This is a genomic window from Pontivivens ytuae, assembly GCF_015679265.1.
In the GTDB taxonomy this organism is placed as follows: domain Bacteria; phylum Pseudomonadota; class Alphaproteobacteria; order Rhodobacterales; family Rhodobacteraceae; genus Pontivivens; species Pontivivens ytuae.
This window is the reverse complement of record NZ_CP064942.1, coordinates 729,529-787,199: the sequence shown is the minus strand read 5'-3', so window position 1 is coordinate 787,199 and position 57,671 is coordinate 729,529. Positions and strand designations below refer to the sequence as shown.

Here is a 57,671-nt window from a genome sequence, read left to right as displayed (position 1 = left end):
ACCCTGCGGTGCCCGATGGCGCTGCGGACGACGTGCTGTCCGGTGGCCAGGGCAAGGACGTGTTCAACTTCCGCCTCCTGCTCAACGCCAAGGAGGAGATCCTCGAGAAGCACACCCGCGACGACGGCACCGTGAACTGGCGCAAGGTTGCGGGCGAGAACGACAACGTGCACGACCACTGGGTGGAGGGGATCGGCAACGACGTGATCCTCGACTACTCCAACCAGGATGGCGACAAGATCGACATTCGCGGGCACACCGTCGAGATTGCCGACATCACCTATGGTGAGGACGAGGGCGGGGACTACTCCCTCATCACCCTGCGCTCCCAGCAGGGCGACGGGGCCAATGGTGGCGAGAACACCGCGAACGGCGCCCATGACGAGGATCCACTCGGCACCATCAAGGTCTATGGCGACCGGGTCGAGGAAGACGACATCAATGTGAAGGCCAACGTCTTCTACGGTGTCGATGACCTCGAGGAGATCGCGGCGGCCGAAGCCGACGCGCCGGCGGACAACGAGGCGCCGGACAACTCCCCGATCCAGTGGGGGGCCGAGAACCCCGAGGCGATCGACCTCACCTTCACCGGGACCAGCAAGGGCGATCACATCAAGGCCGGCAGCGGCTCCCAGACGATCCTGGGCGGCAATGGCGGCGACCGGATCACGGTCTACGGCGATGCGGGCGAGCCCGACCCGGCGCAGACCGACGGGGCCGAGGGCCGGATCTACCCCGCCCTCTCCGCCGATGCGTCCGACGACGTGGTCAGCGGTGGCGACGGCAAGGACAAGTTCGAGTTCGTCGCCCTTCTGAACGCCACCGCCGAGGTGATCGCGCAGCACACCAATTCCAGCGGTTCGATCAACTGGCGCGGTGTGGCCGGCGAGAACGACAACGTCCACGACCACTGGGTCGAGGGCTTCGGCAGTGACACGATCCTCGACTACTCCAAGGACGATGGCGACAAGATCATCGTGCGCGGCCACACGGTCGAGATCGCCGATGTCACCTACGGCACCGACGATGGCGGGGACTACTCGCTGATCGAGGTGCGGTCCCAGCAGGGCAATGGCGGTGCGGGCGGTGCCAACACCGAGACCGGCGCCCACGACGAGGACTCGCTCGGCACGATCAAGGTCTATGGCGACCGGGTCGAGGAGGACGACATCACGGTGCAGGCCGCCAACGTCTTCGACGGGGTGGACAAGCTGCAGGAGGCCGACCGCCTCGCCGACTACAACGGCGGTGTGCAGGAGATCAGCTCCGAAACCGATGGTGAGGAGGTCATCTCCGCCCCCGAGGATATCGAGACCAACGACCGGATCGAGATCTCCTGGGGCGCGCAGACGGTCGATGCAGGCGCGGGCCGCGACAGCATCCGCATCTACTCCGATGCGGGCGAGCCCGACCCGGCGCAGACCGACGGGGCCGACGGCCGCGTCAACCCGGCCGTCGATCCGGCGACCACGGATGACGTGATCTCCGGCGGGCAGGGGAAGGACACCTTCACCTTCAACATGCTGCTGAACGCCAAGGAGGAGATCCTGGCCAAGCACACCCGCGACGACGGCACCATCAACTGGCGCAAGGTCGCGGGTGAGAACGACAATGTCCACGACCACTGGGTCGAGGGGATCGGCAACGACACGATCCTCGACTACTCCAACCAGGACGGGGACAAGATCGTTCTGCGCGGCCACACGGTCGAGATCGCGGGCATCACCTATGGCGAGGACGAGGGCGGGGACTACTCCCTGATCGAGATCCGCTCGCAGCAGGGTGACGGGGCCAACGGTGGCGAGAACACCGCCAACGGCGCCCACGACGAGGATCCGCTCGGCACGGTCAAGGTCTACGGTGACCGGGTCGAGGAGGACGACATCACGGTTCAGGCCGGTGGCGTCTTCGACGGGATCGATCTGATCTCGCCCTACAACGGCACGCCCGATCCTGATCCGGACCCCGATCCCGTCGATCCGGACCCCGTGGACCCGGATCCCGCACCCACGGCCACGCTGCGCTTCTTCCTCTACGACGCGCGCACGGACGAGGTGATCTCCGAGATCACGGACGGGGCCACCATCGCGCTGGGCGATGCGGATCCGACGCAGCTCTCCATCGTCGCGGTGCCGGAAGGTGCGGACGTGGAAAGCGTCAGGCTCGACCTCAACGGCGAAGGCCGCGTCGAGAACATGGTGCCCTACGCGCTCTTCGGCGATCCGAATGGCGGCGGGGATCTCAACGGCGGCGAGATCGCGGTTGGTGCGAACACCATCACCGCGACCGCCTACGAGGAGAACGGTGCGGCCGGCGATGCGCTTGGCACCGCCAGCATCTCCTTCACGCTGGAGGCCGAGGGCACCTCGCCCGACGAGGGCGATGGTGGCGACGGTGAGCCCACCGATCCCGCACCGGGCTCGGAGCTGCGCTTCTTCCTGCACGACGCGACGACCGACGAGGTCATCGCCGAGATCACGGAAGGGGCCACCATCTCCATCGGCGATGCGGATCCGTCGCAGCTCTCCATCGTGGCCATCACGGACGACGCGGATGTGGAAAGCATCCGCTTCGATCTGGACGGCGACGGTGGCCGGGTCGAGAACCTGCTGCCCTACGCGCTCTTCGGGGATGCGAATGGCGGCGGCGACCTGAACGGGGGCCAGATCTCGGTCGGCGCGCACACGATCAGTGCGACGGCCTACGATCAGAACCTCGGCGAGGGTGAGGTGCTCGACTCCGCCACGCTCTCCTTCACGCTCGAAGCGTCGGGCACCGCGGACGACACCGGAAGCGGCACGAAGGTCGAGGCCGAGGACATGACCCTCGACGGCTTCGTGGTCGAGCAGCAGGACGGCGTCGCCTCCGGCGACGCGGTCGCTTCGCTGCTCGGTGGCGGGAACACCGGTACGGCCAGCTTTGCCTTCGACGGAGAGAGCGGGACCTACGACATGGACCTGACCTACTTCGACGAGAACGACGGTCAGGGCACGGTGCGTATCCTCGTCAACGACACGGTGCTGGAGGAGATCATCCTCGACGCCGATCTCTGCGGCGGCACGCCGAACGAGCGCAACAAGGTGGTCCACCGCCTTGAGGACATCGCGCTCGCTGCCGGTGACGAGGTGACGATCGAGGCGAGCCGCGACGACGAGGAGTTCGTGCGGATCGACAGCGTCGAACTCTTCGCCTGATCGGGCTTCATATCGAGAGAGGGAGCGCCGCGGCTTGCGGCGCTCCTTTTCGTTTGGGGGTGGCTCCTGTCGCGGTGCGAACGCCGAATTGCCCTTCTGCCCGGCTGATAGGCCGGGCCGCGCCCGACCTCCCCCCGGAGGGCGCGTTGGCGATGTCCTCCACTGAATGAGGGACATGGATGCTTGAGGGCGCGGACTGATCAATTCCGTCCCGAAAGCGCCCTCCAGGTCGGGCGCGGCCCTCAGCGCTTCGAAACAAAAAAAAGACCGCCCCGAAGGGCGGCCCAGGTTGCGGATCGGGATCCGGTCAGGCGATCAGCGCATCCGTCTCGAAGGTCAGCGTCTGCTCCGCGATCAGCTCGCCGCGGCCACCGTCCTCGGAATAGGCGCGGATCGTGAGCTCCTGCGGGCCGTCGCCCAGCGTGCCGCCGCGATAGTCGCCCTCGATGTCGCCGAAGAGCGCGTAGGGGGAGAAGCTCTCCACCTGCGTGCGGCCACCGTTGAGGCTGAGCGCGATGCTCTCGACCTCGGCATTGTCGGTGAAGACCGCGAGCGACTGCGCGCCGGTATCGATGCCGCTGAGGTCGATCATGTCGCCCTCCTCGATCTCCTCTACCAGCGTGTCGCTGCCCGCATCGACGAGGTGGATGGTGAAGGGGCTCGGCCCCGTCCCGCTGTCCACGGCCTCCTCCACCGCGGTGAAGGCGACGGTGCGGGTGGCGAGCGTCTGCCCGTTCGCCCCCAGAACCGTGACGGCCACGGAGTGGTCGCCGGGCTCCAGCGTCCGCCCGGTGATGTCGTCGCCGATATCACCGAACAGCGCATAGGGCGCCATCCCCTCGGTGCGCGTCGCCCCGTCGTCGAGGGTGAGGCGCACGCGGGTGGCCTCGCCGCTCTCGGGCACGGCCTCGACGCTGAACTGGCCGTCGGTGAGGGCGGAGATGTCGACCTCCATCCCGTCGGCGAGCTCCCCGATGCGCTCGTCCGTGACCGGGTCGAGCAGGTAGAGCGTGATCGCCTCGTCGCCGCCGGGATCGGGCTGCGGATCGGGATCGGGATCGGGTTGGGGATCCGGGTCGGGCGCGGGTGCCGCCTCGACCGTCACGTCCACGATCGCGGTGTCCGTATTCCCCTGCCCGTCGCTGACCGTGTAGCGGAACGCGTCGTCGCCGGAGAAGCCCGCAGCGGGCTTGTAGACCACCGTGCCGCCCTCGATCACCGCCGTGCCGTTGGCGGGCGCGGTGACGTCGGTGATGGTGAGCGGGTCGCCGTCCGCATCCGTGTCGTTGTCGAGCACGTCGATGCGCACCGTTCCGCCCGCATCCACCGTCGCCGCGTCGCGATCGGCTTCGGGCGCTGCATTGGGCGGCGGAGCGTCGGCGGCGGTGAAGCTCACCGTCGTCTCGCCCAGCCGCGTGCCGCTGCCATTGGCGCCGGAGAAGAAGGCGACGGTGACGGTGTGATCGCCCGCCGTCAGCGTCTCCCCTTCGAAGTCGCCGTTCGTGTCGCCGAAGAGCGCGTAGGGCGCCACGTTCTCCGTCTGCGAGGACCCGTTATAGGTGAGGCGCGCGCTGCCCACCGCGCCGCTGTCCGCCACCGCCTCGATGCTGAATGCGCCGGTCGACAGCTCCGAGAGATCCACCGTACCGCCGGGCGTGATCGTGCCCACCCGCTCGTCCGTCGCGGCGTCCACGAGGTAGAGCGTGATGTCCGCGTCGCCCGTGGGCGGTGGCGTCGGGTTGTCCGGCGTGTCGGGCACGTCCGGCGGCGTCGCCCCGTCCACCAGCGGCGAGGTCGGGGCGTTGTGATCCCGGCTGAACCCGTCCTTCTGGATGTGGATCTCGTCGAGGCCCGCCTGGCGCGAGCGGCCCGAGATGCCCAGCGTGAACACGCCGTCATTGGCGTCGATCATCGCCTGCGTCACCTCGAAGGTCGACGGGCTCTTCTGGTGGTTCACGTCGTAGGTGGTGCCCCACTGGAAGGTCTCGCGCGCTCCGGAGAAGAAGACCTTCTTCCAGCCCGTGTCCTCGAACTGGACGAAGAAGTCGTTGTTGCGGTCGCCAGGCTCGCCGGTCTCGGGCCGGATGGAGCGGAGCGAGATATAGTAGGTGCCGGGCTCATCCACGGTGAACTGGTACTCCAGCGGGGCGGTCTGCGGCTGCCCGGCATTGGAGCCGTTGAAGAAGTCGTTGCCGGTCCACAACATCACGCCGTCGCCCTTGCCGCCGAGATCCGTCGTCAGGTCCCAGTTCGCGTTGGCGCCGTTGTTCTCGTAGACGAAGGTGCCAGCCTCGGCCTGCATCACGACGCGGCCGTCCTGCATCTCGAAAACCGGGTCGCCGGCGGGCTGCGGATCGGGGTCGGGATCAGGCTGCGGGTCGGGATCCGGGTCCGGCGCGCCGACGCCCGGATCGCCCGGCAGCTCGGAATTGCGCAGGAACAGCACCCAGTCCTTGCCGCCATCCTCCGGCGCGCCGCCGAGCTGGCGGACCGCTCCGCCCTCGACGGTGCCGTCGGCGATCAGGTCGCCGCCCTCGCGCGGGTTGTACCAGAAGACGTCGAAGGTCTCGCCGCCGTGGCCGTTGAGGTTGAGCTGCACGTTGCCCGCCTCGCCATAGGGCAGGTAGACGACGTAGTACTCACCGTCCTTCGCCATGACGAAGTCGTCGTTGTCGGAGGTGAGCTCGTCCTTCTCCTCCATCTCCCAGAACGGGATGTGGGTGTTGAAGAAGTCGGTGGCCGCCGCGGTCCACGTCCACAGCGAGGTGTGCTGGTCGAAGAAGTCGATGTTCTGGTCGAACGAATGCCCGTTCGACTGCTTAATGTACCAGTTCCCGCCGGAGCCGCCGACGGTCAGCGTGCCCCAGAACTCCTCGCGCAACGCACGCTCGTTGGTGCTGTCGGGGTTGTTGGAGCCGGGGTCGATGATGGCGTTGCCGCCCGACGCCTCGTCCCAGGTCATGACCCAGGGGTCGCCAGCGGCCGCCGACTTCTCGAGGAACTCCTGGAACTTCTCCCGCGTGCCGTCGGCTGGGCCGGTCTGCAGCGATGGCCCGTCGAAGTCCTCGAAGCCGGTGAGGTTGTTGTACTTGCCGGTGTCGCCTGGGAACGTGTGCATCGTGACGAGGTGATCGTACCCGTCCACGGCCTTCAGGTAGGACGCCATGTCCTTAACCTGCTGGTTCGTGTTGGTGTTCTCTTCCCCGATGTTCCACTGGATGCCGTTGTTGTGGCCGTAGCGGGCGACCATCTCGCGCATGTAGATCATCCGCTCGACGCTGAGGGAGGAGCCGTCCGCGCTGGTGCCGCCGTCGAGGAGCTGGTCGTTCTCCGTCTCCTGCAACAGCACGTTTTTGTAGATCCCCTTCTCGTCCATGTGATCGAAGAGGATGCCCCACTGGTCGAGCTTCGAGACGTCGTAGACGGAAGTGATGTCGGGGTCGAGGTTGCGGGTGTTCTTGCCGAGCTCGTTGAGGTCCGTCGCCGCCCACGGCCAGATGTCCTGCCCGTCGCCCGCCGCGGTCAGGGTCATGACATAGATCGTGTTCTGGCCCTGCTCCTCAAGGTAGTTGATGGTGCCGAGCAGCCCCTGGCCCTTGCCGCCGTCCCAGGTCGGATCGCCCGCGTTGAAGTCGTCGAGGTGGGAGGCGTAGTCGTGCCGCCCGGTCGGCGTGTTGTCGATGTCCTGGGAGGCGAGAAAGTTCTCCGGCACGCCCGGGCCGCCGCGCACGAAGTAGTCGCCGTCGCCCTGGTGCTGGAGGTAATGCGTGCCCTCATCCTGGAGCAGCATGCCCTTCGCGCGGAAGTCCTCGCCGGTCTTGTCGGTCTCGGTGACGGCGACCGTTCCGGTCTCGCCGTCGAGATAGGTTACGGGTTGACCCGCGTTCGGCGCGTCCTCGTAAGGCGTGGCCGCGATGTCGTTGCCCTCGCGGAAGGAGACCTCGTAGGTCCAGTCGCCGGCCTCGGGCGGGTTGAAGTTGACGCGCCAGATGTTGCCTTCGGTCGCGCCCGTGTTGGCTGCATCGCCGTCCGCGGCGAAGTAGCCCGGCACGGTGATCGTCGTGCCCGTCGCGGCGTTGGTGAAGGTCACGTCGAGGCGGTGGTCACGGAACGTGCTCGCCTCCTCACGGAAGGTCTCGGGCACCTCGAAATCGAGCGTTACCTTGTGCCACGTCTTCTGCTCACCGGAAATGGTTGCCATGTTTCATCCCCCATATGGCGTGCGGCGCGCGCGATCCCGCCCCAGGGATGCTGCGTACCGGCGGGTCCATCATGAGGGATGAGCTCTATAAGTCCATGAGAATTATTCTGCCGATTTAGGAACGTACTGGAAACGTATTGTTCAATACTATTCGCGAGTGCTGTAGCGTCGCTTTTTTATTAAAAGTGTGTGGCTTCAGTTCTGAGCGACAATACGGCTCTGTTGTCTCCAGTCGTCACGCTGTCAGACGATGATTACAACTTGAAGTTGTGTCGTCATGTTTCTTGAACAGCCCGACGCCCCTTGAACGGCAACAACGGAAACCGGCTTGATCTCAACGCGTTGTCGGGAGCAAGGTCGCTCGAAACCTGTCGTAACCGCCGCACAGCAACCCATCAGTGGCCGTCACGCCCACAAAGCGCCCTATGTCGGCGAGTTCATGCCGCCGGGGACAGCAGCCGAAGCAGCAGCGCGAGGTGGGAGGCCTTCACCTTGTCCACCGGATAGCGCTCCTCCAGATCCTCGAAGCTCGCGAACATCTGGCGTTGCAGCGACAGGTCCACCGCGGGGCTGAAGATGAGGTATTCCAGCCCGAGGCAGTCGAGCCGCGCGAACTCGCCGCTCTCCATCCCGGCGGCGAGGATGCCGGCCATCGCCTCGTGCATCTCCTCGATGAATGTGTCGTGGAAGGTCTTGCCCATGGACGGGATCAGCCGCGCCGTCTCCGCCAGCGTTGGCGACATGCGGCCCGCCTGGGATTCCGTCAGCGCGGCATAAACGACGTCGAGCGCGCGGCTGAGCTTTTCTGTCGCAGGCAGGGCGCTGTCGCGGATGTCCCGCAGCGCTGCGGTGTAGTCCTGATAACCGCGGCTCACGCAGGCGACGAAGAGTGCCTCCTTGCTGGGAAAGTGATGATAAATCGAGGCTTTCTGCACGCCGACCGCCTCCGCCACCTTGCTCATCGAGGTCGCCGCATAGCCCGACGCCACGAAGAGCTCGGTAGCCCGTTCGAGGATTTCGTCCCGCCGCGAGGACAGCGTGTTTCGATCATGCGCCATTGAAGAGTGACCAGCGTTCTCTAAATTGCCTACCGATCGGTCGGTTGACCGCAAACAGACATATGTCAGGAGAGGTCATGATACGAGCCCCCCGCGCAACAGGTGCCTTCGTCGCGGCCCTTCTGGCGATCACGTCGCCCGCGCTGGCGCAGGAGGAGGCCGCACCCGAGGCCGAAACGCTGCGCCCCGTGCGCCTGATCCAGCCGGAGCAGGCGGGCGCGACGCTCTCCCGCAGCTTCTTCGGCCGGATCGTGGCGCGGGAAACGGTGGACCTCTCCTTCGAGGTCAGCGGCAAGCTGCAGATCCTGGAGGCGACGGAAGGCGATCAGGTGGTCGAGGGCGATGTGCTCGCCCAGCTCGATCTCGCCCCGTTCGAGCGGGCGGTGGAGCGGGCGGAGCTGTCCCTCCTGCAGGCCGAGCGGGACGCGGAGCGGGCCAACGCGCTCGCCCGCAGCAACGCGACCTCCCGCGTGCAGGCCGACGATGCGGAGACGGCACGCGACCTCGCCGAGGTGGCCCTGCGCGAGGCGCGCGACAACCTGGAGGACGCGACGATCCGGGCGCCGTTCACCGGGCTCGTCGCCTCGCGCATCGCCGCGAATTTCTCCAACGTCACGGCCGGTCAGCCGATCCTGCGCCTGCACGACATGTCCCAGGTGCGTGTCGAGATCGACGTGCCCGAGCGGCTGGTCCAGCGGGTCGGCAACCCGCAGCGCATCGATTTCTCCGCCAGCCTGCCCGCCATCGGGGGCGACGTGCCGCTGGAACTTGTGGAGTTCCAGGCCGAGACCACCGCGATCGGGCAGAGCTACACGGTGACCCTCGTGCTGCCGCCGGTGCGCCTCGCCTCGATGCTGGTACCGGGCTCCTCGGTCACCGTGACGGCGACGCTGCCGGGCGCTGATGACGGCCTGAGCCTGCCGGCCTCCGCCGTTCTGTCGGGCCCCGACCGGGGCGCCGCCGTCCTCGCCTTCGAGCCCGCGGGGGCGGAGGAAGGCACGCTGCGCCGCGTCGCGGTGGACATCCGGTCCGAGACGGGCACCGAGTTCGTCGTCGATGGGCTGCCGCAAGGGGCCGAGATCGTGGGCGCCGGCGCGCATCTGTTGCGCGATGGCCAGGCGGTCCGCCGCTACAACGGCCTGACGGTCGAGGAGGAGTAACCCCATGCAGATCGCCCGTCTCTCCATCGAGAAGCCGCTCTACACGTGGCTGTTGATGCTCTTCTGCCTGTTCGGCGGAGCGGCAGGCTATCTGGCCGTCGGTAAGCTCGAGGATCCGGTCTTCACGCTGAAATCGGCGCTCGTCATCACGCCCTATCCGGGGGCGACAGCCTCGGAGGTCGCGATCGAGGTCTCCGAAGTGCTGGAGAGCGAGATCCAGAACATGGACGAGGTCGACACCGTGACCTCGCGCAACACGCCGGGCCTCTCCGTCATCGAGGTGGAGATCAAGGACCAGTACGACGGGACCGAGCTGCCGCAGGTCTGGGACGACCTGCGCGACCGGGTGGCCGACGCGCAGCCCGACCTGCCGCAGGGCGCGATGGCGCCGGTCATCAACGACAATTTCGGCGACGTCTACGGCATCTACTATTCGGTGACCGCCGAGGGCTTCACCGACTCCGAGGTCTGGGACATCGCCAACTACATCCGGCGGGAGATGCTCGCCGTGGACGGCGTGGCGGATGTGGAGCTGCGCGGCCTGCCGGAAGAGGCGATCTTCATCGAGCCGTCGACGCAGACGCTCGTCAATCTCGGCGTGCCGCCGAGCGTGATCCTGGATGCGGTCGGCAACGCCGATGTCATCGCGCCCACCGGTACCGCCGACAACGGTCCGCGCGACCTGCGCATCGATGCGCCGGAGGGCGACGATACGGTCAGCGAGGTCGGCGCGCTTTCGTTCGGCGTGGGCGGCGAGGTTCTGAACCTCGCCGATGTCGCACAGGTCTATCGCGACCGCGTGGACGATCCCGAGCATGTCATCCACCACAACGGCGTGCGGGCCTTCACCCTCGGCATCGCGGGTCTGACGTCCGAGAACATCGTGACGGTCGGTGAGCGGGTGGAGGAGCGCTTGACTGAGATCGAGCCGGTGCTGCCCGTTGGCGTGGAGCTTCTGCCGATCTACGAACAGCACGTGGTGGTGGACGAGGCCAACGGCTCCTTCGTCATGAGTCTCGCGCTCTCGGTGTCGGTGGTGATCGGCGTACTCGCCCTCTTCATGGGCTGGCGCGCGGCGGTCGTGGTGGGCGCGTCGCTGCTGCTGACGGTCAGCTTCACCTTCTTCTTCATGTTCCTCTTCGACATCAAGGTGGAGCGGATCAGCCTCGGTGCGCTCATTATCGCGATGGGCATGCTGGTCGACAACGCCATCGTGGTCGCCGAGAGCATGCAGATCCAGATGCGCAAGGGCCGCAAGGCGGTGGAAGCCGCGGCGGAGGCCGCGCGGCGCACGCAGGTCCCGCTGCTCGGCGCCACGATCATCGGGATCATGGCCTTCGCGGGGATCGGGCTCAGCCCCGACGCGTCGGGCGAGTTCCTGTTCTCGCTCTTCGCCGTGATCGGGATCTCGCTGCTCCTGTCCTGGCTGCTCGCGATCACGGTGACGCCGCTTCTGGGCAGCTACTTCTTCAAGACGAGCGGCGGGGCGGAGGACAATCCCTACGACACCCGCTTCTTCCGGGCCTACGGTCTGCTTCTGCGCGGGGCACTGCGCATGCGCTGGCTGGTCATCATGGCGCTGATCGGCGGCACGGTGGCGTGCTTCGCGGCCTTCGGAATGGTGCGCCAGCAGTTCTTCCCGCCCGCGGACACGCCGATCTTCTACCTCAACTACAAGGCGGCGCAGGGCACGCGCATCGATGAGACGGTGTCCGACCTTGCGGTCATCGAGGACTGGTTGCTGGAGCGGGACGACGTGGTGGCGGTGACGTCGAGCGCGGGGCAGGGCCTCACCCGGTTCCTGCTGACCTATACGCCGGAGCAGCCGGACCCGTCCTACGGGCAACTCGTGATCCGCGCGACGAGCTCCGAGGCGATCCCGGCGCTGCGCGACGACCTCGCGGCCTTCGCCATCAACGCCGTGCCGTGGGCGGAGACGCGGGTCGAGCAGATCATCTACGGCCCGGCGACGGGTGCGGATGTGGAGGCGCGCTTCTCTGGCCCCGATCCGGACGTGCTGCGGGCCATCGCGGACGAGGCGCAGTTGATCCTCGAGACCGAGACGGCCGTGCTGCAGACCGAGCGGTCCGACTGGCGACAGCGCGAGTTCGTCACCCGTCCGATCTTCGCCACCGAGCGGGCTCAGGCGCTGGGTGTGGAGCGGACCGATGTGGCCCAGGCTACGGCGCTCGCCACCGACGGGATCCGCGCGGGCACCTATCGCGAGCGCGACCGGCTGATCCCGATGATCGTGCGCACGCCGCGCGGCGACACGACCGCGGACGGCCAGATCCTCGACCAGGTGATCTATTCGGATGCGAGCGGCGACTACACCGCGCTCGACCAGGTGATCGACGGCTTCGACGTGGTCGCACGCGACACGCTGATCGAGCGGCGCGACCGCGTGCCCACGGTCAGCGTCCAGGCCTTCACCGTGCCAGGCGTGCTGGCCCCCGAAGCGTTCGGTCAGGTCCGCGGTGCGATCGAGGCGATCGAGCTGCCGCCGGGCTACCGTCTGGAATGGGGCGGCGAATACGAAAGCTCCACGGAGGCGCAGATGAGCCTCGGTCAGCAGATGCCGCTCTCCTTCGGGGTGATGCTGCTGATCACCGTGCTGCTCTTCGGCAAGCTGCGGCAGACGGCCGTGATCTGGACCATCGTGCCGATGGCGGTGAACGGGGTGGCGCTGGGGCTGCTCTTCACCGGGTTGCCGTTCAGCTTCACCGCGCTGCTAGGTCTGCTCAGCCTGTCGGGCATGCTGATCAAGAACGCCATCGTGCTGGTGGAGGAAATCGACGCGCAGAAGGACGAGGAGGGGCTGCCGCAGTCCGAGGCCATCGTCACCGCCTCGGTCAGCCGTCTACGGCCGGTGGTGCTGGCGGCGGCGACGACGATCCTCGGCATGGTGCCGCTGCTCGCCGACAGCTTCTTCGCCTCGATGGCGGTGACGATCATGGCGGGCCTCGGCTTTGCCTCGATCCTCACGCTGGTCGGGGTGCCGGTGCTCTACCACACCTACCTACGCAAGGAGCGCCGGGCCGAGAAAGAGGCCCGGAACGCCGAGGCCGCGGACGCGCCGACCTTCGAGGAGGAGACGCGCATCGCCGCCCAGTAGGCGGCGGTGCGATCAGTCGAGTTCCTGCACCGGGGCGGCGAAACGATAGCCGCGGGCCCAGACCGTCTGGATGTAGGTCGGCTCCTTCGGGTCCTGCTCCAGCTTGCGCCGCAGCTTGCTGACCAGCGCGTCGACCGAGCGGTCGGAGCTGCCGCGCACCCCCATGGTGGCTGCGAGGATGTCGCGCCGGATGATCTGATGCGGCTGGCGCAGGAAGGTGAGCAGCAGGCTGAGCTCGGAGGCCGACAGATGCTCCGTCCGCCCGCCGCCGCGGCTCATCTCCCGCCGGATTGTGTCGAGCTGCCACTCGCCGAAGCGGTAGCGCAGGGCCATGCCCTTGTCCCCGACCCGGCTGGGGCGGACGCGCAGGGCGTTCTTCACCCGGGCGACGAGCTCCAGCATGTGGAACGGCTTGCCGATATAGTCGCTGGCGCCGAGCTCCAGCGCCTGGACCTGCCGCGGCACGTCGGCCCGGCGCGACAGCACGATGACGCTGACACCGGCGCCCTCGACGAGCCACTGGGTCAGCACCAGCCCCTCGTCACCGGGCTGGTCGGCCTCCAGCAATGTCAGATCGAAATGCCGCGTCGAGACAAGGTCCCGGGCCTGGTTGGCGCATTTCGCGGTTTCCACCGCGAAGCCATGGCGCGACAGCTCATGCGAGATTTCCTGACGCGTTGCCGCGTCTTCATCGACGATCAGTACACTAGCGGACATGGATCCCCACCCATCCCTGCGGCGCGACCATCTTAGTGCGGTGACGGTCTTCGCCGGCAACTCAATCACTTCAACATTGATTAGAATTTGCTGCAGTTATGCGTAGGGCGCCACAGTCAAAACTTGACAAGTGGTTGATGGAAAAAGCTTGTGTCTTTGGGGTGACGCTGCGTTAACGTCTTAAGACTCTACTTAAGATTGTGTTGCGTCTTCTGGCGCCAAGCGGGACAGGGCGTTCAACAGTTTTGTCTGCTCGTCTCTCGACAGGTCCGACAGCATCTCCTGTTCGACGGCGACATGTGCGGCAACCAGCCGGTCGGCGAGTTCGAACCCCTCTTCGGTGAGGGAGATCCGCACGCCGCGGCGGTCGGCGGGGTCCGGGGCGCGCCGCAAGAGCCCGCGTGATTCCAGCCGGTCGAGGCGCGCGGTCATCGCGCCGCTCGACAGCATCATGTCGGCGGCCATGGCCCCGGGCGACATGCTCTGCCCCGCACCCTGCCGGCGGAGCGTCAGCAACACGTCGAGCCCGGCGAAGTCGAGCCCGAAGTGGTCGAGATTGTCCTGAAGCCCCGCCATCAGCCGCCGCCCGGCGCGCCAGACCGCCCCGCAGACGATCATGCAGAGCGGGTCGAGGTCGGGCCGCTCGCGCCGCCACTGCTGATCGATACTGTTCAGGTCGGGCTGTTGCATCGGGGGCCTCCATCTCTCTCGATGAAAAGTATCTTGATGTCGAGATAATATATCCCATCTGAAGGCCTGACGGAAGAGAGGGGAGATCGTGATGAGCACCAGCAATCCATCGGGTAGTCTGACGGCCCTCCTGTCCCTGCTCGCGGCCGGGGCCTGCCTTGGCGCCTCCACGACGCTGGCGCGCGTGGCCGGCGACCTCGGCCTCGCGCCGCTGCCCTTCCTCGCCTGGTCGATCGTGGGCGCCGCGGCGATGTTGATGGCGCTCGCCTGGCGGCGCGGGGCGTTGCCGCCGGTGACGCGGCGCACGGCGGTCTACTTCGCCATCGCGGCCTTCGTGACGGTGGCGGGCTCGAACCTGATCTTCTTCTCCGCCGTGCCGCAGGTCGGCGTGGGTTTCGTCTCGCTCACCATCACCCTCCCGCCGCTGCTGACCTATCTGGGCGCGCTCGCTTTCGGGCTGGAGCGGTTCCAGCCGATGCGCGCGGCGGGCGTGGCGGCGGCGCTGGCGGGTGCGGGCGTGCTGGCCTTCGAGAAGCTTGCCGCCCCCGATGCGGCGGTGGGCTGGGTCCTGCTGAGCCTGCTCGGCCCCGTACTACTGGCCATCGGCAACCTCTACCGCACCATGCGCTGGCCGCCGGGGTTGCGTCCGTCCGAGCTTGCGCCCGGCATGATGGTCGCGGCCGCCGTGATGCTGCTCCTCGCCGGTCTGCTGCCGGGCTTTACCCTGCGGCTGCCGGAGGCGTGGGTGGCGCCGCTGGGTTTGATCGTCGTGCAGGCCGCGATCTTCACCGCGCAGTTCCTGCTGCTTTTCGTGCTGCAGCGGACGGGCGGGCCGGTGCTGCTGAGCCTGCTCGGCGCGGTCGGGGCCATCGTCGCCGTGCCCGCGGCGATCCTGCTGCTGGGCGAGGCGCCGCCGGGTGGCCTCGCCCTCGGCGCGGGGCTCATCGCTGCGGGGATTGCGCTGGTCTCGCTCGGCGGACGCAGGGCGAGCGCCTAGCCCATGGCCGAGGGCAGCGCCGTCACGATCCCCGGAAAGATCGTGATGAGCGCCAGCCCCAACAGGAGCAGCAGGAAGAAGGGCAGGGCGGCCCGCGCCACCCGCAGGATGTTCACCCCGGTCAGCCCCTGGATGACGAAGAGGTTGAAGCCGACCGGCGGCGTGATCTGGCTCATCTCCACTACGATAACGAGGTAGATGCCGAACCAGAGCGGATCGATCCCGACCGCCTGCACCATCGGCAGGATGATCGAGGTCGTGAGCACCACCACCGAGATCCCGTCGAGAAAGCAGCCCAGCACCACGAAGAACACCGTCAGCACGGCGAGGAGCGCGTAGGGCGACAGGCCGAACTCGCCGATCCAGGCGGCGAGGTTGCGGGGCAGGCCGGTGAAGCCCATGGAGATCGAAAGGAACGCCGCCCCGATCAGGATGAAGGCGATCATGCAGGAGGTGCGCGTGGCACCCATTAGGGCCGCCATGAACTCCGCCCGCCCGAACCCGCCGGAGAGTGTCGCTAAGATCAGCGAGAGCACCACGCCGAGGGCCGCCGCATCCGTGGGTGACGCGACGCCGGTATAGATCGAGCCGATCACGCCGCCGATCAGCAGGATCACCGGGATCAGCCGGCGCGAGGCGCGCAGCCGCGCCATCAGCGGCTCCCGCGGCGGGGCGGGCGGGATCAGGTCGGGATCGAGCCACGCGCGCACCGCGACGTAGCCCGCAAAAAGCCCCACCAGCATCAGCCCCGGCAGGATGCCCGCCACGAAGAGCCGCGCGATGCTCTGCTCGGTCGCCACACCGTAGACGATGAGGATGATCGAGGGCGGGATCAGGAGGCCCAGCGTGGCCGAGCCCGCCAGCGTGCCGAGCACCAGCCGCTCCGGATACCCCCGCGACGACAGCTCCGGCACGCTCATCTTGCCCACCGTGGCCGCCGTCGCGGCCGAGGAACCCGAGACCGCGGCGAAGATCGCGCACCCGATGACGTTCACATGCAGAAGTCGCCCCGGTGCGCGGCCCAGCCAAGGTGCCAGGCCGGAGAACATGTCCTGGCTGAGCCGCGAGCGCAGCAGGACCTCTCCCATCAGGATGAAGAGCGGCAGGGCGGCCAGCGCCCAGCTATGCGAGTGCCCCCAGATCGTCGTCGCCATCACCAGCCCCGCATCCGGGTTCGCGAAGAAGGTGATTGCGACGAACGCCGTCATCATGAGCGCCAGCGCGACCCAGGTGCCAAGCGCAAGCAGCCCGAGCAGCAGGCCCAGCAGGATCAGCGCGGTGAGCGGGTCGGACATGGGTTAGGCCTTGGGCGCGGGCCGGAGGCGTGCGCCTCCGGCGGGGATATTGGAAGAAGAGAGAGCGGGGCCGTCACTCCTGCGGCGTCTCGTCGATCAGGACGGGGCGGCGGGCCGTGAGGGACTCGATCAGTGTGTGGACGAGGGCGAGGGTCAGGAGCGCGAGGCCGATCAGGACCGGCATCTGCGGGATCCAGAGCGGGATCGCGACGATCCCGGTCGACATGTCGCCGTAGCGCAGGCTCTCCTCGATCAGCAGCGCGAAGTAGAAGGTCGCGTAGGCCGCGAGCGCGCCCGCAAGCGCGAGGACCGCCAGCTCCGCCGCCCAGGTCGCCCGCCGGGGCAGGCGGCCGGTGATCAGCGTCACCCGGATATGCCCGCCGCGCCGCAGGGTATGGGCGAGGGCGAGGAACGATGCGGCGGCTAGCGCGAAGCCCGCGAAATCGGCGTAGGACGGGATGGTGAAGGACAGCCCCGGCCCGCCGAGCCGCGCGAGGATGTTGAGCCCGATCTGCGCCGAGACCACGGCGCAGATGCCGACGATCGCCAGGGCGGCGAGCGCCCCGGCCAGGTCGTAGAGGCGGTCGAGCGCGCGACCCATCGCGCCTCAGTTCGCGCCGAAGGTGGCGAGGATCCGGCGCGCCTCTTCGGACGCTCCGGCGGAGAGCTCGGTCAGCATCTCGGCCCCGATCGCCTCCAGCCCCGCGCTGAGCGCCGGCGTCGGCTCGCGGATCGCCATGCCGTTATCGGCGAGCTCCTGGGTCTTTTCCATCGCTTCGGCCTCCGACATCTGCCAGCCGCGCTCCTCGGCCGCGGCGGCGGCGGTCATCAGCGCCTCCTGCGTTTCGGCATCCAGCCGGTCGAAGGCGCGCTGGTTCACGACCACGATGTTCTTCGGGATCCAGGCGTTCACCGGCGTGTAGTGGCTCACGAAATCCCACGCGGTGGAACTGACCCCCGTCGAGGGCGACGTCATCATCGCCTCGACCTGTCCGGTGGAGAAGGCCTGCGCGATGTCCGGCGCCTCGACCTGCACGGGGGCGGCGCCTGCAAGCTGCGCGAACTCCTCGAGCTGGGCGTTGTAGGCGCGGAAGCGGAGGCCGGAGAGATCCTCGACCGTCGTGACCTCGCCATTGGTGTAGAGCCCCTGCGCGGGCCACGGGACCGAGAAGAGCGGCATCAGGCCCTGCTCGGCCAGCAGCTCGGCGATCACCGGTTTCTGCGCCGCCCACAGGTTGCGTGCATCCGCGTAGGAGGTCGCGAGGAACGGCTGGCTGTCGAGCGCATAGGCCGCATCCTCGTTCGACAGGCGCGACAACAGGAACTCCCCGATCGGCACCTGCTGCGAACGGATGGCGTTCTTGATCTCCGCATGGGGGAACAGGGAGCCGGCGGAGTGCACGGTGATGTCGAGATCGCCGTTCGTGGCATCGAGCACATCGTTGGCGAACTGCATGATGTTCGCGGTGTGAAAGATGCTGTCGCCATAGGGGGTCGGCATGTCCCAGCTTTGCGCCGCGGCCGGTCCGGCGCAGGCGAGGACGGCGAGGGCCATCAGGTGTTTCATCTGTCCGTGTCTCCCCAAGATCGGTCTGAACCGGAGCGATCTTGGCACGGCTGCGCGAAAACGCAAAAGGGTGAGATGCCGGCCTGCGCGCTACAGCAGGCTGTCGGGCATCTTCTGCTCTGCGGCAAGGTTCGCCCGTCGGAAGACGAGTGTCACGGCCGCCGACACGATCACGATGAAGAGCGAGTAGAGCACCGGCACCGCCATCACCGCCTGCGCCTCGTCCGCGGGCCACGTGAAGGCGACGATGGCCACGGCGAGCGGACCGTTCTGGATCCCCGTCTCCAGCGCCACGGTGCGCGCATTGCGCGGATGCAGTTGCAGCGCGCGGGCGAAGAAGTACCCCACGGTGATGCCGACCAGCCCCAGCCCGATGGAGGCCGCATAGGTCGGCCACCCGGTCGACAACAGGAAACCCCAGTTACGCGGGATCCACGACACGACGAGGAACAGGATGAAGAAGAGCGCGAGCGCGCTGCCCGCAAACTCCGTCACGGCACCGGTATTGGCGTTGATCCGGCGCAGCACCATCCCGACGCCCACCGGGACCAGCAAGAGGACAAGCGTCGCGATCACGTTCTCCCGCGGGATGTCGACGTCGAGCGCCGCGCCGTAGAGCACCAGAACCAGCGGGATCAGCAGCACGCCGAACACCGTGGAGGTCACCGTCATCAGGAGCGATAGCGCGAGATTCCCCTTGGAGAAGTAGGTGAACATGTTCGAGGTCGTCCCGCCCGGCATGCAGGACATGATGAGGATGCCGATCGCCACGACCTCCGGCACCGGCAGCATCAGTGCGAGCAGGAAGCCGATCAGCGGCATGAAGCCGTATTGCGAGACCACGCCCACCATCAGCCCGTAGGGCCGGCGGAAGGCGAGGAGGAAGTCGCGCGGCGTCAGCGACGCGCCCATGCCCAGCATGATGACGAAGATCATCGCGGCCAGAACGGCCTGCTCGAGAGGTCCGACCATCGCTCAGCCCTCCGCCGCCAGCGCCTCGGCGCGGATGTCCTTGCGGAGGATCTTGCCGACATTCGATTTGGGCAAGCTCTCGCGCATCACCACGCGCTTCGGCACCTTGTAGGGGGTGAGATGCGCCTTGCAGTGCGCCCGCAGGTCCGCCGCCGTCAGCGCGGGGTCGCGCAGGACGACATGGGCCTCCACCGCCTCGCCGGTCGCGTCATCGGGCACGCCGATCACCGCCGCCTCCAGCACGCCGGGATGGGAGGCAAGGCAGTTCTCCACCTCGTTGGGATAGACGTTGAAGCCGGAGACGATGACCATGTCCTTCTTCCGATCGACGATGCGGAAATAGCCGTCCTCGTCCCGCACGCCGATGTCGCCGGTCAGGAACCAGCCGTCGCGCATGGTCGCCGACGTCTCCTCCGGCCGGCGCCAGTAGCCTGCCATGACCTGCGGGCCGCGCGCGGCAAGCTCGCCCGCCTCGCCGAGCGGCACCTCGGTCCCGTCCTCGCCGACGCAGCGCACTTCCGTACCCGGCACCGGGATGCCGATGGAGCCGGAGCGCACACGCTCCAGCGGGTTGAAGGTCAGCACCGGCGAGGTCTCCGTCAGGCCGTAGCCCTCCAGCACGGGCCGGCCCGTCACCTCGTGCCATCGCTCGGCCACGGCGGTCTGCAGCGCCATGCCCCCGGCGGAGGCGAACTTGAGGTGCTTCGGCGGCGTGTCCCGAAACCAGGTCTCGTTGGTGAGCCCGTTGAAGAGCGTGTTGACCCCGCTCATCCAGGTGATCCGGTAGTTCTCGAACGCGCGCTTGAGGTTGGAGAGGGGGCGCGGGTTCGGGATCAGGATGTTGCGCGCGCCAAGCCACCAGAAGCCCATCAGGTTCACGGTGAAGGCGAAGACGTGGTAGAGCGGCAGGGCGGTGAGCGCGACCTCCTCCCCGGGCTCCACGCCTTCGATCATTTCCATCGTCTGCTCCATGTTCACCAGCAGGTTGCGGTGGGTGAGCATGGCGCCCTTCGCGGCTCCGGTCGTACCGCCGGTATACTGGAGGACGGCGACGTCGGTGGGCTCGACCGCGGCGCGGTACTCCTCGACCGCCACGTTCTCCTGCGCCTTGCGCCCCGCGGCGAGGGCGGCGGGCAAGCGGACATGGGCGAAGTCGATATCGGGCAGGCTGCGGTCCCAGTACTTCTGGACCAGCCGCACGATGCCGCGCGGGGCCGACGGCAGGAACTCGGCCACCTGCGTGACGATCACGTTAGGGATCGGGTGGCCCTTCATGGCCGCACGCACCTTGTCGGCGAACATGTCCACCACGATCAGCGCGCTCGGCTCGGCATCGGCGAACTGCTTCGCCATCTCCTCCGCCGTGTAGAGCGGGTTGACGTTCACCAGCACGCAGCCTGCCTTCATGACGCCGAAGGCCGCAACGGGGAAGGAGAGGCCGTTTGGCACCTGAAGTGCGACCCGGTCACCCTTGGAGAGGCCGCAGACCTCACGCAGGTAGACTGCCAGCGCATCGGACATCTCGTCCGCCTGCTCGAAGGTGAGCGTGCCGTTCATTCCGTTGGGCAGGCAGCAGGTGAAGGCGGGCTTGCGACCGTGCAGGTGCGCGACCGAGGCCACCATGTCGCCAAGCGTCCGGTAACGCGGAGCCTCGATGTCCCGACGCACCGACGGGCCGTAGAAGGCCGTCCACGGCCTCAGGTCGTCTCTCATCATCCCTCCCCACGGCCCCTTGTTCCAGCGGTCCGGACGTAACGTAGGGACGGCTGCGCCGGAGGCAACGGCAACGGGCGCGGCAGAGGGTCGATGCGGGGGAGTTGGGCTTTGGATGGCGAGGATTGCGTGACCTCGATAGCGACTGGTCACGCGAGTGCCCGATTGGCCGCCAAGCATCGACCCATGAGGAAGCTATCTGTGACCAAGAACACCACTCGGTCCACGAGCCGAGCCCCGCAGGATCAACGCTTTGTAGCCCCCCACGCGGCGTACTCGGTTGAGCAGCGTGACAGGAAAATGGCGGAGACGAAGGGATTCGAACCCTCGAGACGGTTTCCCGCCTACTCCCTTAGCAGGGGAGCGCCTTCGACCACTCGGCCACGTCTCCGTCGACGGGTGTAGCCTGCGGTCGTATCGGAGAACAAGGGGCAAATCGCGCAAGACCGACGACGCGCTCCACAATCCGGGATCGGACGAGAGCTGTTGTCTCCTCGCTACCTTTGTTTTAGTACGCCGTGGAAGCCGCAGCCAGAAATCTAGGCCATCATCCCCTCTCGCGTCGCCCAGTGCAGGGTTTCGTCGAGGCATCGTTCGATGGGGGCGAAGAGTTGGTCGAGTTCGTCCTCGCTGATCGTCATCGGGGGGCAGAAGGCGAGGGTGTCGCCGATGGCGCGGAGGATCACTCCGTGTTCGAGGAGGCGCATGGCGAGGTAGGGGCCGACCTTGCCCACGGGATCGAACATCGCGGTGCCGCCGGGTGTGAGCTCCAGCGCGCCGAGGAGGCCGATGCCGCGGGCCTCGCCAACCAGCGGGTGGTCGGCGTAGCTGCGCAGGCGGCGCTGGAATTCGGGCTCCAGCGCGCGGACGCGGGCGGGGATGTCGCGGCGGCGGTAGATGTCGATGGCCGCAGAGCCGACGGCACAGCCCAAGGGGTGCCCGCCATAGGTGAAGCCGTGGCCGAAGATGCCGACCTCGCCGGTATGGCGCTCGATCACCTCGGCCATCTGCGCGTCGATGGCGACGGCGGAGAGCGGCACGTAGCCGCCGGTGAGCTGCTTTGCCATCGAGATCGCGTTGGGCTTCATGCCGAGGCGCTGGTGCCCGAACCACTCGCCGGTCCGGCCGAAGCCGCAGATGACCTCGTCGGCGATGCAGAGGACGTCATGCTTTGCGAGCACCGGTGTGATCGCCTCGAAATAGCCCTCGGGCGGGGCGATGACGCCGCCCGCACCCATCACGGGTTCGGCGATGAAGGCGGCGACGGTGTCGGGGCCCTCGGCCTCGATCATCTCGTCGAACTCGCGGGCGAGGCGGGCGGAGAAGTCGGCCTCGCTCTCGCCCGGCTCAGCGCCCCGCCAGTGATGGGGCGTCGCGGTGTGGTGGATGCGGTCGACGGGCAGGTCGAAGCTCTTGTGATTGTAGGGCAGGCCCGTGAGGCTGGCGCTGACAATGGAGACGCCGTGATAGCCCTTCACCCGGCTGATGATCTTCTTCTTCTCCGGGCGGCCCATGGCGTTGTTGTAGTACCAGGCGAGCTTGATCTGGGTCTCGTTCGCCTCAGACCCCGAAGACTGGTAGAAGACGCGGGCCATTCCGGGGGCGAGGTCCTTGATCTTCTCGGCCAGCTCGATCGCGGGCTCGTGGGAGCGGCCGCCGAAGAGGTGGTAGTAGGGCAGCTTTTCGAGCTGGGCCTGTGCGGTCTCGATCAGTTCGCGGTCGCCGAAGCCGAGGCCGCAGCACCAGAGACCGGCCATGCCTTCGATGAAGCGGCGGCCCTGGTCGTCATAGACGTAGACGCCCTCACCGCGCTCGATGACATGGGCGCCGACTTCGCGGTGCATGACCGCGTTGGTGTAGGGGTGGAGCAGCGCCTCGACATCGCGGGTCTGCATGTTGGTGAGCGGCTTGGTCATGGCGCGTCCTCCTCTGCCACGAAGCGTGACGGAGGGCGCGGGGCGGGGCAACCCCGCGCCGCGTGATGCGGGCCATTCGGCTCAGAAATCGAAGCTGATCCGCTCCTCGAAGATCGGGCAGTTGTTGTCGCTGCCGTGGGAGACGAGGATGCCGTTGCGCCGCCGCTCGTCGCTCCCGTCGCGGCAGTTGTAGTCGAAGTCGGGCGTGGCCTCGGCGACTTCATCGGTCCAGGCGACGCGGGTGGTGTAGCAGGGCAGGACGGCGGGGGCCGGGCTGTCGGCGCGCACCACGGGGAAGTAGTCGGTGGCGCCGACGAGGCGGGTGCCGGGGATGCGCACGGCCACATCCTCGAACGCATTGTCGAAGACCCTCTCGGACACGCCGTTGCCGCGGACGCGGGCATAGCCACAGACCGCCGTCACGGTGCCCGCTGGGCGCAGCACGGCGTAGAGATCGGCGACGCCGCCGCCGGTGAACTCCCGAAACCGATCGGAGGCGAGCGCGACCTCGGAACTCGCCACGGTCAGGGGCTGGCCGTCGACGAAGGCGCGCTCCCCTCCGCGCGGGACGATCGGGCCGCAGGCGGCGAGCGCTGCAAGGGCGGCGAGGGTGAAACGGGCAAACGGCATGGCGTGATCCTCCTGACTTCTCCTTCATAGTACACCTGCGCGTGCGGAGGGTTCACGCCGGGGCAGTCTCACGATGCGTTGATTGCGCGCGCGCGTTTTCCCATTGTGGACAAACCCGGTCTAAAGGCCGGATCCAACAAGGAGACCCCCAATGACACGTGCGCGCATTCTGGCGACCACGGCGCTCTGCCTCGCAGCAACTACGGCCTCGGCCCAGTTCAGCCTCACTATCCTTCACACCAATGATGTCCACAGCCGGATCGAGCCGATCAACCGCTTCGATTCGACCTGCTCGGCCGAAGACGACGCCGCGGGCGAGTGCTTCGGCGGCGTCGCGCGGGTCAAGACCGCCATCGACGACCTGCGCGCGGCCAACGAGAACGTGCTGGTGATGGATGCCGGCGATCCGTTCCAGGGCTCGCTGTTCTACACCACCTACAAGGGTGCCGCCGCCGTCGAGTTCATGAACGCGACCGGCTACGACGTAATGGCCGTGGGCAACCACGAGTTCGACGACGGCCCGGTGGCTCTGGGCCGGTTCATCGACGCGGCGGAGTTCCCGGTGATCTCCGGCAATATCAGCGTGGGGCAGGAGCCCGAGCTGACCGGCAAGGTCGCGCCCTACGTGATCCTGGAGGTCGGCGGCGAGCAGATCGGCGTGATCTCCGCCCTCGCCACCGACACGGTCGAGACGTCATCGCCGGGGCCGAACGTGATCTTCTCCGACGAGATCGAGGTGCTGCAGCAGCATGTCGATGAGCTCACCGAGCAGGGCGTGACGAAGATCATCGCGCTGACCCATGTGGGCATCACCAAGGATATCGAGATCGCCGAGAGCGTCTCGGGCCTCGACGCGGTGGTGGGCGGGCACTCGCACACCTTCGCGTCCTCCTCGGACCCCGACGCGGAGATGACCTATCCCTATTGGGCGACGGGGCCGGACGGGGACTTCGTGCCGGTCGTCACGGCCTACGCCTACTCGAAGTATGTGGGCGAGCTGCACCTGACCTTCGATGACGATGGCAACGTGATCGACGCGGTGGGCGACACGGTGCTGCTCGATGCGTCCGTGACTGCGGATGAGGGTGTGGCGGCGCGGGTGGCCGAGCTCGCCGGGCCGCTCGACGAGATCCGGGCGGAGGTCGTGGCCGAGACCACGGCGCCCATCGATGGCGACCGCGGGTCCTGCCGGGCGGGCGAGTGCGAGATGGGCAACCTCGTCGCGGATGCCATGCTCGACCGGGTGCGCGACCAGGGCGTGCAGATCGCGATCCAGAACGGCGGCGGCCTGCGCGCCTCCATCGACGAGGGCGAGATCACGATGGGTGAGGTCATGACCGTCCTGCCCTTCCAGAACACGCTCGCCACCTTCGATCTGACGGGGGCCGGCATCGTTGCGGCCCTGGAAAACGGGGTCGGCCAGGTGGAGGACGGTGCGGGCCGTTTCCCACAGGTGTCGGGCCTGCGCTACACTTGGGATCCGGCCGCGGAACCCGGCAGCCGCATTGTGTCGGTTGAGGTTCAGGGGGACGACGGGAGCTTCTCGCCCATCGATCCGGATACAACCTATGGTGTAGTATCCAACAACTATATGCGCGGAGGTGGTGACGGCTACGCAGTATTCGCACAGGACGGGCAAAACGCCTACGACTACGGTCCAGGCCTCGAAGTAGTTGTCGCGGACTATTTGGGGAATCAGGAAGGCTACGTGCCCTATACCGACGGGCGTATCAGCGAGAACTGATACCTCCCCACGATTGTAAAACGCGGCCTGCCCCCACGTTGGGGCAGGCTTTTTATTGACTGATCGCCCCTCATGGCGCATTCCGAAAAGTGCAATGGCGACGGTACATTACGCCCTAATCCGGGCTCTACTTGAACACATTTCGGCCCAGATTGGCCGGTATCCGAGCCATAGCGCGTGGTGAATTTACCACAAATTTGACGCATCAGTGGGGAGTGGGGCCCCCGCGCCAAACGGGACCGTGGGGTCCGGAAGGGGATTTGGGATGGCCATCGGCGACACGACGACGATTCAGGCAGAGCACATGAATCTGAGCGGCGGGTATCAGACCGCCAGCGCACACGGATACACCTACATCGAGAACCGTTCGTCCAACGAGGGCGTCGCCGAGACCGTCTATGACGGCGAGGCGGGCGTCTATGATCTGGACCTGAACGTGTTCGACGAGAACGACGGTGAGGCGGTTGTCGGCGTCTACGTCAACGGCGAGCTGATCGACACGATCACCTTCGATGCCGATTCCAGCGGCGGTTACGTCCGCAACACCAGCACGACCTATACGCTCGAGGGCGTGGAGCTGGAGCCGGGCGACGTGATCGCGCTCGTCGGTCTGCGCGACGATGGCGAGATGGCCCGAATCGACTCGGTCGACCTGACGATGACCGCCGAGCTGCCCGGTGCGGACGGCCCGGTGACGACCGTCGAGATCACCAACGAGACCTTCACGAACGGCGCCGAAGGCTGGAGCGACAACTCCACCGACCAGGATGGCGGCTTCTCCGACATGCTCGGCCGCTTCTCCGGCTCGGATGGCGTGGTCGCGACCGAGAAGACGTTCGACGTGCCCTCGGGCGCCGAGAGCGTGACGATCTCCTTCGACTTCCTGCGCATCGACAGCTGGGATGGCGAGGAGTTCATCGTCACCATCAACGGCCAGCAGATCTCCCTCGGCGAGTTCTGGGCCGGCAATGCAGGCGACCGCTCCGGTGAGGCGGGCGATGTCTCCTGGACGCTGGTCGAGAACGGCGACGCAAGCCAGATCGGCTTCTGGGACGGCAAGAGCTGGACCACCGACCAGGTGCTGACCGTCACCATGACGATCGACAACCCGGGCGACAGCCTGAGCCTCGGCTTCGGCTCCACGCTGAACCAGAGCCTGCGGGACGAGAGCTTCGGCATCGACAACCTCAACATCACGGCAGAGGTCGTGGGCGATCCTGCCGAGCTGGCCGACGATGCCTACGCGACGGACGAGGATACGGGCGTCACGGGCAACCTGCTCGACAACGACACCGGCGTGAGCGAGATCAACAGCCTCTCCGTCGGCGAGATGGGTGAGGAGATCCAGGTCACGACCGCGAACGGCTACACCGGCACGCTGGTTGTGAACGCGGACGGCACCTTCTCCTACACGCCGGGTCCGGATGCGGATGCGATGGGCGAGGGCGAGGCGGACAGCTTCACCTTCGAGTACGGCATCACGTCCACCACCTCGACCTCCGAAACGCACACGATCGACTTCGAGCAGTTCTGCCGCGGTGAGGTCATCACCGACCAGATCGATGGCGTGACGATCTCGGTCTGGGCGCGCAACCCGAACCACAATGAGGGTGTCGACGAAGCGATGATCTTCGACACCGACAACCCGACGGGTGGCGACAGCGATCTTGCGACGGATGATCAGGGCAATGTTCTCATCATTTCCGAGGACAACCAGAGCTGGAACCCGGACGACAACGCGCGCGGTGGCTCCTTCACGCTGGACTTCGACGAGCCGTCGACGGTGGAGCAGCTCACCTGGGTCGACATCGACCACGGCGAGACGAACAAGATCAAGTTCTACGACGCGGCCGGCAACCTGATCACCGAGATGGACGGTCTGACCACCGGCAATGGCGGCCAGGGCACCCAGCAGTTCAACGTGGACGGCGTGTCCAAGATGGTCATCGAGATGTCGGGCTCCGGCGCGATCGACGACATCGTCTACGCCACCGGTGAAGAGGTCACGACGACCGACACCGCCACCGTGACCATCGATATCGCGGGCACCGCGGATGCGGCCCCGGTCGTCACCGTGGACGCGGTCGACGATGCCTACACCGTGACCGAGGACGAGGGCGCGGGCGATGTCGAGGGCAACGTGCTCGACAACGACAGCCGCTCCGACGGCGCCGAGCCGGGCCCGGTGGTCCAGGTTAACGGCCAGGCCGGCAATGTCGGCGAGTGGATCGACCTCACCGAGGGCGGCCGCGTGATGATCAACGCGGACGGTACGATCGACTTCGACGCCAACGGCGACTACGAGTACCTGAACGAGGGTGAGAGCACCCAGGTTCAGCTCGACTACTCCATCGAGGGCCCGATCGACCCGGACTCGCTCACGCAGCAGAACATCCTGTTCGTGGTCGACAAGTCCGGCTCCACCGGTGACCAGTTCGCGGGCACCGCGGTGGGTGACCTGAACGGCGACGGCGTGTCCAACACGATCCTCGACGCGCAGATCGCCTCCTACCAGGCGCTGAGCGCACAGATCGCGGCGCTGGGCTACCCGGCGGACAAGATCAACATCGGCCTCGTGGTCTTCGACGGCTCCCGCCCGGGCGGCGACACCGGCGGCAACGTCACGGGCGATGCACAGATCCTCGGCACCTTCCAGCCGGGCAGCTCGGACCTGAGCGACGCGCTCGCCAGCATCCAGGATGGCGGCTGGACCAACTTCGAATCGGCCCTGTTCGATGCGAACGACTGGTATGCGAGCGTCGATGCGCAGACCACCGACAACAACGTCATGTACTTCCTGTCGGACGGTGCCAACAACACCGGCAGCGGCTTTGGTGACGGCAACCCGGGCGCCGGCGTGCTGGAGCAGGTCCAGGCGCTCTCCTCCGACTACAACACCAAGAACGTTGCGGTCGGCGTCGGCAGCAACGCGGTGCTGGAGCAGCTCAACGACATCGACAACACCGATGGGGCCGAGATCGTCACGACGACCGATGGTCTGACGGCGGCGCTGCTGGAGGGCTTCGAGTTCTCCGATCCGGCGACCGACACGGCAACCGTCACGATCACGATCACGGGTCTCGACGACAACCTGCCGCCGATGGTGGAAATGCAGGAAGCGACCACCGACGAGAACACGCCGGTCTATGGCGACCTTCTCGACGGTGCGACCGATCCGGATGGCGACGTTGTCACGCTCCTGTCCATCGACATCGGTGAGATCGGCCAGCCGATCCAGATCGTCACGGATGGCGGCCGCAACGGTACGCTGACCGTGACGGCGGACGGCCTGTTCGAGTTCGTGCCGGACGGCATCGACCTCGACCTCGGCGAGACCGACACGTTCAGCTTCGGCTTCACCGGCACCGACGGTGAGCTGACCGACAGCAACATCGCCAAGATCACCATCACCGGCCTCAACGACGGTCCGTCGGCGAAGGCCCAGTTCGCGAGCACGGACGAGGCGGCGGCCGACGGCACGCCGAACTCGGTCTCCGGCGACCTGCTGGACGGCGCTTCGGACGCGGATGGCGACACCATCACGCTGAAGGAGATCTCCGTCGGCGAGATCGGCGAGGAAATCTCGATCGTCACCGATGGCGGCAAGACCGGCACGCTGGTCGTGAACCCGGACGGCACCTTCACGTTCACCTCCACCGACAGCTCGATGGATGTGAACGAGACGGACACCTACACGTTCGAGTTCACCGTGTCCTCTTCGGGCGGCACGACCGAGCAGACCGACACGCAGACGGCGACCATCACCATCAACGGCCTGAACGACGCCCCGGTGGCGATCGACCAGGCGGTCGAGACCAACGAGCAGAACGACCAGGGTCTGGAGAACTCCGTCTCCGGCGACCTGCTCAACGGTGCCTCGGACGTGGATGGCGACGTGGTGTCCCTGTCCTCCACCTCGATCGGTGCGGTGGGCGAGACGGTTTCGGTCACGACGGACGGCGGCAAGACCGGCGACCTGACGATCAACGCCGACGGTACGTTCACCTTCACCTCGACGGACGAGAGCCTCGACAAGGGTGAGACGGACACGCTGACCTTCACCTTCACGGTGGAATCCTCAGGCGGCACCACCGTCCAGACGGACGAGGCCACCGCGGTCGTGACGATCAACGGCGTGAACGTGGCTCCGGTCGCGGTCGACTATGCCGGCACCATCTCGGAGCAGAACACCGAGGGTCTCGTCAGCGAGATCACGGGCAACCTGCTTGACGGTGCGACCGACCAGGACGGCGACGCGGTTTCGCTCTTCTCCACCACGCTCGGTGCGATCGGCGAGACGGTCGAGGTCACGACCTCGAATGGCAAGACGGCGCTGCTCACGGTCAACGCGGATGGCACGTTCACGCTGGTATCCACCGATGACAGCATGGACCTGACGGAGACCGACACGGTCGAGTTCGACTTCACGGTCGTCTCCTCCGGCGGCGTCACCGATCAGTTCGACACCAAGTCGGCGACGATCACCATCGAAGGTGTGAATGTCGGCCCGGTGGCGGAGGACAAGGTCTACGACGTCTTCGAAGCCAACGCGGAAGGTCTGGAGAGCTCGGTTTCCGGCGATCTGCTGGAGGCGGCCACGGATGCGGATGGCGACGCGATCGCGCTGAAGTCCACGACGCTCGGCACCATCGGTGAGCGCGTCGCGGTCGTGACGGATGGCGGCCGCGACGGCTTCCTGACGATCAACGCCGACGGCACCTTCACCTTCGAATCGGCCAGCGACGACCTCGATCTGGGTCAGTCGGACACGATCACCTTCGACTTCGAGGTGGTGTCCAGCGGTGGCGCGGTCGAGCAGACCGACACCAAGACGGCGACGATCAACATCAACGGCGTCAACGTGCCGCCGGTGGCCGTCGACAAGGCCGCGACCATCAACGAGGACGAGAAGGCCCAGTTCAACCTGCTGGTCGATGCGTCCGACGCGGATGGCGACGAGGTCACGCTGATGGGCATCAGCGACGGTCTGGTGGTCTCCGACGGTGCGATCGTCCGAAACGACGTGATCACCGATGGTGGCCGGACCGGTACGCTGACGGTGCTCTCCGATGGCCGGGTCATCTTCGACCCGTCGGTCGAGATGGCGGAGGACATGAACACGGGCGACACCGACACGTTCACGTTCACCTTCACGGTCGCGTCCTCCGACGGCGGCGTGGTCCAGACGGACACGAAGACGGCGACGATCACGATCCTCGGCGAAGACGAGAACAACCCGCCGCAAGCGACGGGCGAGGTTCTCACCATCAACGAGGACGAGATCGCATCGAGCGAGATCTTCGGCGACACGCCGCTGGCCACCGATCCGGATGCCGGCGACAGCCTGGACCTCATCGAGATCAACGGGCAGGCCTTCACGGCGGGCTCCGAGATCACGCTGACCTCGCAGGAGAACAACTACGACGGTACGCTGGTGGTCAACGCCGACGGCACCTTCAGCTTCGATCCGGGCGACAGCTTCCTTGCGCTGAACCAGGGTGAGACGGAGACGGTGACCTTCGACTACACGGTCGCGGACCAGGCGGGTGAGACGGCTAGCGCCACGATCACCATCGAGGTCAACGGCCTGTCGGATGAGCCCGGTGCCGACGTCAACGTGATCTTCCTGATCGATGCGTCGACCTCGATGTTCGTCAACAACTCGAACGCGACAGTGGATCGCAACGTTGACGGCAGCTACAGCTCGATCGATCTTGCGATCGGGACGGCCAATGCAGTCGCAGAGGGCGCTTTCCTGGTCTATGACCTCTTCGAACCGGATCTGTCACTCGAGACATCTTTCTACGCTTACGGCGATCTGGTTGATCAGGTGAATATGCCGGAGGACATTCAAATCGCTCGGGGTGATGGTTCTGATCTTGGTGCGGCGCTGGAATACCTTCAGACACAGCTCGATCCGAATGCACGCAACCACATCTATATCCTGACGGACAGCTACACGACGGATACGGGTGCTCAGGAAGCGTACGATGCACTGACGGCCGATTGGAACGCGGACATCGAGGCAATCGCAATTGGATCCGACGGTGGCACGCTGACGGCGCTGGAGGGCTTGGACGCGGACGACGTCGTGTCTCAGGTGGCCAAAGAGCTCGATATCATCGCGGTTTCTCTGGACGAAGAGATTGCGCTCGAGGACGACCTGTTCGCCCTCACCTGATCTTCGCATTGGAGGGGACAAGAAAGAGGGGCGCGGCCGGTTGGCCGCGCCCCTTCGCTTTGGGTCAGGCGCTTCTCAGGACTGGAGCAGGGCGACGACGCCCGCGATGATCAGGATGATCAGCACGGCGAAGGCGATCTTCCACGGCGACCAGGGGCGCTCGCCCGCCACGGCGCCGGTGCGGGCGTTCACGACGAAGCGGTAGCTCTTGCCCCGGAAGCGGTAGGCGGCGATCCAGACCGGCATCAGGACGTGCTTGAAGCTCTCGTCGCTCAGCGTCATGCGCATGTCGTCGATCCGCTGGCGATCGCCGCCGATATCGCGGCGGATGAGCTGGCGGACGCCTTGCTCCATCTCCTGCTGGCCGAGCCGCTGTGCCTCGGCGAGGTCGATCGAGTAGCCCTCCGCCCGGAAGCCCGCGAGGAACTGCGGCTGGTAGGGCTCGAGTGCGGACAGATCGAACTGCGCGATGCGCCGCATGTGGGTGTCGGGAATGGTGCGGGAGCCCGGCACCAGCACGTCGTCGAAGAAGTGGGAGACGTGGCCGGAGACGTTGCGCCACTTCACCTCCGTCACCGTCCGCTTCTTGTCGCCGCTGCCGACGGTGCGGCGGTACTCGGTTCCGCGCTGGCCGCGATAGGGTGTCTCGGTCTGGGCGTCGAAGGTCCAGAAGGGCAGGTAGATCCCCTGCAGCCGGTGATCTGAGCGGGCGTATTCTTTGAGCGCATTCGGCGCGAACCACAGCCCCTTCAACCACTTGCGCAGCGCATCGCGCCCCGCGTCGTTGTCGAGGGTGAAGGGCAGGACGCCGCGCGGCTTGATGTGGCGATGCTGGCCGGTGTCGGCGACCACGGGGGAGGCGCAGAACGGGCACTCGGCGGCGTGTTCGTTGGGGTCGAACTCGACCTGCGCGCCGCAGCTCGTGCAGTTGAGGACCCGCGTGATCTCCATCGCGGCCTCGGGCACGTGACCGGCGAGCGCCTCGCGCAGCGGGAGCTCCTCGACCGCCTGCACGTCCCAGGGGGACAGCGCGCCGAGCGGTTCGACCGCGCCACAGTGGTCGCATTTGAGGTGCCGCTCGCCGGGCGCATAGCGCAGGTCCGACCCGCATGTGTGACACGGGAAGCGGTGCGTCTCGATCTCCGCCATGGGATCAGCCGCCGGTGGAGGGCGGTGCCGGCGGCGGGGGAGGGGGCGGCGGGGGCATCACCGTGAAGAGCTGGGCGAGCTCGTTGATCTCACCCGCCTTGGTCCAGCCATCGGCCCCGGCGGTCCAGACCAGCGTGTCGCGGGTGAGCGTGCCCTCCTGCGCCATGCGGCCGAGCTTCGCCTTGGAATAGGGGCCGTGGGTCTGTCCGTTCTCCGCGATGTGCCAGACATGCTCGACCGGCGGGGGCGGCGGGGCGGCCGCGGCGCTGGGGGCCGAGCCCCAAGGGCCGGTCTGCGCCATCTGGTGCGCCATGCCCATGCCCATCCCCATACCAAGCCCGGCGCCCATTCCGCCGCCCGGGTTCTTCGCGGCCTCGGCCATGGCCTCGGCGGCCTGGTACTGGGTGTACTTGCCCAGATCGCCGATCACGCCCATGGAGGTGCGGCGGTCCATCGCCTCCTCCACCGCCTGGGGCAGGGAGATGTTCTCGATCATCAGCATCGGCAGCTCGATGCCGTATTCGGCCACCTCCGGCGCGATCTTGGCGGCGACGAACTTCGCGAGGTCCTCCGTGTTTGCCGCCATGTCGAGCACGGGGATGCCGGAGCCTGCCACCGCCGCCGAGAAGCGGGAAACGATAATGTTGCGGAGCTGGTAGGTGATCTCGTCCGTGGTGAACTCGCCATCCGTGCCCACGATCTCGCTGATGAAGCGGCCGGGGTCGGTCACGCGCACGGTATAGGTGCCGAAGGCGCGCAGGCGCACCGGGCCGAACTCCGGATCGCGGCACATGATCGGGTTCTTCGTGCCCCATTTGAGGTCCGTGAACCGGGTGGTGGCGACGAAGTAGATCTCCGACTTGAAGGGCGACTGGAAGCCGTGGTCCCAGTGCTGCAGCGTCGTGAGGATCGGCATGTTGTTGGTCTCGAGCATGTAGAGACCCGGCGGGAACACGTCCGCGATCTGGCCCTCATGCACGAAGACGGCGGCCTGCCCCTCGCGCACGGTGAGTTTCGCGCCGTACTTGATCGCGTGGCCCTCCCGCTCGAAGCGGTGGACCATCTTGGCGCGGTTGTCCTCGGTCCAGTGGATGACGTCGATGAACTCGCCGCGCAGGAAGTCGAAGATGGGCATGGGTGGATCCTCGTTCTTTGTGGGGCTCCCCCCTCCCTAACCCTCCCCCCGCGGGGGGAGGGGATTGGCCGGTCGAGAGGATGTGCCTTCCTCCCCCGGGGGAGGGGACCTGGAAGGCTCAGATCTGTTGCGCGGTCGGCTGGGCGACGTTCTGGGACTTGGCCGCGGCGAGCGTTTCCTTGAGCTTTTGCTCCATGGCCTGCAGCTCGGCCTCGGCGGCGGCGCGCTTGGCCTTACCCTCGTCGGCGATCTGGAGGCTCTCCTGGATCGTGTCGATCAGGCGCTGGTTCGCCTCCTTCACCACCTCGATGTCGAAGACGCCGCGCTCCATCTCCTGACGGATCTCGCGGTTGGCCTCCTGCAGGTTCTCCGCGTTCTGGCGCAGGAGGTCGTTCGTGAGGTCATTGGCGTCGCGCACCGCGGCCCCGGCCTCGCGGGAGCGGTGGATGGCGATGCCCTGGGCGAGCTGGTTCTCCCACAGGGGCACGGTATTCACGAGGGTCGAGTTGATCTTGGTGACGAGGCTCTTGTCGTTTTCCTGCACCAGCCGGATCGAGGGGAGGGACTGCATCGTCACCTGCCGGGTGAGCTTGAGATCGTGGACCCGGCGTTCGAGGTCGTCGCGGGCGGCCCGCAGGTCGCGCAGCTCCTGCGCCTTCATCACGCCCTGATCCTCGGGCGCGGCCTCGACCTCGGCGGCCTTGGCGGGGATGTCCTGCGTGTCGAGCTGCTCCAGCTTCGCCTCACCGGCGGCGATGTAGAGGGCGAGCTCATCGTAGAAATCGAGGGTCTTCTCGTAGAGCAGGTCGAGGGACTTGATGTCCTTCAGGAGCGTATGCTCGTGCTCCAGCAGATCCTCGGTGATGCTGTCGATCTGGCCCTGCACCTCCTCGAACTTCGCGGTGAAGTTGGCGAGCGGGGTGGCGCGGCCCATCAGCCGCTCCCAGAAGCTGCGCTTGCGGTTGGGGTCGAGCTCGTTGGCGGAGAAGCCGCGCAGGGACGATACCATCTCGCGCAGGGAATTGCCCGCCGGACCCACATCCTTGTTGCGCACGCCGGCGAGCATCTGCTGGGAGATCGCCTGAAGTTCTGTCTGCGCGCCCGAGCCGAAGCGGATGATCGACTGGGTGTCGGTCATGTCGAGCTCGGCCACGCGGCGCTGCACCTCGTCCTGCGGCAGGGTGGCGGGCAGCGGGGCTTCGGGGGCGGGTTCGGGCAGGAGGGTGGCGGTCACCATCTCTGCTTCACGCAGGGCAACCTCGGCCTTGGCTCGGGTCGTCTCGGACATGGGATCACTCCGTGTTGGTCGTGGGGCGGACGCCCTCTTGTTGCAGGCGGTCGCGCAGCACCTCGATCTCGATGTCGAGGGCGCTGCGGTCGTTCTCGATCAGGGTGGCGGACTTCGCCTGAAAGCGGCTCTCCAGATCGTCGAGGAGGGCGAGGTAGTCGTCGCGGGCCGCTGTGTCTCGATTGCGGCTCCAGAGATCGGCGAAGCGGGCGGTCGCGTCGCGCGCGCCGGAGAGGTAGACGCCGAGATAGCGGCGCGCACCGGCGAGGTCCCTCGGATCCTCCTCGATCCGGCGGAACATGGCGCGGGCGGTGGCGGCGAAGCGTTCGACGCGGTTGGCGATGCCGCGGTCGCGGATGCGGGCGGCCTGTTCGGTCAGCTCGGCCAGCAGCCCCTCGGCCCGGTCCACGGCGGTGGCGACGCGGTCGCGGTCGAACTCCGACTGGTCGTCGAGGCCCTTCGCCTTCATCGGGTCGAGGCCGAAGGCGAGGAGATGCGCCGCGGTGGCGAGCGCGCCGTAGACCACGCCGGGAACAAGCCCAATGCCCCAGCCGAAGGCGGCGCCAAGGGCGACCCCGGCGCCGAGGGCCACGCCGCCGATGATCTTGCGCGGGGTGCCCGGCGGGCGGGCGACGGCGCGGGCGAGATAGGCGTCCTCCGCCTTCAGCCCCTCGCGGGTCAGCCAGACGCCGCTCGCCATCAGGGCGAAGGCGCCGAGCTCGCTGACCATGGCCACCGCGTCGCCCGATCCGATCTCGAGGATCCCCGCGACCAGCATCGGCGCGCTCGCCAGCGACAGGAGCGAGAGGCGCGCAGTCCAGCGCCGCACCTGGCGGCCGGAGAGGGGGGCGGGTGCGTCCGACCCCGACGGGGGCGGGGTGGCACCGGGGCTGTACTTGCCTCCGAAACGCTGCGCCATCAGAGGGTTGCCCCGAACGCGCTGAAGGAGACGACCGCAACGAGGACGATCAGGACGATCATCGCGATGCGGCGGGTCGCGTTGCGGCTCATTCGGGCGGCCCCTCTCCTTCGTTCGGTTTGAGGATAAGCATTTCGGCCCCGCGAAACTACCCCACCGTCAGGGGGCGGCCTTCTGTACCAGCTTGGCGCGGTGGGCGCGGACCTTCTCCAGCTTGCGGCGGTAGCCGGTCTGGAGGATCTGCACGATGAAGAGGACGACGACCGAGAAGTAGAAGGTGGATTTCGACATCGCCACGACCTCGTAGCCCAGAAGGTGCATGTGCGCCTGGTGACCGCCCTCGCCCAGGAGCACGACACCGACGATGAGCAGGACCATCAGGCCAAGGACCTCGTACATCCGGTTCTTCTCGATGAAGCTCGACACGTCGTCGGCGAGCAGGAGCATCGCGGCGCCGGAGGCGAGGATTGCTATGGCAAGCACCGGGAAGACATCGGTGATCGCGATCGCCGACAGGATGGAGTCGAAGCTGAAGATCAGGTTCATGAAGACGATGAGCGCGATGACCGAGGCCGCCGACTTGCGCTTCGCCCCGTTCACGCCCTCCTCCAGATGATCGACGGAGAGGAGGTGCGAGATCTCCTTGACGGCCGTGTACATGATGAAGCCGCCGCCGAAGAGGAAGACCACGGTGGCGAAGGTGAAGTCGCCAGTGATCACCCCCTCCCAGTTGAGGGAGAAGAGCGGCTCGGACAGCGCCTCCAGCAACTGGATCATGATGAAGAGGAGCACGATGCGCAGGGCGATGGCGATCAGGATGCCGAGCCGCCGCACGCGGGCCTGATCGGCGGCGGGCGCGCGCTGCGACTCGATGGAGATGTAGAGCAGGTTGTCGAAGCCCAGCACGGCCTGCAGGAATATGAGCATTACAAGGTTGCCGAGATTTTCGAACGACAGAAGTTCCATTGTGAGACCTTTTCGGAGGATTTACTGGAGCACAGCGAGCAAAATACTGAATTGACGTCCGTTTTCCGTTGTTCCGCCGGGCTTGTCATCTGAAATTGCGGTAGCCCGCGTTGAAACGAAGCATTGTGTCCGCTACACTCTGCTTACCCTGATGGCCAATCAGTGGGCCCCGAGGGGCGTGCAGTACGGTTGACGGGACAATAGAAGGCCGGGCGGCGTTGCTCCGGTCACACTGCTCAAGGACCGTCAGAAATGGCTAAAGGCATCGTCAAGTGGTTCAATTCCGAGAAGGGCTACGGCTTCATTCAGCCTGAAGAGGGCGGCAAGGACGTGTTCGTGCACATCTCCGCTGTTCAGCAGGCCGGCCTTCAGTCCCTTCAGGATAACCAGCCGATCCAATACGAACTCATCGACGGGCGCGATGGCCGCAAGAGCGCGGGCAACCTGGTCGTCTGAACCTTTTTCCCTCCGGAAAGCGCGAACACGGGGTGCCTCGGGTGCCCCGTTTTCATGTTTGGGGTGAAGATGCTTAGGGCCGCGCCCGACCTGGAGGGCGCTTGCGGGACGGGATTGATGGGTCCGCGCCCTCAAGCATTCACGGCATGACTTTTGCGTCCGACATCGCCAACGCGCCCTCCGAGGGGAGGTCGGGCGCGGCCCGGCCTTTCGGCCGGGCGGACGGCTTGAGCGAAGCTGTGCCTGTCGCTTCCGGGACGCCTCTTACTCCCGCCGCTGGTGCCGCAGGAACAGCCCAAGTGCGATGACCGTCAGCACGGCGGAGGCCACGAACGGCATTGACGGCTCGTAGAAGAGCGCATCCTCCCCGGTGAACCGCTCGAAGAGTGCCGTCATGATCAGCGGCGTCACGATCGCCGCGACCGCCTGCAGGGAGGAGACGACGCCCTGCAGCTCACCCTGCCGGTCCTCCGCCGTGGCACTCGACATGATCCCCTGCAGCGCGGGCATCACCACCATCCCCAGCGCCGAGAGGGGCAGGAAAGCGAAGAGCCAGCCGGTGTTCGGCACCCACACCAGCAGGAGATAGACCACCGCATTCATGCCCAGCCCGGCTGCGGCCACGACCGGTGCGCTGAACCGCGCGAGCGCCACACGGATCAACCCGCCCTGCACGAGCGCCGCGCACAGGCCGAAGGCGGCGAGCGACAGGCCGACGAGGCCCACGTCCCAGCCGAACTTCTCCTGCGTCCAGTAGCTCCAGACCACCGGGTAGACGTTTGACCCGATCATGTAGAGGAGGAGCACCGCCAGAAGCTCCCGGATCCCCGGCAGGCGGTGGACTCGCGCCAGCGCCTTGAACGGATTGCCCTGGGAGAGGACGAAGGCCCGGCGCTTTTCCACCGGCAGCGGCTCGGGTGCCACGAGATAGCCGAAGAGCGCGTTGGCGAGCGCAAGTACTCCGGCAGCGAAGAACGGCGCCTGCGGGCCGAGCTGGCCCAGAAGCCCGCCGATGACGGGGCCGAGGATGAAGCCGATGCCGAAGCTCGCGCCGACGATGCCGAAATTCGCCGCCCGCTTCTCGGGTGGGGAGATGTCGGCGATCACCGCGTTCGCTGTGGCATAGGTGGCTCCGGTGATCCCGCTGATCGTGCGGGCGACGAAGAGCAGCCAGATCGAGCCCGCAAAGCCCATGATCAGGTAGTCGATCCCCATCGCCGTCAGCGACAAGAGCATCACCCGCCGCCGCCCGAACCGGTCCGACAGATTGCCGACGGTGGGCGAGAACAGGAACTGCATCGCGGCATAGGTGAAGCCGAGCGCCCCGCCCCAGAGTGCGGCGTCCGACAGGCCCTGGCCGGTGAGGTCCCGGATCAGGTCGGGCATCACCGGCAGGATCAGCCCGATCCCCATGGAATCGATCACGACCGTGAAGATCACGAAGAGAAACGGAAGGCGGGACTTCATGGGCGGAATGTCCTAGAGAAGAGGCCCGATCTCTAACCGATTTCCGCCATGGCCGCACATCTTCTTCTGGGTCAGACCCTCCGTTTCCGCTCGAATCCGTTCCACGATGGGCCCGACGCCGCCGAGCACCTGAGCCGCGGTGCGGTGCTTATCCGTGACGGTCGAATCGCGGCGTTGGGCGATGCGGAGGCGCTGCGGGCGGAGGCGCCGGACGTGCCGGTCACGGACCATGGCGCGGGGCTCATACTCGCCGGTTTCGTCGATTGCCATGTGCACTATCCGCAGACGGGCATCATCGCGAGCTGGGGCCGGCGGCTGATCGACTGGCTGAACTCCTACACGTTCCCGGAGGAGATGCGCTTCGGCGATCCGGACTACGCGGCGCGGATGGCGGAGCTCTACCTCGATTTCTCGCTGGCCAACGGCATCACCACGGCCGCGAGCTACTGCACAATCCATCCCGAGAGCGTGGAGGCGCTGTTCGCGGCGGCCGAGGCGCGGGGCATGCGCATGGTCGCGGGCAAGGTGATGATGGACCGCAACGCGCCCGACGGCCTGCGCGACGATCCGCAGACCGGCTACGATCAGTCGAAGGCGCTGCTGGAGCGCTGGCATGGCCGCGGGCGGCTGAGCTACGCCGTCACGCCGCGGTTCGCGCCGACCTCGACACCCGACCAGCTCGACGCGGCGGGCAGCCTGTGGGCCGAGCATCCCGACTGCGCGATGCAGACCCATCTGAGCGAACAGCGGGAGGAGATCGCCTGGATGCGTGAGCTCTTCCCCGACCACCCCGACTACCTGTCGGTCTACGAGACCCACGGACTGGTCGGCGAGGGCGCCGTGATGGGCCACGCGATCCACCTGACGGACCGGGAGCGGGCGAGCCTGGTGGAGACCGGGACGGGTGTCGCCCATTGCCCGACCTCGAACACCTTCATCGGCTCGGGGCTCTGCGACGTGCGCGGGCTGGTGGGGCAGGGGGTGCCGGTGGGGCTTGCCACGGATGTGGGCGGCGGCTCCAGCTTCTCGATGTTGCGCACGATGGCCGCGGCCTACGAGATCGGGCAGTTGCGCGGCGACGCGCTGCATCCGGCGGAGCTGCTGTGGCTCGCGACCGAGGGCTCCGCGCAGGTGCTGCGGCAGGCGCGGCACGTGGGCAACCTGGAGGTGGGGCGCGAGGCGGATCTGCTGGTGCTCGACCTCGCCTCGACGCCGGTGATCGCGGAGCGCGCGGGGCGCGCCGGCGACATCTGGGAGGCCCTGTTCCCGACGATCATGCTGGGCGACGACCGCGCGGTGGCGCAGGTTTACGTGAACGGCGCACCGGTGGGGTGAGGGAGGCAGTACCTCGTAACGGCCTCAGAGCCCGAACTCCCCGGGATATTTGGACAGAGAAGAAGATGGCGAAGCGACCCAAGGATCGGACGTGGCGTTCCCTCGACGAGGTCCTGCAGTCGACGGTCGACACGCTCTTCCCGCACAAGATGGGAAAGCACCAGGTCAAGGTGAACAGCCGTGACAGTTGCGGGGACACGCCGCTCCACGTGATCGTCCGGCGCGGTGATCTCCATGGTGTCCGCCTGCTCATCGAGGCTGGTGCGGACGTGAACGCCATCGGGGATATGGGCGAGACCCCGCTGCACGTCGCCGTCGGGCAAGGCAGCCCGGACGTCGTGGAGGCCCTGCTGCGCGCCGGAGCACGCGACGACATCCGCAGCGAGTTCGACGACACCCCGCGGGAGAAGATGGAGCAGTTCCACCCGGAGCTGAAGCGGCTCCTCGACCCCAAGTGGCAGGATTGGTAGGGGGCGGCGCTCCCCGTTACGGAGCAAGGCCGCGCCGCCCCGCTTGAACCCGCCCCGCGCGGGCGATAGACCCGTGCGCGACGCTTCACGAGGGAGCCTTCCATGGCCATCGACACCGATACCGCGCGCCGGGTCGCGCATCTCGCCCGCATCCGGGTGGAGGAGGAGAACCTGCCGGAGCTGGCGAAAGAGCTGTCCTCCGTCCTCGCCTTCATGGAGCAGCTGAACGAGGTCGATACGCAAGGGGTCGAGCCCATGACCTCCGTCACGCCGATGGCGCTGAAGCGGCGCGTCGACGAGATGACGGACGGCGACCGGGTGGACGATATCCTCGCCAACGCGCCGGACGCGCGCGAGGGCTTCTTTGCCGTGCCCAAGGTGGTGGAGTGACCATGAGCCTGAACACCCTGACCATCGCCGAAGCGCGCGACCTGCTTGCCAAGGGCGAGACGACCTCTCGCGACCTGACCGACGCATGCCTGACCGCCATCGAGGGCGCGCGCGACCTCAATGCCGTCGTGACGCCGACGCCGGAAAAGGCGCTAGAGATGGCCGATGCGGCCGACGCCCGGATCAAGGCCGGTGACGCCGCGCCGATGACCGGCATCCCGCTCGGCATCAAGGATCTCTTCTGCGTGGAGGGGGTGCGGACGCAGGCGGCCTCCAAGATCCTCGACAATTTCACGCCGCGCTACGAGTCGACGGTGACCGCGAACCTGTGGGCGTCGGGTGCGGTGATGCTCGGCAAGCTCAACATGGACGAGTTCGCTATGGGCTCCTCCAACGAGCACTCGGTTTACGGCCCCGCGTTGTCGCCGTGGAAGGCGGAGAGCTCGAACCGGGGGCTGACGGCGGGTGGCTCGTCGGGCGGCTCGGCGTCGTCCGTCGCCGCGGACCTGTGTCTGGCGGCGACCGGCACCGATACCGGCGGCTCGATCCGGCAGCCCGCGGCCTTCACCGGCATCGTCGGGTTGAAGCCCACCTACGGGCGCTGCTCGCGCTGGGGGATCGTGGCCTTTGCGTCCTCCCTCGACCAGGCCGGGCCGATGACGAAGACGGTGCGGGACGCCGCGATCATGCTGGGTGCTATGGCCGGGCACGACCCGAAGGACTCCACCTCGGCCGACATCGTGGTGCCCGATTTCGAGGCTGCGCTGACCGGCGACATTCGCGGCAAGCGCATCGGCATTCCGAAGGAGTACCGGGTCGAGGGCATGCCCGCCTCCATCGAGAAGCTGTGGGAGGACGGGGCCGCGATGCTGCGCGACGCGGGCGCGGAGGTGGTCGACATCTCGCTCCCCCACACGAAATACGCGCTGCCTGCCTATTACGTGATCGCCCCGGCGGAGGCGTCCTCCAACCTGTCCCGCTATGACGGGGTGAAATACGGCCACCGGGCGAAGCTCGCGCAGGGCGACGGCATCACCGAGATGTACGAGAAGACGCGGGCCGAGGGCTTCGGCCCGGAGGTGCAGCGCCGCGTGATGCTGGGCGCCTATGTGCTGTCCGCAGGCTACTACGACGCCTACTATAAGAAGGCGCAGCGGGTGCGCGCGCTCATCAAACGCGACTTCGAGGAGGTCTTTGCGGCAGGGATCGATGCGATCCTGACGCCCGCGACGCCGTCCGCCGCCTTCGAGATCGGCGCGATCGACGAGCAGGCGGACCCGATCCAGATGTATCTCAACGATGTGTTCACGGTGACGGTGAACCTCGCCGGGCTGCCCGGGATCTCGGTCCCCGCCGGGCTGTCGGGCAAGGGCCTGCCGCTCGGCCTCCAACTCATCGGCCGGCCGTGGGAGGAGGGCGACCTGCTCAACACGGCCCATGCGCTGGAGCAGGCTGCGGGCTTCTCCGCCAAGCCGGAGAAGTGGTGGTAAGGGCGGCACTCCTCGCCACGCTGCTCGCCGGTCCCGCGCTCGCCCAGGGCGCGGACCGGGACTGCGCCGACTTCCCCGATTGGGAGAGCGCGCAGCGGTTCTACCTCCAGAACGGCGGCCTGGCGCGGGATCCGCACCGGCTCGACCGCGACCGGGACGGCATCGCCTGCGTGAGCCTGCCGGGCGCCCCTCGGCGCTGATCCCCTTTCATCTGTCTTCAAAATATCCCCGCCGGAGGCTCCTGCGGCCGATCGCGCGTGCCTCCGGCGGGGATACTTCAACGCAAGAAGAAGGCAGGCGCCTCGCCGCGTCAGCGGCGCCCGGCCCAACGGGAGGAGGGGCTGCGAGGTCCCGACGACGGGCGGGAGTGCTACCAGTGCGGCGGTTTCTGGTCGGCGAGGGGGAGGCCGGAGAGTTGGTCGGCTTCCGCTTCGGCTGCGCGCTGCATGAGGAGGGCGACGCGGCGTTCGAGGAGTTCGATGCGGCCCGCCTGGTCCGTGACGACCTCGTTGAGTTCCTCGACCGTGCGCAGGGCGTCGGCGAGAGCTTCTTCGAGGCGTCGGATCTCGTCGCTCATACTGGGTTCGGTGCGGGGCGTCCGGCCAGCACCGCCTCGATGTTGTCGAGGGCCATCATGCCCATCGCCTCCCGCACCTCCAGCGTGGCGGAGCCGAGATGGGGGAGCAGGACGGCGTTGTCGAGAGCGCGCAGGCGGTCGGGGACCGTCGGTTCGTGCTCGTAGACGTCGAGGCCGGCGCCGGCGATGCGGTGCTCCTCAAGTGCCGCGATCAGGGCGGTCTCGTCCACCACGTCGCCGCGGGCGGTGTTGATCAGGACGCCGGTCGGCTTCATCGCGGCGATGGCCGCGGCGCCGAAGAGGTGGCGGGTGTCCGCGCCGCCGGGGGCGTGGATGGCGACGACGTCGGCCTCCTGCGCGACATCCTCGACGGTGGGCAGGCGGCGGGCCGGGAAATCCACCTGCTTCTCCGAGCGGTTGTAGTAGACGATCTCCATGCCGAAGCCGTGATGGGCCTTCCTTGCCATCGCCTGCCCGATCCGGCCGAAGCCGACGATACCGAGGGTCTTGCCGGTGATGCCCTGGCCGAGCATCTGGGTCGGGGTCCAGCCCGTCCAGTCGCCCGCACGCACCAGCCGCTCGCCTTCGGCGGCGCGGCGCAGGGTCATCAGCATCAGCGTCATGGCAAGGTCGGCAGTGGCGTCGGTCAGGACGCCGGGGGTATTGGTGACGATCACGCCCGCGGCCTTCGCCGCGTCCGCGTCGATGTGATTGTAGCCGACGCCGAAATTGGCGATCACGCGGGTCTTCACCGAACCCTCGAACATGTCCGCCGGGAAGGTATCGCCCAGCGTACACAGGATCGCGTCGTACGCGCCGAGCAGCCGCGCGCGCTCCGCATCGGGCAGCACCTCGTCGCTGTCGTGGATCTCCGCCCCCATGGCGCGGGCGCGGGCCATGACGCGCTCCGGCAGGCGTCGCGTGACGAAGAGGCTCAATGCATCCGCCCGCCAAGCGGGACCGGGCCGTCGGGACCGACGAGGCGGATCTCCCCGCTTTCATCGGGCAGGCCGAGGACCAGCACCTCTGACATGAAGGGGCCGATCTGGCGGGGCGGGAAGTTCACCACCGCCATGACCTGCCGGCCCACCAGCGAGCCGGGATCGTAATGCGCCGTAATCTGGGCGGAGCTCTTCCGCTCCCCGATCTCGTCGCCGAAGTCGATCCAGAGCTTGATGGCGGGCTTGCGGGCCTCCGGGAAAGGTTCGGCGCGCAGGATCTCTCCCACGCGCACGTCCACCTTCAGGAAGTCGTCGAAACTGATCGTGTCGCTCACTTCTTCGTCTTCGCCATGCTCTCGATCTCGGCGAGGCTTTCCTTCATGCGCGCCGACACGATTTCCCACGCCTTGGAGTTGGCGGCCTGCGCCTCCTGCGCGAGCTCGGTCATGTGGGTCATGGCGCGTTCCATCGCCTCGGCCATCATCTTCTGCTGGCCTTCGGCGTCCATGCTGCCGCCGGCGCGCTCGCGCGCTTCCTTCAGCATGGTCTGGAACACCTCGACCTGCTTGGCGAAGAGGTCCTTGTAAGCCTCCGCCGCGGCCGAGTTGGCGGCCTGGAACGCCTCCATGTTCCGGCTCTGCATCGACATCATGGCCTGCGGGTCCATCTGCAGGACCTTCGGCATCATGTCGGCGAAGGGCATGTCGCGCATCCACTTCGTCATCGCTTCGGGATCGAAGGGGTTGAAGCCTTTGTCTGCCATCGGGGTCTTCCTCCTATTCACCGAGTTCGCGGGAGCGGTCTGTCGCCGCCTTCACGGCCCGCAGCATCAGCGGCGGCAGGCCCGTGCCTTCGTCCATAAGGATCTGGAGCGCGGCGGCCGTGGTGCCACCCTTGGAGGTCACGTTTTCGCGGAGCTGGGCGGGGCTCTCCTCCGCCGCTTCGGCGAGTGCTCCGGCCCCCGCCACGGTGGCCCGGGCAAGCTGGAGCGCGAGCTCGGGCGCGAGGCCCTCGGCCTCACCCGCGGCCGCGAGCGTTTCGATGAGATGGAAGACGTAGGCGGGGCCGGAGCCCGAGACGCCGGTGATGGCGTCCATCTGGGCCTCGTCCTCGATCCGGACGACCTGGCCGACGGCCTGCAGCAGCTCCTCGGCAAGGTCGAGGTCGGTGTCCTCGACACGCTTGTTGCCGGTGATGGCGGTGATGCCGCGGCCCACGGCGGCGGGGGTGTTGGGCATGGCGCGCACGATGCGGACGTGATCGCCCAGCATCCGCTCGAAGTATCCGATGGAGGTCCCGGCCGCGATCGAGAGCACGATGGTGTCGCCGCGCGCCACGTCGCCGACCTGCGGCAGGGCGTCGCCCATCATCTGAGGCTTCACGGCGAGGATGCAGATCGCGGGATTGTCCGGCAGGCCCGCATTGAGGCGCAGGCCCTCGCCGGCAAGTTCCTCCAGCCGGCGGGAGGGGTAGGGGTCGATTACCGTGACGGCGGCGGGCCGGATCCCCTTGTCGAGCCAGCCTTCCAGCATGGCGCTTCCCATCTTGCCGCAGCCCAGCAGAACCAGGCCGCGGCGGTCGATCATGTCGAGGGTCATTCTGTCTCCGGCATGGGGTGCGGGGTGTTACGCCCGACCATACGCCTCCGACATGGCGATGCCCAGAGCCTCCTGCGGCGAAGCGTCGCCCCGCACGCAGAGCTGGAAGGCGGGGTAGAAGCGCTCGCACGCGTCCACGGCGGCCGCGATCATGTCGTCGATCTGCGTGCCCGAGGCCGTGATCCCGCCGGCCAGATTCAGCCCGTAGCGGAAGACCAGCATCTTCTGCTCCGGCCACGTGGTGAAGGCACCGGACCAGATGCAGTCATTGGCCTTGTCGATGCAGTCGAGCAGCGCCGAGCGCTTGCGCTTCGGCGGGTCGAGCTCGAACGTGCAGACGAGGCGCAGCGTCTCGTCATAGGACGACCAGGCGAGGGAGAGCGAATAGGTCTGCCAGGACCCTTCGATGGCCATGGCGATCTGGTTGTCGGCGACCCGATCGAAATCCCAGGCCCGGTGAGAGGCCAGGGTCTCCACGATGTCGATGGGGTCGGCATCCTCGGCAGTGAGATATTGTTCGAGAGTATCCATGCCCGCGCTCCTTTTCTCTGGTGCGCCCCGGCAGGGATGGCCCGCTAGGGCTAGTGAGCTGCTCGATGTGGTTGGGGGCGTGATCCCATCCCACACAAGATATCGTGGGTGCACTTACAAGGGCTGTAAAGAGAGATTTGGTGAATTGGATGTGACGCTTCCACGCGCATGCGATGACGAGTGCGAGAATGTCACGCGAGCGAGACCGGCCCGGCGACTGAAGAATGCCGCACAAGCCGCTCTAAACACTTTAGTTTGGGGATGTTTGGTACGCCCTACGGGACTCGAACCCGTGTTTCCGCCGTGAAAGGGCGGCGTCCTAGACCACTAGACGAAGGGCGCATCTCTTGGCGTCGCATCCCGTTTCCGGTCGGCGCCGCCGCGCTGTGGAGGTGCTTCTAGGGGAATCGCCGGGGGGGTGCAAGCGGGTTTTTTCCGCCGTCGCGCGGGGTCGTGAATGCGCGCATTCGCGGCTCATGCGAACCTGTGGAGCGGATGGGAAACACGGAATCGCCGCTGGCGGGACGGAAGGTGTCGAATCGGGCCTTTCGACACCCGCCCGCGCGCTGTAACCCATCCGTCATACACCGGAGCCTGCGGCGTTCGCGCGGTTCAACGTCGGCGCCGGAGCCTGTATCAGACGTTCAAACCGAACCCGCGCCCGTGCCCGAGAGGAGGCCCGCCATGCTCAAGACCGTCCGCGACGAAGGTTTCTTTACCGAGGATCTCGCCGACCGCGATCCCGAACTCTTCGGCTCCATCACCAAGGAGCTCGGTCGCCAGCGCGATGAGATCGAGCTGATCGCGTCCGAGAACATCGTCTCCAAGGCGGTGATGCAGGCGCAGGGCTCGGTGATGACCAACAAGTACGCGGAGGGCTACCCGGGCCGCCGCTACTATGGGGGCTGCCAGTGGGTCGACGTGGCCGAGGAGCTGGCGATCGCGCGGGCGAAGGAGCTCTTCGACTGTGGGTTCGCGAACGTGCAGCCCAACTCTGGCTCCCAGGCCAACCAGGGCGTGTTCCAGGCGCTGCTGCAGCCCGGCGACACGATCCTCGGCATGAGCCTCGACGCAGGCGGGCACCTGACCCATGGCGCGCGGCCCAACCAGTCGGGCAAGTGGTTCAACGCGATCCAGTACGGCGTGCGCCAGCAGGATAGCCTGCTCGATTATGACGAGGTGCAGCGCCTCGCCACCGAGCACCAGCCGAAGATGATCATCGCCGGGGGCTCGGCCATCCCGCGCATCATCGACTTCGCCAGGATGCGGGAGATCGCGGACAGCGTCGGTGCCTACCTGCTCGTGGACATGGCCCACTTCGCGGGTCTGGTCGCGGCGGGTCACTATCCCTCGCCTTTCCCGCACGCGCATGTGGCCACGACCACGACGCACAAGACCCTGCGCGGACCGCGTGGCGGCATGATCCTCACCAATGACGAGGCGCTGGCGAAGAAGTTCAACTCCGCCATCTTCCCCGGCATCCAGGGCGGCCCGCTGATGCACGTGATCGCGGCGAAGGCCGTGGCCTTCGGCGAGGCGCTGCGACCGGAGTTCAAGACCTACCAGGCGCAGGTTATCCGCAACGCGCAGGTGCTGGCGGAGACGCTGATGAAGGGCGGGCTCGATATCGTGACCGGCGGCACCGACAGCCACGTGATGCTGGTCGACCTGCGGCCCAAGGGCGTGAAGGGCAACGCGACGGAGAAGGCGCTGGGCCGCGCCCATATCACCTGCAACAAGAACGGTGTGCCCTTCGATCCGGAGAAGCCCACCGTGACCTCCGGCGTCCGCCTCGGCACGCCTGCGGGCACCACCCGCGGCTTCGGTGAGGAGGAGTTCCGCGAGATCGGCGAGCTGATCTGCGAGGTCGTCGACGGGCTCGCCGCCAATGGCGAGGAGGACAACGGCGCGGTCGAGGCGACGGTGCGCGCCAAGGTTCAGGCCCTCTGCGACCGCTTCCCGATCTACGGCGACCTCTGATCTACGGACGTGCCGCGGCGGGTTTCGTCGCGGCACCTCCTGGCCCGGCGGCGGCGGCGCCGCCCTTTTTCGCCACCGCCCCTCTTGCCCCGGCGAAATCGTGCCTACCTCTCCGCCCACACGCCGGCAGAGGAGCACCACATGACCGACACCTACACCCCGCCCACGGTCTGGACCTGGGATCAGGAGAGCGGCGGCAAGTTCGCCTCCATCAACCGCCCCATCGCCGGACCGACGCAGGAGAAAGTGCTTCCGGTCGGCGAGCATCCCTTCCAGCTCTACTCGCTCGCGACGCCGAACGGGGTGAAGGTCACGGTGATGTTCGAGGAGCTGCTGGCGGCGGGCCACGCGGATGCCGAATACGACGCGTGGCTCATCAACATCCAGGAGGGCGACCAGTTCGGCAGCGGCTTCGTCGACATCAATCCGAACTCGAAGATCCCCGCGCTGCTCGACCGGTCCGGTGCGGAGCCGGTGCGTGTCTTCGAATCCGCCTCGATCCTGATGCATCTGGCCGAGAAGTTCGGCGCCTTCCTGCCCGCCTCCGGTCCCGCGCGGACGGAAGCCCTCAACTGGCTCTTCTGGCAGATGGGCTCCGCGCCCTATCTCGGCGGCGGCTTCGGCCATTTCTACGCCTATGCGCCCGAGAAATACGAATACCCGATCAACCGCTTCGCGATGGAGACCAAGCGCCAGCTCGACGTGCTGAACCGCGCGCTGGCCGAGCGGGAGTTCATCGCAGGCCCCGACTACACCATCGCCGACATGGCGATCTGGCCCTGGTATGGCGGCCTCGTGATGGGCAAGCTCTACGAGGCGGCGGAGTTCCTGTCGGTCCACGAATACGAGCATGTCGTGCGCTGGGCCGACACCATCGCCGAGCGTCCCGCGGTCAAGCGCGGTCGTAAGGTGAACCGCGTCTGGGGTGAGGAAGACCACCAGGTGCCCGAGCGCCACGCGGCCTCCGACATCCCGGACTGATCCGCATCACTCTCGCCCAATACGCCCGCCGGAGGCGGACCTGACCTCCGCCTCCGGCGCTACGGCACGCGCAGCGCGATCTTGCCCACATGGGTCTTCGCCATGAAGGCTGCTTGCGCCGCGTGGATGTCCTGCAGATCGAAGACCTGCGCGATGTTGGGTGTCAGCCGCCCCGCCTCGATCAGCTTGATCACGTCGGGCAGGATGGTGTCGGGCTGCGTGGTCGAGCCGAGCAGCGTGAGGTCGCGCAGGTAGAGCGTGCGCAGATCGAGCTCCACGATCGGCCCGGCGATGGCACCCGCGACCACGTAGCGGCCATTGGGGCACAGCGCGTCGAGCAGGGGCGGAAAGCCGGGGCCGCCGACGAGGTCCACGACGACCTCGAAGCTGTCCGCCGCGGGCGTCTCGTCGCGGTCGAGCACCCGGCTGGCGCCCATTTCCCGCAGCGCATCGGCCTTTGCTGCGGAGGAGATCGCCGTTACCTCCGCCCCGCGGGCGAGGGCGAGCTGAACCGCGGCCGCTCCGACACCGCCGGAGGCGCCGGTGATCAGCACCCGCTCGGCGCCGAGGTCCGCGCGTTGCAGCATCCCCTCGGCCGTCGAATAGGCGCAGGGCACGGTGCCGAGTTCGAGATCGGACCAGTCGCTGTTCACCGCGAGTGCGTCCTCGGCCCGTGCGACAGTGTATTGCGCGAAGCCGCCGTCGCATTCGGAGCCGAAGGTCCATGTCACCGGGTGTCCGTGCGGGCCGGGCACGGTCTGCAGCGCCCGCACGAGGACCCGTTCGCCGATCCGGGCCGGGTCCACGCCCGCGCCGACCTCCGCAATGTGGCCGCAGCAATCGGCGCCCTGGATCAGTGGGAAGTTCAGGACGTCGCCCGACCAGCTCCCCTCCGCCGCCTCGCCTGTCGGAGCATCGGTCGCGCCGCGCACCGACTTGTTGTACCAGCCGATGCGGGTGTTGATGTCGGTGTTGTTGACCGAGCTTGCGGCGACGCGGACCAGCACCTCGCCTGTACCGGGCCGCGGCACCGGCAAGTCGTCGCGCCATTCCAGCCTGTCCGCCTCGCCATGGCCCGTCAGCACGACACCGCTCATCGTCTCCGCCATTGCCGCTCCTCCCCTCTTGTTTGGGGTCGAGGAGTAGGGCGAAACCGGGCGGCTTCTAGCGCCGGCGGCGCAGGCTCTTCGACGGATTGGCGGCGGGCTTCGTCTTCGCCCGCTGCTCCTTTTGCGGGACCGCCTTCACGCCGAGCTGGTCGCGCAGGATCTTGGGTTTGATCTCCTCGACCGCGCCGGTGGCGAGCTCTCCGAGCTGGAAGGGGCCGTAGCTGACGCGGATCAGGCGGTTCACGTCGAGGCCGATCTCGGCGAGGGCGCGGCGGATCTCCCGGTTCTTGCCCTCGCGCAGGCCGATGGTCAGCCAGCAGTTGGCACCCTGCTGCCGGTCGAGGGTGACGGACATCGGGCGGAAGCGCTCGCCCTCGATGGTGATGCCACGCTCCAGCGGTGCGAGATCGGCCTCGGTCGGGGTGCCCTTGGCGCGGACGCGGTACTTGCGGGTCCAGCCCGTGGAGGGCAGCTCCAGCCGCCGTTTCAGCTCGCCATCGTTGGTCAGCAGCAGCAGGCCTTCGGAATTCAGATCGAGCCGCCCGACGCTCATCACCCGCGGCAGCTCCGGGGGCAGGCGGTCGAAGACGGTGGGGCGCCCCTTCTCGTCCCGCGCGGTGGTCACGAGGCCGGTGGGCTTGTGATAGCGCCAGAGCCGCGCGGCCTCCGCCTCGGCCAGCAGCTCGCCGTCCACCTCGATGCGGTCGCGGTCGGTGACGTTGAGCGCGGGGCTGTCGATGGGCTTGCCGTTGACGCGGACGCGGCCGGCCTCGATCAGGCGCTCGGCCTCGCGGCGGGAGGCGCGGCCGGCGCGCGCGATCCGCTTGGCGATCCGCTCGCCGTCTTTGGGTGTGTCGGTCATGGCGCGGAGGTAACGCCGCCGCGCCCCGGCGGCAAGCGTGATCGCGGGCAGGCGGCGTGCGCCTCCGGCGGGAATACTTGAACGAAGTCGAAAGAGCGGGGCGCGCTGTCTCGTGGCCAGATCGGTAAAGGGGGCGCCGGATGTTGGAGGGAGGCGCGCCTTGGTGAACGCGCCGTAGGCGCGCTGGGCCCAACGCCGAGGCTGCCGTCAGGCGGGCGAGGGAGCGGGAGCCCTTGCCTTCGGGCCTCGGGCCGGGGCAGGGAAGGGCGATGAGCCCGTTCAACTCCCTGATGGATCTCGCGCTGGAGGAGGCGCGCGCCGCCGCCGGGCGCGGCGAAGTGCCGGTCGGCGCCGTGGTCTCGCGCGGCGGCGAGGTGATCGCTGCGGCAGGCAACTGGACGCGGGAGCTCAACGATCCCACCGCCCATGCCGAGATGCTGGCGATCCGGGCCGCGTGCGCGGCACTCGGCGTCGAGCGGCTGACCGGGTGCGACCTGCATGTGACGCTCGAGCCCTGTCCGATGTGTGCCGCCGCCATCGCCAACGCCCGGATCGGGCGGCTCTACTACGGCGCCTCCGATCCGAAGTCGGGTGGGGTGGAGCAGGGGCCGCGGATCTTCAGCCACCCGCAATGCCACCATGTCCCGGAGATCTATGCCGGAATTGGCGAGCGGGCGGCCGCGGAGCTGCTGACGACGTTCTTCGCGGACAGACGATAAAGTGCAATATTGCACCATATAGCGAGTCGATGTAGGCTGACGGCCGCAGCGATCCGCACAGGAGCCCTCCGATGACCCGTCCCGCCCATGTCCTTCCGATCCCGCGGCATCCTCGGCGAGGGCCGGCTCAGGTTGCGGGCATCGCGCTCGCCTCCGGGCTCCTTCCCGTGCTGCCGCTGGCGCTCGCCCATCCGCAGGCCGCGCGCCTTGCGGAGCTTTGTGCGGCGGATGCGGGCGTGGCACTGATGCTTTGTGCCCTCTCGGTCGCGCTCTTCCACTGGCGGCCGCGGCTGGGGTGAGATCGGCGCGGCTCCCTTGACTTCCCCCGGCGCAGAAGGTGTATCGGCGCGGACCGCAACACCCCGTCCGGGAGAGCCAAATGCACGCCTATCGCACCCACACCTGCGCCGACCTCCGTTCGGAGCATGTTGGCGATAATATCCGCCTCGCCGGCTGGGTGCATCGGGTGCGCGATCATGGCGGCGTGCTGTTCATCGACCTGCGCGACCACTACGGCGTGACGCAGGTGCTGGCCGACACCGACAGCCCGGTCTTCTCGGAGCTTGAAAAGGTCCGCTCCGAATGGGTGATCCGCATCGACGGCACTGTGAAGGCGCGGGATGCAGCCCTTGTGAACCCGGAGATCCCGACCGGCGAGATCGAGGTCTTCGTCCGGGGGCTGGAGGTGCTGGGCAAAGCGGAGGAACTGCCGCTCCCGGTCTTCGGCGATCAGGACTATCCGGAGGAGACGCGGCTCAAGTACCGCTATCTCGACCTGCGCCGCGAGAGCCTGCACGACAACATGATCCTGCGCTCGAACGTGGTGAAGTCGATTCGCCAGCGGATGTGGGATATCGGCTTCAACGAGTTCCAGACACCGATCATCACGGCCTCCAGCCCCGAGGGCGCGCGCGACTTCCTCGTGCCCTCGCGCCTGCATCCGGGCAAGTTCTACGCGCTGCCCCAGGCGCCGCAGCAGTTCAAGCAGCTCATCATGGTGGGCGGCTTCGACAAGTACTTCCAGATCGCGCCGTGCTTCCGCGACGAAGACCCGCGCGCCGACCGCTCGCCCACCGATTTCTACCAGCTCGACATGGAGATGAGCTTCGTCGAGCAGGAGGACGTGTTCGCCACGATCCAGCCCGTGGTGCAGGGCCTGTTCGAGGAGTTCGGCGGCGGGCGCAAGGTCGATGCCGACTGGCCGCGCATTCCCTATGCCGAGGCGATGCTGAAGTACGGCTCCGACAAGCCGGACCTGCGCAACCCGATCGAGATGCAGGTGGTCAGCGACCACTTCCGCGGATCGGGCTTCGCGATCTTCGCCAAGTTGCTGGAGCAGGAGGGGACGGAGATCCGCGCGATCCCGGCGCCGACGGGTGGCAGCCGCAAGTTCTGCGACCGGATGAACAAGTTCGCGCAGGAGCAAGGGCTGCCGGGGATGGGCTATATCTTCTGGCGCGACGCCGAGGGCGGGATGGAAGCCGCCGGCCCCCTCGCCAAGAACATCGGACCTGAGCGGACCGAGGCGATCCGGCAGCAGCTCGGTCTGGGCGTCGGCGACGCGGCCTTCTTCCTCGGCGGTAAGCCCGAGACCTTCGAGGGTGTCGCGGGCCGCGCGCGCAACGTGATCGGCGAGGAGCTGGGCCTCAGCGAGACCGACAGCTTCCGCTTCGCCTGGATCGTCGACTTCCCGATGTATGAGAAGGATGACGAGGGCCGGATCGATTTCTCGCACAACCCGTTCTCCATGCCGCAGGGCGGGCTGGAGGCGCTGGAGGGCGACCCGCTCGACGTGCTCGGCTACCAGTACGACCTCGCCTGCAACGGCTACGAGCTGATCTCGGGCGCGATCCGGAACCACAAGCCGGAGATCATGTACAAGGCGTTCGAGCTGGCGGGCTACCCGGCCTCCGAGGTGGAGAAGCGGTTCGGCGGGATGCTGAACGCCTTTAAGTATGGTGCGCCGCCGCATGGCGGCTGTGCCGCGGGCATCGACCGGGTCGTGATGCTGCTGGCCGATACGGCGAATATCCGCGAGGTCATCATGTTCCCGATGAACCAGCGCGCCGAGGACCTGCTGCTCGGCGGCCCGTCGGACCCGACCAACGAACAGCTCCGGGAGTTGCGCCTGCGGGTGATCCCGGAGGAGTGAGGCGGGCGCGGATCTCCGGGTTTCGGCCTGGGGATACAGCCCGTCGCGCTCGCTACCGCTCCTTCTGAGCGGTCCCGGATCAAGTCCGGCACGGTTCTGCCTGTCCCAACCGTCCCGGCCGAAGCGCCGGGACCGTTCGATCACGTCGTCTTGAGAGGCCAAAGACCCCGGATCACGTCCGGGGTGGTATCGCTCCGAAGCACTCTCCCGCGCGGCTGAGAAGCCGGGCAGCGTCGACCCGGGGCTCCGCCCGTTCACGCCTCAAACGCTCTGTTGGAGCGCTTGCAAGACGGCGTTCACCCTCCCCATGAGAGGGCGCTGTACGGCGATCCGACTAGATGCGCCGCCGGACATATTGCCTTCCGATCCCGTGACGGAGCTGCCGAGATGCGCCCACCCAGTATAGGTCGGTGCCCGGCGGCGTCTGCCGTCACACTGGACGGAAGTGCTGTCATCCTCGGTCTTTGACCCGGAAGATCCGCCGAGTTGGCAGATGACCGGGTCGAGCCCGACCATGGCCTCTCAACGACCTCTCAATGGCGGTGGCCCCGATCAGTCCTCGAGGCTGTCCTCGACCTTCTCGTCCACCAATTGGCGCTCTTCCTTCTTCCGCTCGAGGAAGCGGGCGCCGAAGGCGTCGTTGTCCTCCTCGCCGATCACCTTCTTCGCGCGGGTGAAAACCTCGTTCTCCTCTTCCTCCATGTGGTGCTCGTATTCGTGCTTGAGCTCCTTGAACTTGGCGAGCCAGCCGGGGGAGGACATGTCCATCCCGTTCAGCTCCTCCATCAGGTCGTCCATCTGCTGGTGCTCGTGCACCGAATGCCGGGCGGCGTCCTGGCCCCAGGTCTCGGCGATGAGCTTGGAGTAGAAGGTTTCTTCCTCCGCGGCCGCGTGGCTCTTCACGTCGTAGTAGAAGGTGGTCCACGCCTCGCGCCGCTTCGCGCTGTCGCCCGAGGTGTCGGCGAGGCGGTTCAGAAGGTCGCGATGGGTTGCGTGATCGTCCAGTATCGCATCGTAAATAGATGTCATTTTGAAATTTCCCCTTTATTTACAAGGGGAAGGTAGCGCTCAGCACCCCGTCGGCCAGCCCGCCGCCGCGCGGGCGTCCAGCCATTCGGTCACGTCATCATAGGTCGGGGCGCGGCCGCGGAAGTAGCGGGAGAGGGCACCCACGATCTCGATATGGCCGACGCCCTCGTAGAACTCCGCCTGCACCGGGTTGCCCGCGGACCGCAGAGCATTTGCCATCAGCTCAGTGTCCTCCGCATGCACCGTACGGTCAGGCAGGCCATGCAGCAGAAGCGAGGGCGGTGTCGGGCCGCGGCCGAAGTTCACCGGCTGGCTCTGCTCCACGATCTCCGACGGGAAGATCCGTGCGAAGCGGCCGCGCGCAAGCGGCAGGAATTCGTAGGCCCCCGCCAGTCCGATGAAGCCCGCGACATCGCAGTTCGAGCGCCCCAGTGCGGCCATGTAGCGCGGGTCATAGGCAACCAGCGAGGCGATATGCGCCCCCGCCGAATGGCCCATCAGGATCACGGTGCGCCCGTCATCGAGCAGGTGGTCAGCGGCAAGGGCCGCGTCCTCCACGAAACCCGGGAACCGCACCTCGGGGCTCAGGCGATAGTTGATGACGGCGACCGCGTAGCCCGCCTCGCCCAACGCCGTGCCGAGGAAGCGGTAGATGTCCTTGGACCCGTCCTCCCACGATCCGCCGTGGACGAACATGACGATCGGCGCGTTCGCATCGTCGACGGGGGTGTAGAGGTCGTAGCGGTGCCGCGCCTCCGGCCCGTAGGCGAGGTTCAGCGTCTCATCCACCTCGTCCGAGCCCGATACCGCGTTCAGCGCCCCCGAGACGGAGCAACCGCTGAGCATCACGGCGGCGGAGAGGAGGGCGGCGAGGCGGGACATGGCAGGCTCCGGTGGGTCGACGATCCGCCAAAGCAGATACGGCGCGGCGTCCGTCCGTCCAGCACCCGCGACATGGTAGACCGCCGCCACACGGTCAACACCGCGCGAGCCTGCGGATCAGGCGGCACTCGCCTCCCGCGCCAGCCGGTCGAGCAGACGGCCGAGCCCCTTCTCGAGCTGCGGCTGGGCGAGCTTCAGACCCTGGAGCATCATCTTGCCCTTCATGCTGCGCGAGACGAGGCTGAGATCGACGCCGAGCGCACTGCCCGCGCCCTCTGCCCCGATCTGGGCCGTTGCCGTCAGCTCCAGCCCGCGGGCCGTGGCGACATAGGCGATCCGCTCCGGCGTTTCGGCGGCGACGCGGTCGAGCTGTGCCGTCTCCTCCCGCCCCTGGAACGTCGCGCTCGCCTGCCAGCGGTCGTCGCCATCGGCCTCCAGCGTCAGGGCCTCCGTCAGGGCTGCGAGGCGATCTGGATCGTTCAGCAGATCGAAGAGGGCCTGCGGCGGGGCGTCGACCATCGTGGTCGCGGTGAGGTTCATCAATTCGTCTCCGGCAAGGTATCACGTAACCACAGGTCGAGCAGGGTGCGGGCAATCGCCCCCTTCCTGGCCGGCCGCAGCATCGGGTCGCGGCCATCCATCGCGGCGGCGCAGCGCTCCCGGCTCACCCAGATCGCATCGTCGAGCTCCACGGGATCGAGGCGCAGGTCGCGCTCCAGCGCCTCCCCCGTACAGCCGATCATCAGCGAGGCGGGAAAGGGCCAGGGCTGCGAGGCGAGATAGCCGACCTCGCCGACCTGGATGCCCGCCTCCTCCACCGTTTCACGGCGCACGGCGGCCTCGATGGTTTCGCCGGGCTCCATGAAACCGGCGAGGAGCGAATACATCCCCTCGGGCCAGCCCGGCGAGCGGCCAAGCAGGACGTCATTGCCGTGGGTCACCAGCATGATGACGACGGGGTCGGTGCGCGGGAAATGCGAGGCGCCGCAGGCCGGGCACTTGCGCGACCAGCCCCCCTTGGCCAGGTCCGACGCATGGCCGCAGCGCGCGCAGAAGCGGTGGGTGCGGTGCCATTCCAGCATCCCGCGCGCCATCGCGGCATTGCCCGCATCGCCCCCTTCGAGGCGGCCCATATTGGCGCGCAGATCGCCGAAGGACGTGCCCTCGGGCAGCCCCTCGGCCGGGTTGCGGGACGGGTCGAGGAACTGTTTCAGCAGGTCTGGATCGGAGACCGGCGCCTCCCACCCGGTGAGGTCGGCGGCGAAGCGTGGATCGCCCTCCTGCGTGAGGCCGAGCAGGATCGGCGGCTCCTCAGCGTGATCCAGCACCGGATGCTCCCGCTCCAGCCAGACGAGGCGCGGCGCCTCGCCCTCGGTCAGCAGCGGCTTGCCGCGCCAGAAGGCGGCGACGCGCGTGTCGGGATGCGTCCAGGCGGCCGCCAGCCCCTCGGGCCGGTCGCGCAGATGGGCGGCGCGGTCGAGATCGGCGCCGCCGAAGGTGACATCGATGTCGGGCATGGGCTCTCCGCCGCTTCGGTGCTGCGGCAGGGAGCTAGCACAGGGTGTGCGCCGGGTCCAAGCCGGGGCCGAAAATCTTCCCCGAAGATTTTTCCAGGAGTTTTCACGGGAAAACTCTTGGGCACCGCCGGGATATTTTTACCCGGGTGGATTGTGCGACTCATTTAATCCGGGTAAAAGGCGTTGCATTGGAGGACCCATCATGCTCGGTATCGACCCCACCCAGACCGTCACCGCCTTCGCCGGGCACCGCCGCATCGCGCGCGGGCCGCTGCCGGAGGTCGCCGCCGCCGTCGCGGCCTGCGGCGAGGATGCCCTCGTGTGGTCCGATCGGACTGGCCGCGTCATCGACCTCGACCTGCGCGGCGGACCCGCGGCGGTGCGCGAGCGCTACACGCCGGAGGAGGCGCCTCGCCGCGGCCGCCCGAAGCTCGGCGTCACCGCGCGGGAGGTCACGCTACTGCCCCGCCACTGGGACTGGCTCTCCGCCCAGCCCGGCGGCGCCTCGGCAACGCTGCGCCGGCTGGTGGAGCAGGCCCGGCGCGCCGAACGCGCGGCCGATGTGGTCCCTCCCTCGC

At 67.4% G+C, this 57,671-nt stretch carries 47 protein-coding genes and 2 tRNA genes (2 of these 49 only partly in view); 18 read left to right on the top strand and 31 right to left on the bottom strand.

All coding sequences use genetic code 11. The annotated features are described in order from the left end of the window. Positions 1-3,194: the 3' portion of a carbohydrate-binding protein gene (locus I0K15_RS03670; protein WP_196104079.1), read on the top strand. The gene continues 871 nt to the left of window position 1, outside the view; 3,194 of the gene's 4,065 nt are visible here — the last part of the coding sequence; the start codon falls outside the window, past its left edge; the stop codon is at positions 3,192-3,194. 307 nt (positions 3,195-3,501) lie between these two features. Here the strand turns inward: I0K15_RS03670 and I0K15_RS03665 are convergent, their stop codons facing one another. Next, complete coding sequence (locus I0K15_RS03665; protein ID WP_196104078.1) at positions 3,502-7,395, bottom strand: Ig-like domain-containing protein; 3,894 nt, start codon at positions 7,393-7,395, stop codon at positions 3,502-3,504. 437 nt (positions 7,396-7,832) lie between these two features. After that, complete coding sequence (locus tag I0K15_RS03660; RefSeq protein ID WP_196104077.1) at positions 7,833-8,453, bottom strand: TetR/AcrR family transcriptional regulator; 621 nt, start codon at positions 8,451-8,453, stop codon at positions 7,833-7,835. A 77-nt stretch (positions 8,454-8,530) separates the two neighbouring features. Here I0K15_RS03660 and I0K15_RS03655 point away from each other — a divergent pair, with 77 nt between their 5' ends. Then, positions 8,531-9,613, top strand: a complete 1,083-nt coding sequence (locus I0K15_RS03655; RefSeq protein WP_196104076.1) for an efflux RND transporter periplasmic adaptor subunit — start codon at positions 8,531-8,533, stop codon at positions 9,611-9,613. A 4-nt stretch (positions 9,614-9,617) separates the two neighbouring features. Further along, the gene (locus I0K15_RS03650) at positions 9,618-12,728 is read left to right on the top strand and encodes an efflux RND transporter permease subunit (RefSeq protein ID WP_196104075.1); all 3,111 of its coding nucleotides are present in this window, start codon (positions 9,618-9,620) and stop codon (positions 12,726-12,728) included. 12 nt (positions 12,729-12,740) lie between these two features. Here the strand turns inward: I0K15_RS03650 and I0K15_RS03645 are convergent, their stop codons facing one another. Both I0K15_RS03645 and I0K15_RS03640 read right to left on the bottom strand, forming a co-directional pair. Then, positions 12,741-13,445, bottom strand: coding sequence for a response regulator transcription factor (locus tag I0K15_RS03645; protein ID WP_196104074.1), 705 nt, complete (start codon positions 13,443-13,445; stop codon positions 12,741-12,743). Between the two features lie 192 nt (positions 13,446-13,637). After that, a complete protein-coding gene (locus tag I0K15_RS03640; protein WP_196104073.1) occupies positions 13,638-14,135 on the bottom strand; it encodes a MarR family winged helix-turn-helix transcriptional regulator in 498 nt (165 codons plus the stop codon). A 91-nt stretch (positions 14,136-14,226) separates the two neighbouring features. Between I0K15_RS03640 and I0K15_RS03635 the strand changes: the two genes are divergently transcribed. Beyond that, positions 14,227-15,132: a DMT family transporter gene (locus tag I0K15_RS03635; RefSeq protein WP_196104072.1), complete on the top strand. Its 906-nt coding sequence runs from the start codon at positions 14,227-14,229 to the stop codon at positions 15,130-15,132. On the opposite strand, the gene I0K15_RS03630 is transcribed toward I0K15_RS03635, so the two are convergent. From I0K15_RS03630 to I0K15_RS03595, 8 genes are all read right to left on the bottom strand, one after another. After that, positions 15,129-16,427 (bottom strand): TRAP transporter large permease, encoded by a 1,299-nt coding sequence (locus tag I0K15_RS03630; protein WP_196104071.1) that lies wholly within the window; start codon positions 16,425-16,427, stop codon positions 15,129-15,131. The two genes, I0K15_RS03635 and I0K15_RS03630, sit on opposite strands and share 4 nt — an antisense overlap. A gap of 73 nt (positions 16,428-16,500) precedes the next feature. Continuing rightward, positions 16,501-17,028, bottom strand: a complete 528-nt coding sequence (locus I0K15_RS03625) for a TRAP transporter small permease (protein WP_196104070.1) — start codon at positions 17,026-17,028, stop codon at positions 16,501-16,503. A 6-nt stretch (positions 17,029-17,034) separates the two neighbouring features. After that, positions 17,035-17,994: a TRAP transporter substrate-binding protein gene (locus I0K15_RS03620; protein ID WP_196104069.1), complete on the bottom strand. Its 960-nt coding sequence runs from the start codon at positions 17,992-17,994 to the stop codon at positions 17,035-17,037. Positions 17,995-18,084: 90 nt separating this feature from the next. Beyond that, positions 18,085-18,966 (bottom strand): bile acid:sodium symporter, encoded by an 882-nt coding sequence (locus tag I0K15_RS03615; RefSeq protein ID WP_196104068.1) that lies wholly within the window; start codon positions 18,964-18,966, stop codon positions 18,085-18,087. A 3-nt stretch (positions 18,967-18,969) separates the two neighbouring features. Beyond that, positions 18,970-20,679, bottom strand: a complete 1,710-nt coding sequence (locus I0K15_RS03610; protein WP_196104067.1) for an AMP-binding protein — start codon at positions 20,677-20,679, stop codon at positions 18,970-18,972. A 301-nt stretch (positions 20,680-20,980) separates the two neighbouring features. Next, positions 20,981-21,070, bottom strand: a tRNA-Ser gene (locus I0K15_RS03605). 148 nt (positions 21,071-21,218) lie between these two features. Then, positions 21,219-22,595 (bottom strand): aminotransferase, encoded by a 1,377-nt coding sequence (locus I0K15_RS03600; RefSeq protein WP_196104066.1) that lies wholly within the window; start codon positions 22,593-22,595, stop codon positions 21,219-21,221. 81 nt (positions 22,596-22,676) lie between these two features. Next, entirely contained in the window at positions 22,677-23,225 is a 549-nt protein-coding gene (locus I0K15_RS03595; RefSeq protein WP_196104065.1) for a hypothetical protein, read from the bottom strand. A gap of 151 nt (positions 23,226-23,376) precedes the next feature. On the opposite strand from I0K15_RS03595, the gene I0K15_RS03590 reads away from it, so the two are divergent. Both I0K15_RS03590 and I0K15_RS03585 read left to right on the top strand, forming a co-directional pair. Next, positions 23,377-24,969: a bifunctional metallophosphatase/5'-nucleotidase gene (locus I0K15_RS03590; RefSeq protein WP_196104064.1), complete on the top strand. Its 1,593-nt coding sequence runs from the start codon at positions 23,377-23,379 to the stop codon at positions 24,967-24,969. A 265-nt stretch (positions 24,970-25,234) separates the two neighbouring features. Continuing rightward, positions 25,235-31,150 carry an Ig-like domain-containing protein gene (locus I0K15_RS03585; RefSeq protein WP_196104063.1) on the top strand — a complete coding sequence of 1,972 codons (5,916 nt, stop codon included), beginning with the start codon at positions 25,235-25,237 and terminating at the stop codon, positions 31,148-31,150. A gap of 75 nt (positions 31,151-31,225) precedes the next feature. Here the strand turns inward: I0K15_RS03585 and I0K15_RS03580 are convergent, their stop codons facing one another. From I0K15_RS03580 to I0K15_RS03560, 5 genes are all read right to left on the bottom strand, one after another. Continuing rightward, positions 31,226-32,299, bottom strand: coding sequence for a TFIIB-type zinc ribbon-containing protein (locus I0K15_RS03580; RefSeq protein WP_196104062.1), 1,074 nt, complete (start codon positions 32,297-32,299; stop codon positions 31,226-31,228). Positions 32,300-32,303: 4 nt separating this feature from the next. Beyond that, entirely contained in the window at positions 32,304-33,434 is a 1,131-nt protein-coding gene (locus I0K15_RS03575) for an SPFH domain-containing protein (RefSeq protein WP_196104061.1), read from the bottom strand. A gap of 118 nt (positions 33,435-33,552) precedes the next feature. Then, the gene (locus I0K15_RS03570) at positions 33,553-34,722 is read right to left on the bottom strand and encodes a toxic anion resistance protein (protein ID WP_196104060.1); all 1,170 of its coding nucleotides are present in this window, start codon (positions 34,720-34,722) and stop codon (positions 33,553-33,555) included. A gap of 4 nt (positions 34,723-34,726) precedes the next feature. Further along, positions 34,727-35,641, bottom strand: coding sequence for a 5-bromo-4-chloroindolyl phosphate hydrolysis family protein (locus tag I0K15_RS03565; protein ID WP_196104059.1), 915 nt, complete (start codon positions 35,639-35,641; stop codon positions 34,727-34,729). A gap of 159 nt (positions 35,642-35,800) precedes the next feature. Then, a complete protein-coding gene (locus tag I0K15_RS03560) occupies positions 35,801-36,568 on the bottom strand; it encodes a TerC family protein (protein WP_230374277.1) in 768 nt (255 codons plus the stop codon). A 291-nt stretch (positions 36,569-36,859) separates the two neighbouring features. Here I0K15_RS03560 and I0K15_RS03555 point away from each other — a divergent pair, with 291 nt between their 5' ends. Next, positions 36,860-37,063: a cold-shock protein gene (locus tag I0K15_RS03555; protein WP_196104057.1), complete on the top strand. Its 204-nt coding sequence runs from the start codon at positions 36,860-36,862 to the stop codon at positions 37,061-37,063. Between the two features lie 264 nt (positions 37,064-37,327). Here I0K15_RS03555 and I0K15_RS03550 read toward each other — a convergent pair whose 3' ends face one another. Beyond that, the gene (locus tag I0K15_RS03550) at positions 37,328-38,530 is read right to left on the bottom strand and encodes a TCR/Tet family MFS transporter (RefSeq protein ID WP_196104056.1); all 1,203 of its coding nucleotides are present in this window, start codon (positions 38,528-38,530) and stop codon (positions 37,328-37,330) included. A 48-nt stretch (positions 38,531-38,578) separates the two neighbouring features. On the opposite strand from I0K15_RS03550, the gene guaD reads away from it, so the two are divergent. From guaD to I0K15_RS03525, 5 genes are all read left to right on the top strand, one after another. After that, positions 38,579-39,865 carry a guanine deaminase gene (guaD, locus tag I0K15_RS03545; RefSeq protein WP_196104055.1) on the top strand — a complete coding sequence of 429 codons (1,287 nt, stop codon included), beginning with the start codon at positions 38,579-38,581 and terminating at the stop codon, positions 39,863-39,865. A 65-nt stretch (positions 39,866-39,930) separates the two neighbouring features. Beyond that, positions 39,931-40,335, top strand: a complete 405-nt coding sequence (locus tag I0K15_RS03540) for an ankyrin repeat domain-containing protein (protein ID WP_196104054.1) — start codon at positions 39,931-39,933, stop codon at positions 40,333-40,335. A 102-nt stretch (positions 40,336-40,437) separates the two neighbouring features. Further along, the gene (gene gatC, locus I0K15_RS03535; protein ID WP_196104053.1) at positions 40,438-40,725 is read left to right on the top strand and encodes an Asp-tRNA(Asn)/Glu-tRNA(Gln) amidotransferase subunit GatC; all 288 of its coding nucleotides are present in this window, start codon (positions 40,438-40,440) and stop codon (positions 40,723-40,725) included. Positions 40,726-40,727: 2 nt separating this feature from the next. Continuing rightward, the gene (gene gatA / locus I0K15_RS03530; RefSeq protein ID WP_196104052.1) at positions 40,728-42,215 is read left to right on the top strand and encodes an Asp-tRNA(Asn)/Glu-tRNA(Gln) amidotransferase subunit GatA; all 1,488 of its coding nucleotides are present in this window, start codon (positions 40,728-40,730) and stop codon (positions 42,213-42,215) included. After that, positions 42,209-42,415 (top strand): excalibur calcium-binding domain-containing protein, encoded by a 207-nt coding sequence (locus I0K15_RS03525; RefSeq protein ID WP_230374276.1) that lies wholly within the window; start codon positions 42,209-42,211, stop codon positions 42,413-42,415. The genes gatA and I0K15_RS03525 overlap by 7 nt, the downstream gene beginning before the upstream one ends. 170 nt (positions 42,416-42,585) lie before the next feature. On the opposite strand, the gene I0K15_RS03520 is transcribed toward I0K15_RS03525, so the two are convergent. The 7 genes from I0K15_RS03520 to I0K15_RS03490 all read right to left on the bottom strand — a co-directional run bounded on the left by I0K15_RS03520 (position 42,586) and on the right by I0K15_RS03490 (position 46,204). Continuing rightward, a complete protein-coding gene (locus tag I0K15_RS03520; RefSeq protein ID WP_196104050.1) occupies positions 42,586-42,792 on the bottom strand; it encodes a SlyX family protein in 207 nt (68 codons plus the stop codon). Then, complete coding sequence (locus I0K15_RS03515; protein ID WP_196104049.1) at positions 42,789-43,730, bottom strand: 2-hydroxyacid dehydrogenase; 942 nt, start codon at positions 43,728-43,730, stop codon at positions 42,789-42,791. The genes I0K15_RS03520 and I0K15_RS03515 overlap by 4 nt, the downstream gene beginning before the upstream one ends. Beyond that, positions 43,727-44,068 (bottom strand): tRNA-binding protein, encoded by a 342-nt coding sequence (locus I0K15_RS03510; protein ID WP_196104048.1) that lies wholly within the window; start codon positions 44,066-44,068, stop codon positions 43,727-43,729. The genes I0K15_RS03515 and I0K15_RS03510 overlap by 4 nt, the downstream gene beginning before the upstream one ends. Further along, entirely contained in the window at positions 44,065-44,496 is a 432-nt protein-coding gene (locus I0K15_RS03505) for a phasin family protein (RefSeq protein WP_196104047.1), read from the bottom strand. Before I0K15_RS03505 ends, I0K15_RS03510 begins: the two co-directional genes overlap by 4 nt. Before the next feature lie 13 nt (positions 44,497-44,509). Next, positions 44,510-45,331 (bottom strand): pyrroline-5-carboxylate reductase, encoded by an 822-nt coding sequence (gene proC, locus I0K15_RS03500; protein ID WP_196104046.1) that lies wholly within the window; start codon positions 45,329-45,331, stop codon positions 44,510-44,512. 27 nt (positions 45,332-45,358) lie between these two features. Then, a complete protein-coding gene (locus I0K15_RS03495) occupies positions 45,359-45,862 on the bottom strand; it encodes a type III secretion system chaperone family protein (RefSeq protein ID WP_196104045.1) in 504 nt (167 codons plus the stop codon). Positions 45,863-46,128: 266 nt separating this feature from the next. After that, positions 46,129-46,204: transfer RNA gene (locus I0K15_RS03490), tRNA-Glu, on the bottom strand. A 342-nt stretch (positions 46,205-46,546) separates the two neighbouring features. Between I0K15_RS03490 and glyA the strand changes: the two genes are divergently transcribed. After that, positions 46,547-47,842, top strand: a complete 1,296-nt coding sequence (gene glyA, locus I0K15_RS03485; protein WP_196104044.1) for a serine hydroxymethyltransferase — start codon at positions 46,547-46,549, stop codon at positions 47,840-47,842. Positions 47,843-47,983: 141 nt separating this feature from the next. Continuing rightward, on the top strand, positions 47,984-48,823 hold the full coding sequence (gene yghU / locus I0K15_RS03480) for a glutathione-dependent disulfide-bond oxidoreductase (RefSeq protein WP_196104043.1): 840 nt from the start codon (positions 47,984-47,986) through the stop codon (positions 48,821-48,823). A 59-nt stretch (positions 48,824-48,882) separates the two neighbouring features. Here the strand turns inward: yghU and I0K15_RS03475 are convergent, their stop codons facing one another. Both I0K15_RS03475 and I0K15_RS03470 read right to left on the bottom strand, forming a co-directional pair. Next, positions 48,883-49,932 carry a zinc-binding dehydrogenase gene (locus tag I0K15_RS03475; protein WP_230374275.1) on the bottom strand — a complete coding sequence of 350 codons (1,050 nt, stop codon included), beginning with the start codon at positions 49,930-49,932 and terminating at the stop codon, positions 48,883-48,885. Positions 49,933-49,987: 55 nt separating this feature from the next. Continuing rightward, positions 49,988-50,794 carry a pseudouridine synthase gene (locus tag I0K15_RS03470; RefSeq protein WP_196104042.1) on the bottom strand — a complete coding sequence of 269 codons (807 nt, stop codon included), beginning with the start codon at positions 50,792-50,794 and terminating at the stop codon, positions 49,988-49,990. Between the two features lie 269 nt (positions 50,795-51,063). Between I0K15_RS03470 and I0K15_RS03465 the strand changes: the two genes are divergently transcribed. The 3 genes from I0K15_RS03465 to aspS all read left to right on the top strand — a co-directional run bounded on the left by I0K15_RS03465 (position 51,064) and on the right by aspS (position 53,665). Further along, positions 51,064-51,513, top strand: coding sequence for a nucleoside deaminase (locus I0K15_RS03465; protein ID WP_230374274.1), 450 nt, complete (start codon positions 51,064-51,066; stop codon positions 51,511-51,513). 71 nt (positions 51,514-51,584) lie between these two features. Beyond that, a complete protein-coding gene (locus I0K15_RS03460; RefSeq protein WP_196104041.1) occupies positions 51,585-51,812 on the top strand; it encodes a hypothetical protein in 228 nt (75 codons plus the stop codon). An 80-nt stretch (positions 51,813-51,892) separates the two neighbouring features. Further along, positions 51,893-53,665 carry an aspartate--tRNA ligase gene (aspS, locus tag I0K15_RS03455; RefSeq protein WP_196104040.1) on the top strand — a complete coding sequence of 591 codons (1,773 nt, stop codon included), beginning with the start codon at positions 51,893-51,895 and terminating at the stop codon, positions 53,663-53,665. 552 nt (positions 53,666-54,217) lie between these two features. On the opposite strand, the gene I0K15_RS03450 is transcribed toward aspS, so the two are convergent. The 4 genes from I0K15_RS03450 to nudC form a co-directional block, all read right to left on the bottom strand. After that, on the bottom strand, positions 54,218-54,694 hold the full coding sequence (locus tag I0K15_RS03450; protein ID WP_196104039.1) for a hemerythrin domain-containing protein: 477 nt from the start codon (positions 54,692-54,694) through the stop codon (positions 54,218-54,220). Positions 54,695-54,733: 39 nt separating this feature from the next. Beyond that, positions 54,734-55,576: an alpha/beta hydrolase gene (locus I0K15_RS03445; RefSeq protein ID WP_196104038.1), complete on the bottom strand. Its 843-nt coding sequence runs from the start codon at positions 55,574-55,576 to the stop codon at positions 54,734-54,736. A gap of 117 nt (positions 55,577-55,693) precedes the next feature. Next, the gene (locus I0K15_RS03440) at positions 55,694-56,116 is read right to left on the bottom strand and encodes an SRPBCC family protein (RefSeq protein WP_196104037.1); all 423 of its coding nucleotides are present in this window, start codon (positions 56,114-56,116) and stop codon (positions 55,694-55,696) included. Further along, complete coding sequence (gene nudC, locus I0K15_RS03435; protein ID WP_196104036.1) at positions 56,116-57,093, bottom strand: NAD(+) diphosphatase; 978 nt, start codon at positions 57,091-57,093, stop codon at positions 56,116-56,118. The genes I0K15_RS03440 and nudC overlap by 1 nt, the downstream gene beginning before the upstream one ends. Before the next feature lie 202 nt (positions 57,094-57,295). Here nudC and I0K15_RS03430 point away from each other — a divergent pair, with 202 nt between their 5' ends. Then, on the top strand, positions 57,296-57,671 hold the 5' portion of the coding sequence (locus I0K15_RS03430; RefSeq protein WP_196104035.1) for a DUF2239 family protein. 176 nt of this gene lie beyond the right edge of the window; only the first 376 of its 552 coding nucleotides appear in the window; its start codon is at positions 57,296-57,298; its stop codon lies beyond the right edge, outside the window.

Coding starts and splice junctions, on each gene's coding strand:
- I0K15_RS03665 (WP_196104078.1), bottom strand. CDS start 7,395: ATGGCAACCATTTCCGGTGAGCAGAAGACGTGGCACAAGGTAACGCTC.
- I0K15_RS03660 (WP_196104077.1), bottom strand. CDS start 8,453: ATGGCGCATGATCGAAACACGCTGTCCTCGCGGCGGGACGAAATCCTC.
- I0K15_RS03655 (WP_196104076.1), top strand. CDS start 8,531: ATGATACGAGCCCCCCGCGCAACAGGTGCCTTCGTCGCGGCCCTTCTG.
- I0K15_RS03650 (WP_196104075.1), top strand. CDS start 9,618: ATGCAGATCGCCCGTCTCTCCATCGAGAAGCCGCTCTACACGTGGCTG.
- I0K15_RS03645 (WP_196104074.1), bottom strand. CDS start 13,445: ATGTCCGCTAGTGTACTGATCGTCGATGAAGACGCGGCAACGCGTCAG.
- I0K15_RS03640 (WP_196104073.1), bottom strand. CDS start 14,135: ATGCAACAGCCCGACCTGAACAGTATCGATCAGCAGTGGCGGCGCGAG.
- I0K15_RS03635 (WP_196104072.1), top strand. CDS start 14,227: ATGAGCACCAGCAATCCATCGGGTAGTCTGACGGCCCTCCTGTCCCTG.
- I0K15_RS03630 (WP_196104071.1), bottom strand. CDS start 16,427: ATGTCCGACCCGCTCACCGCGCTGATCCTGCTGGGCCTGCTGCTCGGG.
- I0K15_RS03625 (WP_196104070.1), bottom strand. CDS start 17,028: ATGGGTCGCGCGCTCGACCGCCTCTACGACCTGGCCGGGGCGCTCGCC.
- I0K15_RS03620 (WP_196104069.1), bottom strand. CDS start 17,994: ATGAAACACCTGATGGCCCTCGCCGTCCTCGCCTGCGCCGGACCGGCC.
- I0K15_RS03615 (WP_196104068.1), bottom strand. CDS start 18,966: ATGGTCGGACCTCTCGAGCAGGCCGTTCTGGCCGCGATGATCTTCGTC.
- I0K15_RS03610 (WP_196104067.1), bottom strand. CDS start 20,679: ATGAGAGACGACCTGAGGCCGTGGACGGCCTTCTACGGCCCGTCGGTG.
- I0K15_RS03600 (WP_196104066.1), bottom strand. CDS start 22,595: ATGACCAAGCCGCTCACCAACATGCAGACCCGCGATGTCGAGGCGCTG.
- I0K15_RS03595 (WP_196104065.1), bottom strand. CDS start 23,225: ATGCCGTTTGCCCGTTTCACCCTCGCCGCCCTTGCAGCGCTCGCCGCC.
- I0K15_RS03590 (WP_196104064.1), top strand. CDS start 23,377: ATGACACGTGCGCGCATTCTGGCGACCACGGCGCTCTGCCTCGCAGCA.
- I0K15_RS03585 (WP_196104063.1), top strand. CDS start 25,235: ATGGCCATCGGCGACACGACGACGATTCAGGCAGAGCACATGAATCTG.
- I0K15_RS03580 (WP_196104062.1), bottom strand. CDS start 32,299: ATGGCGGAGATCGAGACGCACCGCTTCCCGTGTCACACATGCGGGTCG.
- I0K15_RS03575 (WP_196104061.1), bottom strand. CDS start 33,434: ATGCCCATCTTCGACTTCCTGCGCGGCGAGTTCATCGACGTCATCCAC.
- I0K15_RS03570 (WP_196104060.1), bottom strand. CDS start 34,722: ATGTCCGAGACGACCCGAGCCAAGGCCGAGGTTGCCCTGCGTGAAGCA.
- I0K15_RS03565 (WP_196104059.1), bottom strand. CDS start 35,641: ATGGCGCAGCGTTTCGGAGGCAAGTACAGCCCCGGTGCCACCCCGCCC.
- I0K15_RS03560 (WP_230374277.1), bottom strand. CDS start 36,568: ATGCTCATATTCCTGCAGGCCGTGCTGGGCTTCGACAACCTGCTCTAC.
- I0K15_RS03555 (WP_196104057.1), top strand. CDS start 36,860: ATGGCTAAAGGCATCGTCAAGTGGTTCAATTCCGAGAAGGGCTACGGC.
- I0K15_RS03550 (WP_196104056.1), bottom strand. CDS start 38,530: ATGAAGTCCCGCCTTCCGTTTCTCTTCGTGATCTTCACGGTCGTGATC.
- guaD (WP_196104055.1), top strand. CDS start 38,579: ATGGCCGCACATCTTCTTCTGGGTCAGACCCTCCGTTTCCGCTCGAAT.
- I0K15_RS03540 (WP_196104054.1), top strand. CDS start 39,931: ATGGCGAAGCGACCCAAGGATCGGACGTGGCGTTCCCTCGACGAGGTC.
- gatC (WP_196104053.1), top strand. CDS start 40,438: ATGGCCATCGACACCGATACCGCGCGCCGGGTCGCGCATCTCGCCCGC.
- gatA (WP_196104052.1), top strand. CDS start 40,728: ATGAGCCTGAACACCCTGACCATCGCCGAAGCGCGCGACCTGCTTGCC.
- I0K15_RS03520 (WP_196104050.1), bottom strand. CDS start 42,792: ATGAGCGACGAGATCCGACGCCTCGAAGAAGCTCTCGCCGACGCCCTG.
- I0K15_RS03505 (WP_196104047.1), bottom strand. CDS start 44,496: ATGGCAGACAAAGGCTTCAACCCCTTCGATCCCGAAGCGATGACGAAG.
- proC (WP_196104046.1), bottom strand. CDS start 45,331: ATGACCCTCGACATGATCGACCGCCGCGGCCTGGTTCTGCTGGGCTGC.
- I0K15_RS03495 (WP_196104045.1), bottom strand. CDS start 45,862: ATGGATACTCTCGAACAATATCTCACTGCCGAGGATGCCGACCCCATC.
- glyA (WP_196104044.1), top strand. CDS start 46,547: ATGCTCAAGACCGTCCGCGACGAAGGTTTCTTTACCGAGGATCTCGCC.
- yghU (WP_196104043.1), top strand. CDS start 47,984: ATGACCGACACCTACACCCCGCCCACGGTCTGGACCTGGGATCAGGAG.
- I0K15_RS03475 (WP_230374275.1), bottom strand. CDS start 49,932: ATGGCGGAGACGATGAGCGGTGTCGTGCTGACGGGCCATGGCGAGGCG.
- I0K15_RS03470 (WP_196104042.1), bottom strand. CDS start 50,794: ATGACCGACACACCCAAAGACGGCGAGCGGATCGCCAAGCGGATCGCG.
- I0K15_RS03465 (WP_230374274.1), top strand. CDS start 51,064: ATGAGCCCGTTCAACTCCCTGATGGATCTCGCGCTGGAGGAGGCGCGC.
- I0K15_RS03460 (WP_196104041.1), top strand. CDS start 51,585: ATGACCCGTCCCGCCCATGTCCTTCCGATCCCGCGGCATCCTCGGCGA.
- aspS (WP_196104040.1), top strand. CDS start 51,893: ATGCACGCCTATCGCACCCACACCTGCGCCGACCTCCGTTCGGAGCAT.
- I0K15_RS03450 (WP_196104039.1), bottom strand. CDS start 54,694: ATGACATCTATTTACGATGCGATACTGGACGATCACGCAACCCATCGC.
- I0K15_RS03445 (WP_196104038.1), bottom strand. CDS start 55,576: ATGTCCCGCCTCGCCGCCCTCCTCTCCGCCGCCGTGATGCTCAGCGGT.
- I0K15_RS03440 (WP_196104037.1), bottom strand. CDS start 56,116: ATGAACCTCACCGCGACCACGATGGTCGACGCCCCGCCGCAGGCCCTC.
- nudC (WP_196104036.1), bottom strand. CDS start 57,093: ATGCCCGACATCGATGTCACCTTCGGCGGCGCCGATCTCGACCGCGCC.